Source organism: Frankia sp. AgB32, assembly GCF_023243045.1.
Lineage (GTDB): Bacteria > Actinomycetota > Actinomycetes > Frankiales > Frankiaceae > Frankia.
The window spans coordinates 56,810-114,480 of record NZ_JALKFX010000005.1 but is presented as its reverse complement, the minus strand read 5'-3'; the positions used below and the strand labels follow the sequence as shown (position 1 = coordinate 114,480).

General features: G+C 72.7%; 51 protein-coding genes (2 of these 51 running past the window's edge). 33 read left to right on the top strand and 18 right to left on the bottom strand.

Going from position 1 to position 57,671, the window contains the following annotated elements; translation table 11 throughout:
• From MXD60_RS29240 to MXD60_RS03135, 3 genes are all read left to right on the top strand, one after another.
• A protein-coding gene (locus MXD60_RS29240) for an FtsK/SpoIIIE domain-containing protein (protein ID WP_308222350.1) crosses the window boundary here: on the top strand, positions 1-3,403 show its 3' portion. The gene continues 1,319 nt to the left of window position 1, outside the view; only the last 3,403 of its 4,722 coding nucleotides appear in the window; the start codon falls outside the window, past its left edge; the stop codon is at positions 3,401-3,403.
• Positions 3,404-3,718: 315 nt separating this feature from the next.
• The gene (locus MXD60_RS03140) at positions 3,719-5,128 is read left to right on the top strand and encodes an NAD(P)/FAD-dependent oxidoreductase (protein ID WP_248817413.1); all 1,410 of its coding nucleotides are present in this window, start codon (positions 3,719-3,721) and stop codon (positions 5,126-5,128) included.
• Between the two features lie 643 nt (positions 5,129-5,771).
• Positions 5,772-7,043, top strand: coding sequence for a YihY/virulence factor BrkB family protein (locus MXD60_RS03135; protein WP_248817400.1), 1,272 nt, complete (start codon positions 5,772-5,774; stop codon positions 7,041-7,043).
• 41 nt (positions 7,044-7,084) lie between these two features.
• Here the strand turns inward: MXD60_RS03135 and MXD60_RS03130 are convergent, their stop codons facing one another.
• Both MXD60_RS03130 and MXD60_RS03125 read right to left on the bottom strand, forming a co-directional pair.
• Positions 7,085-8,083 (bottom strand): hypothetical protein, encoded by a 999-nt coding sequence (locus MXD60_RS03130; RefSeq protein WP_248817399.1) that lies wholly within the window; start codon positions 8,081-8,083, stop codon positions 7,085-7,087.
• Between the two features lie 229 nt (positions 8,084-8,312).
• Positions 8,313-8,672 (bottom strand): hydrogenase assembly protein HupF, encoded by a 360-nt coding sequence (locus MXD60_RS03125; protein ID WP_248817398.1) that lies wholly within the window; start codon positions 8,670-8,672, stop codon positions 8,313-8,315.
• A 133-nt stretch (positions 8,673-8,805) separates the two neighbouring features.
• Between MXD60_RS03125 and MXD60_RS03120 the strand changes: the two genes are divergently transcribed.
• From MXD60_RS03120 to MXD60_RS03095, 6 genes are all read left to right on the top strand, one after another.
• Entirely contained in the window at positions 8,806-9,765 is a 960-nt protein-coding gene (locus MXD60_RS03120; protein WP_518467243.1) for an NAD-dependent protein deacetylase, read from the top strand.
• 17 nt (positions 9,766-9,782) lie between these two features.
• Positions 9,783-10,475, top strand: a complete 693-nt coding sequence (locus MXD60_RS03115; protein WP_248817396.1) for a GNAT family N-acetyltransferase — start codon at positions 9,783-9,785, stop codon at positions 10,473-10,475.
• Positions 10,476-10,622: 147 nt separating this feature from the next.
• The gene (locus MXD60_RS03110) at positions 10,623-12,158 is read left to right on the top strand and encodes an AlkA N-terminal domain-containing protein (RefSeq protein ID WP_248817395.1); all 1,536 of its coding nucleotides are present in this window, start codon (positions 10,623-10,625) and stop codon (positions 12,156-12,158) included.
• Complete coding sequence (locus MXD60_RS03105) at positions 12,158-12,700, top strand: methylated-DNA--[protein]-cysteine S-methyltransferase (protein ID WP_248817412.1); 543 nt, start codon at positions 12,158-12,160, stop codon at positions 12,698-12,700. Before MXD60_RS03110 ends, MXD60_RS03105 begins: the two co-directional genes overlap by 1 nt.
• Positions 12,701-12,789: 89 nt before the next feature.
• Positions 12,790-13,449, top strand: a complete 660-nt coding sequence (locus MXD60_RS03100) for a 2OG-Fe(II) oxygenase (protein WP_248817394.1) — start codon at positions 12,790-12,792, stop codon at positions 13,447-13,449.
• 160 nt (positions 13,450-13,609) lie between these two features.
• Entirely contained in the window at positions 13,610-13,873 is a 264-nt protein-coding gene (locus tag MXD60_RS03095) for a UBP-type zinc finger domain-containing protein (protein ID WP_248817393.1), read from the top strand.
• A 118-nt stretch (positions 13,874-13,991) separates the two neighbouring features.
• On the opposite strand, the gene MXD60_RS03090 is transcribed toward MXD60_RS03095, so the two are convergent.
• Both MXD60_RS03090 and MXD60_RS03085 read right to left on the bottom strand, forming a co-directional pair.
• Positions 13,992-15,206 (bottom strand): RtcB family protein, encoded by a 1,215-nt coding sequence (locus MXD60_RS03090; protein WP_248817392.1) that lies wholly within the window; start codon positions 15,204-15,206, stop codon positions 13,992-13,994.
• Between the two features lie 315 nt (positions 15,207-15,521).
• Positions 15,522-15,863: a protealysin inhibitor emfourin gene (locus MXD60_RS03085; protein WP_248817391.1), complete on the bottom strand. Its 342-nt coding sequence runs from the start codon at positions 15,861-15,863 to the stop codon at positions 15,522-15,524.
• A gap of 574 nt (positions 15,864-16,437) precedes the next feature.
• Between MXD60_RS03085 and MXD60_RS03080 the strand changes: the two genes are divergently transcribed.
• The 4 genes from MXD60_RS03080 (at position 16,438) to MXD60_RS03060 (ending at position 22,690) form a co-directional block, all read left to right on the top strand.
• Entirely contained in the window at positions 16,438-17,763 is a 1,326-nt protein-coding gene (locus MXD60_RS03080) for a thiamine pyrophosphate-dependent enzyme (protein ID WP_248817390.1), read from the top strand.
• Between the two features lie 105 nt (positions 17,764-17,868).
• The gene (gene fxsT, locus MXD60_RS03070; protein ID WP_283097675.1) at positions 17,869-20,010 is read left to right on the top strand and encodes an FxSxx-COOH system tetratricopeptide repeat protein; all 2,142 of its coding nucleotides are present in this window, start codon (positions 17,869-17,871) and stop codon (positions 20,008-20,010) included.
• A 186-nt stretch (positions 20,011-20,196) separates the two neighbouring features.
• Positions 20,197-21,729 carry an aldehyde dehydrogenase family protein gene (locus MXD60_RS03065; RefSeq protein WP_248817389.1) on the top strand — a complete coding sequence of 511 codons (1,533 nt, stop codon included), beginning with the start codon at positions 20,197-20,199 and terminating at the stop codon, positions 21,727-21,729.
• Between the two features lie 490 nt (positions 21,730-22,219).
• Positions 22,220-22,690, top strand: coding sequence for an LppP/LprE family lipoprotein (locus MXD60_RS03060; protein WP_248817388.1), 471 nt, complete (start codon positions 22,220-22,222; stop codon positions 22,688-22,690).
• A 68-nt stretch (positions 22,691-22,758) separates the two neighbouring features.
• Here MXD60_RS03060 and mce read toward each other — a convergent pair whose 3' ends face one another.
• Positions 22,759-23,184: a methylmalonyl-CoA epimerase gene (gene mce / locus MXD60_RS03055; protein ID WP_248817387.1), complete on the bottom strand. Its 426-nt coding sequence runs from the start codon at positions 23,182-23,184 to the stop codon at positions 22,759-22,761.
• Positions 23,185-23,493: 309 nt separating this feature from the next.
• On the opposite strand from mce, the gene MXD60_RS03050 reads away from it, so the two are divergent.
• From MXD60_RS03050 to MXD60_RS03035, 4 genes are all read left to right on the top strand, one after another.
• Positions 23,494-23,928, top strand: coding sequence for a MerR family transcriptional regulator (locus MXD60_RS03050; protein ID WP_283097674.1), 435 nt, complete (start codon positions 23,494-23,496; stop codon positions 23,926-23,928).
• 70 nt (positions 23,929-23,998) lie between these two features.
• On the top strand, positions 23,999-24,961 hold the full coding sequence (locus MXD60_RS03045; RefSeq protein ID WP_308222349.1) for a MerR family transcriptional regulator: 963 nt from the start codon (positions 23,999-24,001) through the stop codon (positions 24,959-24,961).
• A 144-nt stretch (positions 24,962-25,105) separates the two neighbouring features.
• Positions 25,106-25,801 (top strand): ClpP family protease, encoded by a 696-nt coding sequence (locus tag MXD60_RS03040; protein ID WP_283097672.1) that lies wholly within the window; start codon positions 25,106-25,108, stop codon positions 25,799-25,801.
• The gene (locus MXD60_RS03035) at positions 25,798-26,445 is read left to right on the top strand and encodes an ATP-dependent Clp protease proteolytic subunit (RefSeq protein ID WP_248817384.1); all 648 of its coding nucleotides are present in this window, start codon (positions 25,798-25,800) and stop codon (positions 26,443-26,445) included. Before MXD60_RS03040 ends, MXD60_RS03035 begins: the two co-directional genes overlap by 4 nt.
• Positions 26,446-26,497: 52 nt before the next feature.
• Here the strand turns inward: MXD60_RS03035 and MXD60_RS29235 are convergent, their stop codons facing one another.
• Complete coding sequence (locus tag MXD60_RS29235; RefSeq protein WP_248817416.1) at positions 26,498-26,707, bottom strand: hypothetical protein; 210 nt, start codon at positions 26,705-26,707, stop codon at positions 26,498-26,500.
• A gap of 45 nt (positions 26,708-26,752) precedes the next feature.
• Here MXD60_RS29235 and MXD60_RS29230 point away from each other — a divergent pair, with 45 nt between their 5' ends.
• Positions 26,753-26,830, top strand: a complete 78-nt coding sequence (locus tag MXD60_RS29230) for a hypothetical protein (RefSeq protein ID WP_248817409.1) — start codon at positions 26,753-26,755, stop codon at positions 26,828-26,830.
• A gap of 33 nt (positions 26,831-26,863) precedes the next feature.
• Here the strand turns inward: MXD60_RS29230 and MXD60_RS03020 are convergent, their stop codons facing one another.
• Positions 26,864-27,937, bottom strand: coding sequence for an ADP-ribosylglycohydrolase family protein (locus MXD60_RS03020; RefSeq protein ID WP_248817383.1), 1,074 nt, complete (start codon positions 27,935-27,937; stop codon positions 26,864-26,866).
• A 341-nt stretch (positions 27,938-28,278) separates the two neighbouring features.
• Here MXD60_RS03020 and MXD60_RS03015 point away from each other — a divergent pair, with 341 nt between their 5' ends.
• Complete coding sequence (locus tag MXD60_RS03015; protein ID WP_248817382.1) at positions 28,279-29,844, top strand: long-chain-fatty-acid--CoA ligase; 1,566 nt, start codon at positions 28,279-28,281, stop codon at positions 29,842-29,844.
• A 42-nt stretch (positions 29,845-29,886) separates the two neighbouring features.
• Here MXD60_RS03015 and MXD60_RS03010 read toward each other — a convergent pair whose 3' ends face one another.
• The 3 genes from MXD60_RS03010 to MXD60_RS03000 all read right to left on the bottom strand — a co-directional run bounded on the left by MXD60_RS03010 (position 29,887) and on the right by MXD60_RS03000 (position 33,580).
• Positions 29,887-30,795 carry an NERD domain-containing protein gene (locus tag MXD60_RS03010; protein WP_308222348.1) on the bottom strand — a complete coding sequence of 303 codons (909 nt, stop codon included), beginning with the start codon at positions 30,793-30,795 and terminating at the stop codon, positions 29,887-29,889.
• A gap of 302 nt (positions 30,796-31,097) precedes the next feature.
• Positions 31,098-32,000, bottom strand: coding sequence for an alpha/beta fold hydrolase (locus MXD60_RS03005; RefSeq protein WP_248817380.1), 903 nt, complete (start codon positions 31,998-32,000; stop codon positions 31,098-31,100).
• Between the two features lie 326 nt (positions 32,001-32,326).
• A complete protein-coding gene (locus MXD60_RS03000; RefSeq protein WP_248817379.1) occupies positions 32,327-33,580 on the bottom strand; it encodes an MFS transporter in 1,254 nt (417 codons plus the stop codon).
• A gap of 188 nt (positions 33,581-33,768) precedes the next feature.
• On the opposite strand from MXD60_RS03000, the gene MXD60_RS28505 reads away from it, so the two are divergent.
• Complete coding sequence (locus MXD60_RS28505) at positions 33,769-34,350, top strand: TetR/AcrR family transcriptional regulator (RefSeq protein ID WP_283097671.1); 582 nt, start codon at positions 33,769-33,771, stop codon at positions 34,348-34,350.
• A 6-nt stretch (positions 34,351-34,356) separates the two neighbouring features.
• Here the strand turns inward: MXD60_RS28505 and MXD60_RS29680 are convergent, their stop codons facing one another.
• Both MXD60_RS29680 and MXD60_RS02985 read right to left on the bottom strand, forming a co-directional pair.
• Positions 34,357-35,127 carry a helix-turn-helix domain-containing protein gene (locus MXD60_RS29680; protein ID WP_283097699.1) on the bottom strand — a complete coding sequence of 257 codons (771 nt, stop codon included), beginning with the start codon at positions 35,125-35,127 and terminating at the stop codon, positions 34,357-34,359.
• Positions 35,128-36,077: 950 nt separating this feature from the next.
• Positions 36,078-37,238: an acetamidase/formamidase family protein gene (locus MXD60_RS02985; protein WP_248817378.1), complete on the bottom strand. Its 1,161-nt coding sequence runs from the start codon at positions 37,236-37,238 to the stop codon at positions 36,078-36,080.
• Positions 37,239-37,348: 110 nt separating this feature from the next.
• On the opposite strand from MXD60_RS02985, the gene MXD60_RS02980 reads away from it, so the two are divergent.
• The 12 genes from MXD60_RS02980 (at position 37,349) to MXD60_RS02925 (ending at position 50,242) form a co-directional block, all read left to right on the top strand.
• Positions 37,349-38,152, top strand: coding sequence for a cysteine hydrolase family protein (locus MXD60_RS02980; RefSeq protein WP_248817377.1), 804 nt, complete (start codon positions 37,349-37,351; stop codon positions 38,150-38,152).
• Between the two features lie 5 nt (positions 38,153-38,157).
• Positions 38,158-38,622, top strand: a complete 465-nt coding sequence (locus MXD60_RS02975; protein ID WP_248817376.1) for a cupin domain-containing protein — start codon at positions 38,158-38,160, stop codon at positions 38,620-38,622.
• On the top strand, positions 38,619-40,007 hold the full coding sequence (locus MXD60_RS02970; protein WP_248817375.1) for an AtzH-like domain-containing protein: 1,389 nt from the start codon (positions 38,619-38,621) through the stop codon (positions 40,005-40,007). The genes MXD60_RS02975 and MXD60_RS02970 overlap by 4 nt, the downstream gene beginning before the upstream one ends.
• 113 nt (positions 40,008-40,120) lie before the next feature.
• The gene (locus tag MXD60_RS02965; RefSeq protein WP_248817374.1) at positions 40,121-41,305 is read left to right on the top strand and encodes an amidase family protein; all 1,185 of its coding nucleotides are present in this window, start codon (positions 40,121-40,123) and stop codon (positions 41,303-41,305) included.
• 37 nt (positions 41,306-41,342) lie between these two features.
• Positions 41,343-41,906 (top strand): helix-turn-helix domain-containing protein, encoded by a 564-nt coding sequence (locus tag MXD60_RS02960; protein ID WP_248817373.1) that lies wholly within the window; start codon positions 41,343-41,345, stop codon positions 41,904-41,906.
• 327 nt (positions 41,907-42,233) lie between these two features.
• Positions 42,234-43,427: a septum formation family protein gene (locus MXD60_RS02955; protein ID WP_248817372.1), complete on the top strand. Its 1,194-nt coding sequence runs from the start codon at positions 42,234-42,236 to the stop codon at positions 43,425-43,427.
• A 270-nt stretch (positions 43,428-43,697) separates the two neighbouring features.
• The gene (locus tag MXD60_RS02950) at positions 43,698-44,909 is read left to right on the top strand and encodes an LLM class flavin-dependent oxidoreductase (protein WP_248817371.1); all 1,212 of its coding nucleotides are present in this window, start codon (positions 43,698-43,700) and stop codon (positions 44,907-44,909) included.
• On the top strand, positions 44,906-45,679 hold the full coding sequence (locus tag MXD60_RS02945) for a creatininase family protein (protein ID WP_248817370.1): 774 nt from the start codon (positions 44,906-44,908) through the stop codon (positions 45,677-45,679). The genes MXD60_RS02950 and MXD60_RS02945 overlap by 4 nt, the downstream gene beginning before the upstream one ends.
• 158 nt (positions 45,680-45,837) lie before the next feature.
• Entirely contained in the window at positions 45,838-47,442 is a 1,605-nt protein-coding gene (locus MXD60_RS02940) for a phytoene desaturase family protein (RefSeq protein ID WP_248817369.1), read from the top strand.
• 95 nt (positions 47,443-47,537) lie between these two features.
• Positions 47,538-48,497, top strand: a complete 960-nt coding sequence (locus MXD60_RS02935) for a LysR family transcriptional regulator (protein WP_248817368.1) — start codon at positions 47,538-47,540, stop codon at positions 48,495-48,497.
• A 124-nt stretch (positions 48,498-48,621) separates the two neighbouring features.
• Complete coding sequence (gene dmpI / locus MXD60_RS02930; protein ID WP_248817367.1) at positions 48,622-48,804, top strand: 4-oxalocrotonate tautomerase DmpI; 183 nt, start codon at positions 48,622-48,624, stop codon at positions 48,802-48,804.
• 181 nt (positions 48,805-48,985) lie between these two features.
• Complete coding sequence (locus tag MXD60_RS02925) at positions 48,986-50,242, top strand: MFS transporter (RefSeq protein ID WP_248817366.1); 1,257 nt, start codon at positions 48,986-48,988, stop codon at positions 50,240-50,242.
• Here the strand turns inward: MXD60_RS02925 and MXD60_RS02920 are convergent.
• The gene (locus MXD60_RS02920) at positions 50,219-51,406 is read right to left on the bottom strand and encodes an FG-GAP repeat domain-containing protein (protein WP_248817365.1); all 1,188 of its coding nucleotides are present in this window, start codon (positions 51,404-51,406) and stop codon (positions 50,219-50,221) included. The genes MXD60_RS02925 and MXD60_RS02920 overlap by 24 nt on opposite strands.
• 235 nt (positions 51,407-51,641) lie before the next feature.
• On the opposite strand from MXD60_RS02920, the gene coaD reads away from it, so the two are divergent.
• Positions 51,642-52,130, top strand: coding sequence for a pantetheine-phosphate adenylyltransferase (gene coaD, locus MXD60_RS02915; protein ID WP_248817364.1), 489 nt, complete (start codon positions 51,642-51,644; stop codon positions 52,128-52,130).
• A 12-nt stretch (positions 52,131-52,142) separates the two neighbouring features.
• Here the strand turns inward: coaD and MXD60_RS02910 are convergent, their stop codons facing one another.
• The 5 genes from MXD60_RS02910 to MXD60_RS02890 form a co-directional block, all read right to left on the bottom strand.
• On the bottom strand, positions 52,143-53,453 hold the full coding sequence (locus tag MXD60_RS02910; protein ID WP_248817363.1) for an FAD-binding oxidoreductase: 1,311 nt from the start codon (positions 53,451-53,453) through the stop codon (positions 52,143-52,145).
• An 81-nt stretch (positions 53,454-53,534) separates the two neighbouring features.
• The gene (locus MXD60_RS02905; protein WP_248817362.1) at positions 53,535-54,740 is read right to left on the bottom strand and encodes an ABC transporter substrate-binding protein; all 1,206 of its coding nucleotides are present in this window, start codon (positions 54,738-54,740) and stop codon (positions 53,535-53,537) included.
• 89 nt (positions 54,741-54,829) lie between these two features.
• Complete coding sequence (locus tag MXD60_RS02900) at positions 54,830-55,822, bottom strand: ABC transporter permease (RefSeq protein ID WP_248817361.1); 993 nt, start codon at positions 55,820-55,822, stop codon at positions 54,830-54,832.
• Entirely contained in the window at positions 55,819-56,616 is a 798-nt protein-coding gene (locus MXD60_RS02895; RefSeq protein WP_248817360.1) for an ABC transporter ATP-binding protein, read from the bottom strand. Before MXD60_RS02895 ends, MXD60_RS02900 begins: the two co-directional genes overlap by 4 nt.
• A protein-coding gene (locus tag MXD60_RS02890) for an amidohydrolase family protein (protein WP_248817359.1) crosses the window boundary here: on the bottom strand, positions 56,613-57,671 show its 3' portion. The gene runs 252 nt beyond the window's last position; only the last 1,059 of its 1,311 coding nucleotides appear in the window; the start codon falls outside the window, past its right edge; its stop codon occupies positions 56,613-56,615. Before MXD60_RS02890 ends, MXD60_RS02895 begins: the two co-directional genes overlap by 4 nt.

Below are 57,671 nucleotides of genomic sequence, written 5' to 3'. Positions count from 1 at the left end.
GGCCCGTTCGGGGGGTCTCGCACCGGTGCCGCTGACCTTCAGCCTGGACCGCGGCGAGCTCGTGACGCTGCGCGGCCCCCGGCCGGAGGTGCTGGGCCTGGTCCACGCGGCCATCTGCCAGGCCTGCTGCGCGCAGGGGCCCGCCCATCTGCGGATCGGCCTGCTGGTCGAGGACACTGCCGACTGGGAGTGGCTCAAATGGCTCCCGCACCTGCGGGACGAGGCCAGCGGGGAACTGCGGGTGCGGCGCGTCGACGCCGCCGCCGACCCGCAGCGCGCCGTCGACGAGGCCGCCGCCTGGCTGACAGCCGCGGATGGGCTCGCCGCCGGTGCCGGCGCTGCCCGCCCAGGCGGATCGAGCGGTCCCGGCAGCCGTGGTGGCTACGGTGGCCGGGGCGGCGGCGGTCCCGCACTCAGCCTGCAGCCCGCTGCCTCCCCCGAACGGGTGCAGGCGGTCCGGACCCTGCTGATCGTCGACGGACCACGGTTGCGGCCCGGGTCCAGCCTCGCCTTCCGCCGCGCGCTCGCGGCCGACACGTCGGCGATCGTCGTCGACGGCCCACCCCCCAATCTGACCACCACCCTGGTCGAGTTCGGCCCCGACGGCACGGTCACCCAGGCAGACGCGAGGACCGGCCGGGTCGTCCACGGTGCGAGCCCAGCGCCGCTCGACGCCGACGACGCGCAGCGCTGCGCGCGGATGCTCGCGCGGCTCGACGATCCGCTCGTGGCTGACCGGGCCGCGCCGCTGCCCGCTGGGGTCCGGCTGTCCGACCTCGTCCCGTTCGACCTGGCGCAGCCGTCCGACCAGCTTGCCGACGCCATCCGCACGCACTGGGCAACGGCCCGCCGTGACCCCGGCAGCCTCGCGATCCCGGTGGGTGTCGGCGAGGACGGGCCGTTCGAGCTCGACATCGTCCGTCATGGCCCGCATGGGCTGCTGGGCGGGGCGACCGGGTCCGGCAAGAGCGAGCTACTGAAGATGATCGTGGCCGGGCTTGCCGCGCGGTACTCACCCGACGAGGTGATCATTGGACTGTTCGACTTCAAAGGCGGCACGTCCCTGCAGGAGCTCACCCGGCTGCCGCACTGCGTCGGCCTGGTCAGCGACACCGACCTGCACGAGGCCGAGCGGGCGCTGCGCTACCTGCGCACCGAGCTGCTGCGCCGCGAACGGCTGCTGTTCGCCCGCGGCGCGGCGAAGATCGAACAGATCGCGGGTGAGCTGCCCCGGCTGATCGTCATCATCGACGAGTTCCAGATCCTCGCCGACGAGCTCCCCGACGAGCTGGCGACCATCATCGACCTGACCAAGCGCGGCCGCTCCCTGGGCGTGCACCTGCTGTTCGCGACGCAGAGCCCCGCCTCGGTGCGCAACTACGACGAGATCAAGCGCAACACCCAGCTGCGGATGACCCTCAAGCTCCTCGACGTCGAGGACTCGGTGCGCCTCATCGACCTGCCGGACGCCGCCCGGTTCACCGTGCCCGGCCGCGGGCTGGCCCGGGTCGACAACCAGGTGCTCTCCTTCCAGGCCGGCTTCCCGTCCGGCTCCGTCGAGGTCCGCGCGGACGACGCGGTCCGTCTCGAACCGTTCACGCTGCTCCGCGTCGCCGTCGACGACCCGCGGACCGCCACCGCCGGTGCAGGCGCCACGGCCGTCGTCACCCCCGTCGCCACGTTCATGCCCGACCACGCGAACCTGGCCGGCCTCGCCGCCCCGGACGAGCCCTGGTGGCAGGTGGACGTCGCGGTCAACGGCACCGGTGCCGAGGACGACGCGACCGTCGAGGCCGCAGAGCGCACCGAGCTGGGCGCGTTGATCGACGGAGTACGGCGCGCCTACCGGTCGGCGCTGGGCCAGGGCCAGTCGCGGCCCGTCGCGGACGTCTGGCCGCCGGCACTGCCCGCGTCGCTGGCCCCGGGCGAGGTCGTCGCCCAGGCCCGGGCCGGCGAGGTGATACCCGGGCGTCCCGCCGGGCTCGCGGCGTACTTCGCCCGCGCGGACCGTCCGGACGAGTCCGAGCACGCCCGCCAGCCCGCGGTCGCCTGGCATCTCGACGCCGGCAACCTGCTCGTCTTCGGCGCTGCGGGCGCCGGCGCCACCACCGCGCTGACCATGCTCGCCACCAGTCTCGCCGCCTCGCTGTCCCCCGCCGAACTGCACCTGTACGCGCTGGACTTCGCCGGCGGTCACCTGCAGGAACTCGCCGCGCTGCCGCACTGCGCCGGCAACATCGTCCTCGGCGACGAGAGCGAACGGCAGGTGAACCTGCTGGCCTACCTGCGGGCCCGGATCGCCCGGCTCGGGGCGCTGGACACCGCGGGCCGGGCGGCCGAGGCCCAGTCGATCCTGCTGATCGACAACCTGGCCGGCTTCATGAACGCGTACGAGGCCGTCAGCTCCAAACAGGGAATCGCGGTGCTCGAGGACTTCGCCGCGGTGATCGGCGCGGGACCCGGGTCGAAGGTGTCCGTCGCCGCGTCCGTCGTCGGCACCCGAGTGCGCAACGAGGTCGCCGCCCGCGCGCCGCAGCGGCTCATCCTGCGCCTACCGGACCGCAACGCCTACGCCGACCTCAACATCGAACGGCGCTCGATCCCCCGCGGTCTGCCAGGCCGGGGCCTGTGGACCACCGGCAACGACCTGTTGATGGAGGTCCAGGTCGCCACCCCCGACGCCGCGTCCCCGGCCGGGGCCCACCGTGAGGACGACGCCGACGCCGCGACCCGGCCCCGCCGCATCCGGGCCCTGCCGGCAACGATCGAGCCGGACGAACTCACCGCGGACGGGGGCGCCCGCCTGGTCGACGACGTCCTGATGATCCCGGTGGGCCTCACCACCCAGGACGGCGAAGTCGTGCAGGTGTGCCTTGACCTGGCCGAAGACAGTCCGGCACTGGTGTACGGGCCACCCCGCTGCGGCAAGAGCACGTTGCTGCGCCGCCTCGCGGAGCTCGCCCGGGCGAACCTGGGGGACGCCGTGGCGATCTACGCGGCGGCGGCCGCCGACTCGCCGCTCGCGGACTGCCCGGCCGCGGACCGGGTGCGTGAGCTCGACACGGCGGCGACCCTCGCCCAGCGGGCCGCCGGCGAGCGGCGACCCACCCTGCTGCTCATCGACGACGTGACCCGGCTCGGCGACAACCTGAACGCATTCCTACAGGAACGTCACCCCCGGGTCCGCCTGGTCGCGACGGCCCGCGTCGGCGAGCTGCGCACGGCGGACTACACCTGGACCGCGAGCCGGCTCAAGTCGGCGCCGACCCGCCTCGTACTCGAACCGGAACCCGGCGAATCCGACCCCGTCAGCGGCCGGTACCTCACCTACCCGCCGAGCGGACCAGGCCGCGGCCGAGGCTTCCTGCTCTCCGCCGGCGGCACCCGCTTCGTCCAGACCTGAACAAACAAGATAATCAACGATGTTGACGAAGTGCCGCCGACGCTTGATCATCAAATATCCACCTCGGTGATCAGGTCGCTCCCGGCACCCCGACGGTTGCCGCGTACGCCTCCGGGCAGGCACAGGGCACGGATCCTGCCGCCGTACCTCCGCGTCGCGGCCGCACCGTCGACGGCGCGGCCCCGGTCGCGGGGCCGTCCACCGCACCGGAGGTGCCCTGTGCCACCACCGCTGTCGGCGTCGCCGGCGCCGTCACTGTCGGCGACCCTGCGCCGCCTCGTCCAGTCGTTCGCCGGCCAGCCGGCCGCGCGCCGGATGGCGCGGCCGGCGCCCGGCCAGGGCTGCCCCGGCGGTGCCCCGCGGGCGCCCCGCGTCGTCGTCGTGGGCAGTGGCTTCGCGGGTCTGCGGCTGCTGCGCGCGCTTGAGCGGCTGCTGCCCCCGGAGGCGGCGGAACTGACGGTCATCTCCCCGGTGGACCACCTGCCCTACGCGTCGCTGATGCCGCAGGTGTGTGCGAGTTCCGTGGAACCGCGGCATCTGGCCGTCGCGACCCGCCGGGCGCTGCGCCGCACGGTGCTGCGACTGGGGCACGCGGTGGACGTCGACCCGCAGGCACGCACAGTGACGGTGCAGGGTAATGACGGCACGGTCGACCAGCTGGGGTGGGACCGGCTGGTGCTGGCGCCGGGCTCGGTCACCAGCACCTTCGACGTTCCCGGCGTGCGGGACCACGCGATCGGCCTGAAGAACCTGAATCAGGCCGTCTACCTGCGCGATCACGTACTGCGGCAGCTTGAGCTCGCCGACGCGGCGCACGACGTGGGCGAGCGGCGGGCGCTGTGCACGTTCGTCGTCGTCGGCGGTGGCTACACCGGCACCGAACTCGCCGCGCAGATGACCCGGTTCACCCGGCGGGCGGTGGCGAACTATCCGCGGGTACGGGCCGAGGACATCCGATGGGCCCTTGTCGACCATTCCTCCCGCCTGCTGCACGAACTGGCGGCGCCGCTCGGACGACGGGCCGGCGAGGTGCTGGCGGCCCGTGGCGTCGAGGTGCGGCTGCGGACGGCGGTGACCGAGGTCGGCGAGCGGTTCGTCCGGATGCGCGGGGCCGACGACGGCGGCGGTGCGGAGCGCACCATCGACACCCGCACCGTCGTGTGGTGCGCCGGGGTGGCACCCAGCCCGCTGATGGCGACGATCGGGCTGCCCACCTCGCACGGGCGCCTCGTCGTCGACGAGTACTTCCGGGTGGCCGGCGTGGCTGGCCTGTTCGCGCTGGGTGACGCAGCGGCCGTGCCGGACCTGACCCGCGGGGGCGAGCCGGCGGGGCAGACCGCCCAGCACGCCGTGCGGCAGGCCACCGTTGCGGCCCGCAACCTGGCCGCGTCCCTCGGGCATGGCAACGCCAGGCCCTACCGGCACCACGACCTCGGCTTTGTCGTCGACCTCGGCGGGCGGGACGCGGTCGCCAACCCGCTCGGGTTGACCCTGCACGGCCTGCCCGCGGTGGTGGCCACCCGCGCGTATCACGTGTACGCGTTGAACAACGGGTCCAACCGGGCCAGAGTGCTCTCCGACTGGGCCCTGGACCTGGTCGCGCCGCACCAGATCGTCCAGCTCGGCTTCGCCCGCGGCCCACGTCCGACCATCGCCTCCGCGGAGGAGACCGGGATCTATCCGACGGCCCGCCCGCAGCCGGCGGCGGCGCGGCTCCTGACCTGATCCGATCTGCCCAGGACTGCCGGCACGGCGGCCGGCTGCCGGACCACGACCAATGTCCGCCCGTGCCGGCTGCGACCCCGCGCGGCCGCGACCGTGCCGACGGACTGCTGGTAGTGAGATTCCGGCGTCCCCTGATCGGACCTGTTCGCCTGGCGCTGGCGTCCAGGCCCGCGCGATCGCCCAACCGGCTGGCGTGATGCCGGGGCCGGAACGGGGCGCGTCCCAGCGGTGTGAGCGGTGGGGGATGGTCAGATCGGGTCAGTTGATAGGCCGGGACAGCTCTTTCCACGTCATAATGTGATCAATCTGATGCTGAGGGTCGCGGCTCCAGCCAAGGGGCAGGGAGCCGATCCGTCAACGCGATGATGAGCAGGCGTCGATGTCCATCCCGGCGTCGCCGGCCTGCCCACGCGGGGCGACTGGCACGCTCGGGCCACCGAAGACAAACCCTCACCCCCCGGTCGGGCGGTCGGCGAGATGGCCGTGCCCTACCGCGGCGGGGGCCATGACGGCCTGGTCAGTGGGTGTATGACCAGACCAAGCGGGGGAGATCGTCATGACGACGGACGGGTGGGGGAGACGCGGGATGGCACTTGGTGGCCGCTTGGACCGCGCTCAGCGACGACACCGTGGCCTTGGCTTCGTGGTCGCCGTCCTGTACAAGTTCGCTGACGACCAGGGCGGCTACCTCGCTGCGCTCATCACCTTCTACTCGTTCCTGTCGCTGTTCCCGTTGTTGCTGCTGCTGACGACCGGACTTGGATTCGTTCTGCATGGCCACCAACACCTGCAGGAGCAGGTCGTCAGCTCCGCCCTGGGCCAGTTCCCGATCATCGGTGATCAGCTGCGGGACGACGTGCAGGCGCTCAAGGGCAGCGGCGTCGCGGTCGCCATCGGCGTCCTCGGCGCGGTCTACGGCAGTCTCGGCGTCGCCCGGGCGATCGGCAACGCACTGGACACCGTGTGGGCGGTGCCACGGCGATCACGTCCCAACCCGTTCTTCGCCCGGGTGCGCAGCCTCAGCCTCATCGGTCTGCTCGGCCTCGGTGTCGCCATGACCACGATATTGTCGACCGTGACAACCGGCGCCTCGGCCTTCGGCCGGCTCGCCGCCGGGTTCCAGGTCCTCGCGGTCGCGATCTCCGTGGCGGGCAACGCCGGGTTGATCCTGGTCGCCTTCAAGGTCCTCACCGTCCGGTCCATCCGGGTCATGGAGATCCTGCCCGGTGCCGTGTTCACCGCCGTGGGCTGGCAGCTCGTGCAGACGCTCGGCGGCTATTACATCGCGCACCAGCTCAAGGGCTCCACCCAGGTGTATGGGCTGTTCGGGCTGGTACTCGGTCTGATCACCTGGCTCTACTTCCTCGCGGTCCTCGTCGTCACCGGGATGGAGGTCAACGCCGTGCGGGTGGGCCGGCTCTATCCGCGGGCGTTGTTGACACCGTTCCTCGACGCTGTCGAGCTCACCGACTCCGACCGACGGGCCTACACGTCCTACGCCCAGGCGGAGCAGTTCAAGAGCTTCCAGCGAGTGGATGTCACCTTCACCGACACACCCGACAGGCACCGCCCGCGGGCAGCCCAGGGGGATGGGCAGCCAGTCGGTGCATCGGCCACCCCCCAGCCATCGGAGCAGTCCCCGCCCGCTGTGACTCCGTCCGACATGGCCTTGTCCGACATAGCCCCGTCCGACATGGCCCCGACCCGCGGGGTTCCGCCGGTGTCAGACCGACCGGCGAAGGTCCCACCGATGGCACCGGCGCCTGCCGGCGAGAAGAAGCCCGGCGCGGACGAGCCCGTGGGCACCTCCACCGCCGATCCACGGTGCGACCACGTGTTGTCCGGTGACGCCGGAACCCCGTGCGACCCGTCCCGCAACGTCACGTCCCCCGAACAGAGCGGGGCGGACGGCTGACCGCCGTCCACCACCGCCTCCTCGTACGTCCCGGGTGCGGCTCACGCGCCGGCGGACGGGCGGACGACCGCCGGACCGGGGTCGTCGGCCAGTCTGACCGGGCAGAACAGCACCGCGGACCGCCCACCGGCCGTGTCGATCACGACCGGCCACAGGCCGTCGTTGCGGCATTCGCGCGCCGTCTGCATGGCCCACTCGGGCGGGTCGGTCACCGAGACGAAGGCGCCCTGGTCCGTGGAGACGATGACATGCGCACCCACCAGGGCATGGCGCATGGCCCGTTCGCGCGGTCCGTCGCCGTCCCGGCCGAGCCGAAACCCCTGGAGAGTCTCGTCCATGCGGGGTTGCCAGCCGGAGGTGTTCACGAGTTCCGCGCGCAGCCGGATGAGTCGGCGACCGGCGGCTGTCAGCCCGGCGCTGAGCCGCAGCTCGCCCTGGGCGGACCAGGTGTCCCAGGCGACTCCCGCCGGTGTCGTGTCCGCCCGGTCGATCATCCGCACCCGCCGGCCGGCCGGTGCGCTGAGCCGCATCGTGCCGACGGGGCGCCGGCCCGCATCGACGCGACCTGACTCCCACGGGTCCGGTCGGGCGGCGCTGAGGTGGGGCAGCCAACCCCGCGACCATCCGCCCCTGATCGTCGGAGGCTGCGCGTGCCGGGCCACGAGCAGGTCGCTGAGCAGCATGTCCCCGGCGACCTCCCGGGGAACGAACTCCGTGCGTTCGGCGTCGAGGACAGCGGTCGTGGTGCCCCGACCAGGCCCGCCGTCCGACGCGGCCGGGCGAGAGCCACGGGACTGACCGGTCGCGATCTGCAGCCAGCGCACCCGCACCCGCAGCGTCGCGTCGGGATCGGCGTCCACCAGACATTCCGCGCGCGCGTATGCCCGATCCCCGGGATGGCCTACTGCGTAGGCCGGCGGGGTGAGCACCCCGGCCACGGAGCCTGCCCCGCCTGGTGTCCCGGGCCGCGCGGCGCCTCGGTAGATCGCCTCGTCGGCGATCTCCACCGCCCGATCGGGCTGCGTGTCCACCGTCCTCATCGGCTTCATCCTCCGTATCGGCCTGCCGGGTCGGCGTCTCTCTCCGATCGGCGCCCGGTGGTCCGTACGTGCTTCTGGTTGGTCGTTCTAGGTGGGTTGGTGTCGGGTTTGCCCGTGTGGAGGGGCCGGGCGTGCTGTCGGGCCCCACGCAGGTGGGCACCACGGCTCTGGAAAAGAACCCCGAAGCAGCTCGGAGCGGGACTGCCGGGGTCCACTCGGGCGGTGTTCCTCACTCGACGTGGCCCGTTCGGACAGCACCAGCCCCGATCCGGCCGATCGCCTCCCCGGCATGGATCAGGATCTCCTCACCGGGCCGTGCGGCGACGAAGGCGAGACCGACCTCCTCGGTGCCGGCGGAGGTTCGTACCAGCGCCAGCCCGCCCGGCAGGCAGCGGACGACCTCCGCCTCGACCACGTCCTGCCGCCGGGTCACCCGCCCTGCCGCGTCGCACAGAGGCGCCTGCGGTCCGGGGCTGCCGGCCGCCACCGCGGCCTCCCAGGTGCCAAGCCGCTGGGTGTTCGCCGCGTCCCCGTCGTCGACCGGACAGGCCCGTCGCGGCCCGTCATGCTGTTCGAGGTGCGTGTTCATCGGCGCGCATCCCCTCTGGAGAGAGGCTGTTGGGGCCAACGTTACGACCGGGGCCGAGAGGTCACCAGTCGGGACGGGTGGTGCGCCATCGCCGCATCGGGCCCGCCTGGAGTGCCCTCCGTTCGGGCGGCACATGTTCGGGCAGCATAGGGATGTGACGGTGGCGCGGATCGACGGTGACACGTCCTTTGGAGAGTTGTGCGCCCTGGTCGCCGCGGGCGGTGTCGCGGTGGTGAGTGGCGCGGGGATCTCCACCGACTCGGGGATCCCGGACTATCGGGGGCCGAACGGGGCACTGCGGCGGCACACCCCGATGACCTATCAGGAATTCACCGGTAAGCCGGGTGCCCGGCATCGCTACTGGGCCCGCAGCCACGCCGGCTGGCGACAGATCGCCCGCGCCGAGCCGAACGCGAGCCATCGAGCAGTGGCCCAACTGGAGCAGGCGGCGTTGCTCACCGGCGTCGTCACCCAGAACGTGGACGGCCTGCACCAGCGCGCCGGCGCACGACACGTGATCGATCTGCACGGGAATCTCGCCCGGGTGCTGTGCCCCGACTGCGGCCAGGTGAGCCCGCGGCACGATCTCGATGCCCGGCTGCGCGTGGCGAATCCCCACTTCCACGTCGCCGGCGCACCCGCCAATCCGGATGGTGACGTGACCCTGTCGGAGGAGACGGTCGCTGGTTTCGTCATGGTGGGCTGCGGCGACTGTGGCGGTAACCGGCTGGAGCCCGACGTGGTGTTCTTCGGCGCCACCGTGCCCCGTCCGCGCGTCGCGCAGGCGTTTGACCTGGTGGAGAACGCCCGGCTGCTGCTGATACTGGGGTCATCGCTGACAGTGATGTCCGGGTATCGCTTTGTTCTGCGGGCGGCTGAGCTAGGCATTCCGGTCGGCATCGTCAACCAGGGCCAGACCCGTGGCGACAGTCGGGCGAGCCTGCGCATCGACGCACCGCTCGGCTCGGTGCTGCCCCGCCTCGCCGAGGCGATGACCGGCGCCGCGACGGCGACAACCGGAGGCGCGGCGGCGCTCACCGGGCCGGCGCCGGTCGCGGCGCAACCGGCCCCCCCGGGGGAACGTCCCGGCTGAGGAGCCAGGATGGGGGAATGCGACTGGTTCCGCCGCCTCCGCCGGGCAATCTGACGTTTCGCGTCGCGACGGACGCCGACGCGGAGGCGATCGTGACGCTCGTGCAGTCGGCCTACCGGGGGGAGCCCAGCCGGGCGGGATGGACCACCGAGGCGGATCTTGTCGCCGGCCAGCGCACGGACGTGTGCGAGGTGAGCGCGGCGCTGGCCAGCTCCGACAGAGACATCCTGCTCGCCGAGGATCCGTCCGCCGCTCTGGTGGGCTGCTGCCAGGTGCGGCGTCGGATCGAGGCGCGTCGGATCGAGTCGCGTCGGATCGAGTCGCCGCCGAAGGAACAGCCATCCACCCGCCACGATCTGGCCCGAACGGAGGGCCCGGCAGGCAGCGCGGACCTGGTCGATCCGGATGCGGCGGCACCGACCGCGGTCGGTGCCTACTTCGGCCTGTTCGCCGTCAGCCCCACCCAGCAGGGGGCGGGCGTCGGCGGTGCACTGCTGGCGCTGGCCGAACAGCATGCGCGGGGAGCCTGGTCGGCCGGCTGGATGGAGATGGTGGTGATCGCCCAGCGGGCCGAGCTGATCGACTGGTACCTCCGCCGGGGCTACCGGCGAACCGGGGAGACCCGTCCGTTCCCCTACGACGACACCCGGCTCGGGGAACCGATGCGAACCGACCTCTACTTCGTCGTGCTGCGCCGTCCCCTCACCTGACCCCGCGACGCGCGCAGCCAGAGCGGCTGATCCTCCGAACGGGCGGTGGCGCGGGGCGCGCCCGGGGCCACACGCGCCCGCGCCGCTGGCGGCATCGATGTCCGATTCCCGCCAGCATCTGTCGTGGGCAGCGTCGAAGCTGGGGCCATGACGACGGAGCAGGGGCGGTTCGACGCCGTGGCGAGCCGGGACGCACGGTTCGACGGCGCGTTCTTCTTCGCCGTGACCACCACCAGGATCTACTGCCGGCCGAGCTGCCCGGCGGTGCGGCCGAAACGGGAGAACATCCGCTTCTTCGCCACCGCCGCCGCCGCGAACGGAGAGGGCTTCCGTGCCTGCCGGCGATGCCGGCCCGACGCGGTACCCGGCTGCGCGGACTGGAACGTCCGCGCCGACGTGGTCGGCCGGGCGATGCGCCTCATCAGCGACGGCGTGGTCGACCGGGAGGGCGTCGGCGGGCTCGCCGCCCGGCTGGGCTACAGCCCGCGCCAGCTCACCCGCCAGCTCACGGCCGAGGTGGGCGCCGGTCCGCGGGCGCTGGCCCGCGTTCGGCGGGCCCACGCCGCGCGGACACTGCTGGCGACATCGGATCTGCCGGCCACGGATGTGGCCTTCGCCGCGGGGTTCGCGAGTGTGCGCCAGTTCAACGACACCATCCGAGCGGTCTACGCGGCCACTCCCGGGGAGCTGCGCGGCTCTCGACGGGCCAGGCCGGCGCTGGCGCGATCGGGCCGGACCGAGGGGTGCGAACAGGCGGGGCTGATGCTGCGGCTGGGCTATCGGCCGCCGTTCGAGATCGCCGCCCTGCTCGACTTCCTCGGCCGACGCGCGCTGGCCGGAGTCGAGGAGATGATCGGGCCATCCGGGGACCGCGTGTATCGCCGGACACTGCGCCTGCCCCGCGGCCACGGCATCGCGGAGGTTGCCGAGAGCTCGGTCGCCGACGGCGAGGGCTCCCTGGCCTGCCGGCTGGTGCTGAGCGACATGCGTGATCTTGGCGTGGCGGTCGCGAGAGTGCGCTGCCTGCTCGATCTCGACGCCGACCCGCTGGCCGTCTCCGACCGGCTGGCCAGCGAGCCGACGCTGGGCGACCTGGTGACGGGGCGGCCGGGACTGCGCACGCCGGGGGCCGTCGATCCGCACGAGATCGCCGTGCGGGCGGTGCTCGGCCAGCAGGTCTCCCTGCGGGCCGCCCGACGGCTCGGCACGGCGCTGGTGGCGGCCCACGGCGAGCCGTTGCCGACGCCCAGCGGTGGCCTGACCAGGCTGTTTCCTCGCGTCGACGCGCTGGCCGACGCGGATCTGGGTGAGTTGGGGATGCCCTCGGCGAGGCGGGAGACGGTGCGGGCACTCGCCCGGGCGCTTGCCGAGGGCAGCGTCGTGCTCGACGTCGGCGTCGACCGCGACGCGGCCGAAGCGGCACTGCTGCGCGTGCGGGGCGTCGGTCCGTGGACCTCCGCCTACATCCGGATGCGCGCACTCGGCGATCCGGACGTCCTGCCCACGGGCGACGCCGCGTTGCGTTCCGCGGCCCGCCGGCACGGCCTCGACCTGCGGCAGTCCGCCCGCTGGTCACCGTGGCGCAGCTACGCGACCCACCAGCTGTGGGCCGCGGCCGCCGCGCCCCCCGACTCGCCGGCCATGACCAGTCCCACCGGACCAGAAGAGAGGATTGATCGGTGATGCTCCACACGACGGTGTCCAGCCCGATCGGGGAGCTGCTGGTGGTGGGCACCGAGCCCGAGGAGGCCGACGCCGGCCCGGCGCTGACGGCGCTGAGCATGACCCGCCAGCGCGGTGCGGTGACTCCCGGACCCGGCTGGCGGCCGGCGCGCGAACCGTTCGTCGACGTCGTCCGCCAGCTCGGCGCGTACTTCGACGGCGAACTGCGCGACTTCGACCTCACCCTGCGCACCCGCGGTTCGGTCTTCCAGGAGCGGGTATGGCGCGCGATGGAGACGATCCCGTACGGCACGACGATCAGCTACGGCCAGCTCGCCGCCCGGATCGGCGCCGGCCGGGCGGATGCCCGCGCGGTCGGCACGGCGGTCGGCGCGAACCCGCTGCTTCTGCTCAGGCCATGTCACCGGGTGATCGGCGCCGACGGGGCCCTGCGCGGCTACGCGGCCGGGCTCGACCGCAAGGAGTTCCTGCTGCGCCTCGAAGGAACGCTCCCGCCCGCCGTGGAGTTCGCGGCGGCCCGGGCTCGGGCGGTCAGGCTGTGAGCCCTGGTTCGTCCGGGGCAGACGAAGCCCGGCGGGAATGGTCGGATGCCCTGGCGACATGGTCACCCGCGGCCGCGGAGGCGGTCCGGGTGGAGCTGGACGAGGCCGGTTATGCCCTGACCGGGCCAGTGCTCGCCGACGCGGACTGCCAGCAGCTGGTGCGCCTGCTCGCGCAGCCGGCCCGCTTCCGTGCCACGGTCGACATGGCCCGCCACCGGCTCGGCTCCGGGGAGTACCGCTACTTCGACCATCCGCTGCCGGCGCCCGTGCGGGAGTTGCGGGCGGCCTTCTACGAGCTGCTGCGACCCGTGGCGCTGCGCTGGGCGGCCCGCCTGGGCCGCGCAGCCCCCTGGCCTGACACCCTCGACGACTGGTTGGCCACCTGCCACCGTGCCGGCCAGCGAAAACCCACCCCGCTGATGCTCAGCTACCAGGCGGGTGACTGGAACGCGCTGCACCAGGACCTCTACGGCGATCTGGTCTTCCCCCTGCAGGTGGTGATCGGTCTTGATGCCCCCGGGTCGGACTACGCCGGCGGTGAGTTCCTGCTCGTCGAGCAGCGGGCCCGCGCCCAGTCCCGCGGCACCGCGCTGGCTCTGCCGCGCGGGCACGCCCTGCTGTTCACCACGCGCGACAGACCGGTACCGTCCGTCCGCGGCTGGTCCGCGACGGCGGTTCGCCACGGCGTGAGCACCGTCCGTTCGGGTCAGCGGCGCACCCTGGGCCTGATCTTTCACGACGCCGCCTGACCGCGCGGCCCGGTCCGGACCGTGGCAGCGACCGGGCCGGCCAGCCAGGTTTGGCGTGGCCCGGAGGTAGGTGTGGGGGCCGTTCGGGTGGTGCATAGTGCGTGCGGAGGGCGGCACAGGCGACCGGGCCGTGCCCGCCGGGCCGCGACCGGAGGCACCGATGACCACCATGCAGGATCCCCACCTCAGCGAGATCCGCGACGTGGAGCCGCTCACGCCCGAGGGCTGCGGCGAATGCCTGCGACTCGGCGGCCGGTGGGTGCATCTGCGGCTGTGCCTGACCTGCGGATCCGTCGGGTGCTGCGACTCGTCACCGGCACGGCACGCCAGCGCCCATGCGGCGAGCCACAGCCATCCGATCGTCCGGTCGTTCGAACCCGGCGAGGACTGGCGCTGGTGCTACGTCGACGAGACCTTCGTCTGACCTGCTTGGTCTGACCTGCTTGGTCTGACCTGCTTGGTCTGACCTGCTCGGTCTGATCTCGCCGGTCTGCTCTCGGCGACGCGGGTGGGGCCGCCGGGTCTCGGCGGCCCCACCACGGTCAGCCCTTGACGCAGAGGACGGCGCGCAGTTCGGCGACGACGTCGACCAGATCCTCCTGGGCGGCGATGACGGCGTCGATGTCCTTGTAGGCGGCTGGGATCTCGTCCAGGACACCACGGTCCTTGCGGCATTCGACGCCGCGGGTCTGGGCGGCGAGGTCGTCCACGGTGAACGTGCGACGGGCCTTGTTGCGGCTCATCGTGCGGCCGGCGCCGTGGCTGGCGGAATGGAACGAATCGGGGTTGCCCCGGCCGCGCACCAGGTAGGAGCGCGTCCCCATCGAGCCCGGAATAATCCCGTATTCGCCATCACGGGCGGAGATGGCACCCTTGCGGGTGACCAGGACGTCCGCGCCGAAATGGTGCTCGGCGGCGACATAGTTGTGATGGCAGTTCACGAGCGCGAACTCGTGGCTGCCCGCGTGCGGCCCCTCCGTCGGTGGGGTCGGCACGCGCAGCGTGGGCAGCAGCGGCCGCAACGCGTCGACCGCGGCGGCGAGCATCGCGTCCCGGTTGCGCCGCGCGTAGGCCTGGGCCCAGTCGAGGTCGTGCCGATAGGCCCGCATCTGCTCGGTGCCGGCGAGGAACACCGCCAGGTCACGATCGGGCAGGCCCGCGTTGTGTTCGAGCGTGCGGGCGATCGCGATGTGCGCCTCGGCGAGCTCCTTGCCCATGTTGCGGGACCCGGAGTGCAGCATGATCCACACCGCGCCGTCGGTGTCCAGGCAGACCTCGAGAAAGTGGTTGCCCGAGCCCAACGTGCCGAGCTGGGCCATCGCCCGGTCCAGCCGACCGGCGACCCGCGGATGGAGCTGGTCGAACGTCGCCCACAGGTCGTCCTGACGCCGCGCGTGGGCGGTCGGCTGCGCATGGCGGGACATCCCGACCGGGATCGCGGCCTCCAGCGCCGACCGCAGGCCGCCAAGGTCATCCGGCAGGTCCTCGGCGGTCAGGTTGGTGCGCGCCGCCGCCATCCCGCAGCCGATGTCGACGCCGACCGCGGCCGGCGACACCGCGTCGCGCAACGCGATCACGGACCCGACCGTGGCCCCGTAACCGAGGTGCACGTCGGGCATGACCGCGACGTGATGGTGGATGTACGGCAGCGAGGCGACATTACGCAGCTGGTCCAGCGCGGCGCTTTCGACATCCTCCGGCCGGGTCCACAGCCAGATCGGATGCGCGGCAGCGCCGAGCGTCGCGACGGGGCTCATAGACGGTTCACTCCCTTGTGGCATGAATGGTGCCGGACGCCGCTCCGGGCCGCAAAGAACAGTCCAGACCAGACGTCGGGCCGGATATGGACAGGAGAACGGGCGGGCATTGCTGCCGTGTTCCGGCCATCCTCCGGTCGGGTTCCGCGGGCCTTCCACCCTCGGTGGAAAGACGGATTCGTCGGCCGCCTTCCCCGAATTGCGGCCGGTCTGGCCGCCATGTGCAGGATGGCCGATCCATGTCCCGTGCGCGAATGAATTTAAGCCGCGCCGGCCGGACATCCGGGGCCATCCGGCGCCACCGGGCGCCGACCCTCATCGCACCGGCCGGCCCGGCGGCAGACGGGGAGCCCCGCGCAGGAGGTCCACCAGCGGCCGCAGCTCAGCCGGCACCGCCTCGGTGAACGTCCGCGTGAGCCGTTCACCGGCCCGGTGGATCTCCAGCGTGTACACGAACCGGTCCACGCCGGACGAGGAGCCGGCTGGCGGATCGGCCGCGCCGGCGGAGCCTTCCCGGACCTCCTCGACGAGGTGACGCAGCTGCGCCGCCGCCTCGGCGGACAGGTCGGCCGTGTCCAGGCCACGCGATACCGGACGGCCCAGCAACCCCCCCGATCGGGTCAGCACCACGCGCACACGGTCAGGTCCACCGGCCATATGGCCATTCTCCCGCACCGCCCGTCCGGACCAGGGCGGATCGTGATCGTGTGTCGGCGCCCCGCAGGTGGCCCGGTCGCCACGCGGGAGGTGCGGTGGACCCCACGCGGCCCGTCCCGGGCCGTTGTCGCCGCGGACACCGGGGTACCGGTGTCAACCCACACACGACCTCACCCGAGTCGAGCCTCGGCGTCGTGCCGGTGTGGCCCTTGCCCTTCTCGTGTCCTGTTCGTGTGGGACGACCGGTCCTTCCCGTCACTGCCCGGTATCGCGTCCGGTGCTGTGTCCTGATGCGGCAGGAAATATTTCCCTAACCTGCCGGGTGCCCTTCCTGCGTGCCCGTTCTCCGTCGGTTCACAATCGGGGCTGATTTTTTCGTTGGTATCCGACGGTCGGACGTCCAGGGGTCTCGCCGTCCCTGGGCGGGTAGGAGTCCAAAGTGATTGTCGTTCGGCGATCCGGCGTTCTCCCAGTACCGGGAGCGCGTAGTGTCCTGCCGGTATACCGCTCCTTTTTCGATGGTTTCCGATCGTAGGACGTCCTGCGATCCTGCGGGTTGGGAGGGACAGTCGGCATGGATGTCGCGCAGCGACCGGAGCCGATTTCCGAACGGCCAACGGCACGGCCGGGTTCGGCCGCCGTGGCCGCGGTGGCGCCGCCGTCACCCGCCGCCGCGGCGGGCCCGGCGGTCAGGACCACCGTCACAATCGCCGGCACTGTCCCGGCCCCCGCCGGGCAGCCCGGCCGGTCAGCGCCCGTGGGCGCGCCGCCGGCCCCGCCCGGCCCGTCCTCGCAGTCGGGCAGCGCCGGCCCGGCGGGCGAGCTCGCCGACGTCGGCATCCAACTGCTGGCGCCGGACGGCACCCGGGTGAGCGACCCGCGGTTCACCGCCCTCGCCGACCACGACCTGTGCCGCGAGCTCTACGCGTCCATGGCGCTCTCGCGCCGCCTCGACGAGGAGGCCACCGCCCTGCAGCGGCAGGGCGAACTGGTGCTGTGGATCCCGTGCCGCGGGCAGGAGGCGGCGCAGGTCGGCTCGGCCCAGGCCGTCGGCCCGCGGGACTTCATCTTCCCCAGCTACCGGGAGCACGCCGTCGCCTGGCACCGCGGGATACCCGCCGCCGAGGTGCTCCGGCTGCTGCGCGGCATCAGCCACGACGGCTGGGACACCGACGCCCACAACATGGCGAACTACACGATCGTCCTCGCCTCGCAGACCCTGCACGCCGTCGGCTACGGCATGGGCGTGCTCCTCGACGGCGCCGTCGGCACCGGCGACCCCGAACGGGACACCGCCGTGCTCGTCTACCTCGGTGACGGCGCGATGAGTCAGGGCGACGCGAACGAGGCGTTCGTCTGGGCGGCGAGCTTCGGCGCCCCCGTCGTGTTCCTCTGCCAGAACAACGGCTGGGCCATCTCCACGCCGACGAGCCGCCAGTCGCCGGTGCGGCTGTCCCGGCGCGCCGACGGGTTCGGCTTCCCGGGCCTGCGCGTCGACGGCAACGACGTGCTCGCCATGCACGCCGTCACCAGCTGGGCGCTGGCCCACGCCCGCTCCGGCGGCGGCCCGGTCCTCATAGAGGCCAGCACCTACCGGATGGCCCCGCACACCACCTCCGACGACGCGACCCGCTACCAGCCCGCCGACGAGGTCGCCGCCTGGGCGGCCCGTGACCCGATCGAACGGCTGCGCCGCATGCTCGCCCGCGACGTGTCCGCCGGCTGGTTCGACGAGGTCCGCGCCGGCGCCGACGACGCCGCCGCCGACCTGCGCCGCGCCTGCCTGGCCCTGGACCCGCCGCCCCCCGCCACCCTGTTCGGCCACGTCAGCGCCGAGGAGACCCCCGACCAGCGCGCCCAACGCGAATGGTTCACCACCTACCGCGACTCGTTCCTGTAAGCCGACCCTCCGGCGCTGCCCGGCCGCACCCGTCAGCACGTCACGCCCGCTGATTTCCCCGCCAACCAGAAGCCGAACGGCGATGTTTTGTGCCGATAAGTGGTGATGCAGACTGTCCGCGTGGCTGGCGGAGACGTCGTGGGCGGCGACGAGCGAGACTTCTTCGTGTCGTACACGGCGGTCGATCGGCCGTGGGCGGAGTGGATCGCGTGGGTCCTGGAGGAGGCTGGCTTCTCCGTCCTCGTCCAGGCGTGGGACTTCCCGCCCGGGGTGAACTGGGTCGCGGGAATGGACGAGGGGGTGTCCCGGTCCCGGCGGACGGTGGCGGTGCTCTCGGCGAACTACACGCGGTCGGTGTACGGCAGGGCCGAGTGGCGGGCCGCCTGGGCGGAGGATCCGGCGGGCGCGGATCGGCGGCTGCTGGCGTTTCGGGTGGCTGACTGCGAGAGGTCGGGGCTGTTGGGCCAGGTGGTGTCGGCGGATCTGTTCGGTTGCTCGGAGCGGACCGCGCGCACGACGGTCGTGGGCGCCGCGCGCTCGGCGATCACCGGCACACGGGTCAAACCGGCGGTGGCGCCGCTGTTCCCACCTGACCTGAGGACGGTGCCCGAACGGGCGTTGTTCCCCGGTGGGCTGCCGGATGTGTGGAACGTACCGGCCCGGTTGGCGGCGTTCCTCGGCCGATCCGACCAGTTGGCGCTGGTCGCAGACAGTCTGCGGGCCGATGGTGTCGTCACCGTGGTCGCCCTGGCGGGCATGGGTGGGGTGGGCAAGACGTCGCTGGCGCTCGAGTACGCACACCAACACGCGGGCGACTTCGACGTCGTCTGGTGGGTGGACGCCGAACAGGCGGACACGGTGCCCGCGCAGATCGGCGAGCTGGGAGAGGCTCTGGGCCTACCGGCGGGGGCGGAGGCCGCCGGAACGCTGGCGGAGTTGCGTCGCCGGGGGCTTCGGTGGCTGCTGGTGTTCGACAACGCGGAGGACATCGCGGCGGTGGCGCCGTTCCGGCCGGTCGACAGGCGTGGACGGGTAGTGGTTACCTCACGCATGTCAGGCTGGGGCGGGCTCGGCGCGGTGGTGGAGGTGCCGACGCTGGCCCGGTCCGAATCGGTGACCCTGCTGTCCGGCCGGGTCGCCGACATGGACCCGGACACTGCGGACAGGATCGCCGAGCTGCTCGGTGACCTGGTCCTTGCCGTGGAGCAGGCGGCCGCGTTCTGCGAGCAGACCGCCATCCCGCCAGCGGAGTTTGCCGCGATGCTGGCGGAGCGCCTGGAGGACACCGTCGAGCTCGGGCAGGTGACAGAACGGGCGGGGGTAACCGTCGCCACGCTATGGGAACTGTCGGTCAGCCGATTGGCGGTCGCGGACCCGGCGGCGGTGGAACTGCTCGAACTGTTGTCGTTCTGCGGCCCGCAACCAATCCCGCTTGACCTGTTCGCTGGTCGCGCGAAGCTTGTCGGCGAGGGAGCGCTGTTCCAGGTACTCGATGATCAGGTGTCCTGGGCTCGCACGGTCGGCGCGCTCGTCCATTTCGGGCTGGCTGGCCGGGACACCCACACTGTGTCGGTCCACCGTCTCGTGCAGGCGACCACTCGACGCCGTACTTCGCCCCAGCGCAAGTCAGTAGTGGTCGCCACGCTGCTGCGCCTCTATCGCGCCGATCTTCCCGTGGAGATCCAGCGCTCGCCACGAGGGTGGCCGCGGTGGCGCGACCTGCTTCCCCATGTGCTCACGCTCGTCGAGCGGGTGTCCAAGCCGGCCAGGACGCCCGACGGTTCAGATGAAAAGACATGCGCGAAGGCCGCCGACCTGACCTGGTTGTGCGATCGAATCGCCACCTACCTGCAGGAACACGGACGCTCGGGTGAGGCGCTGCCGATGTTCGAACGTGCGTTGGCGATTGCCGAGACGATCTATGGCCCGGGCCATCCCGTCACCGCCGACTGTCTGAGTAATCTGGCCTCGGTGCTGGCGGATCTTGGTCGGGTTGATGACGTGTTGCCGATGTTCGAGCGGGCGTTGGTGATTGCCGAGGCCACCTACGGCCCGCACCATCCCGAGGTCGCTGCGCGTCTGAGCAGTGTGGCCCTGGCATTGCGGGATCTTGGCCGGGTGGCGGAGGTGTTGTCGATGTTCGAGCGTGCCTTGACGATCACGGAGGCCAGCTACGGCCCGGACCATTCGAAGACTCTGACGATACGGCGCAATATCAACGCCGTTCGACGCGAGATTGATCGGTGAGGTCGGGCGGTCGCCAGTACCGCCCGGTGGGCGGGTGGGCGGACGCCGGTCCGGTGGCAGGCGGAACGGCGGCGTCGGTGCATGCGGACCAGTGAGAATGCGGCATTACTCTCGACACGCCAGGGACTTCACAGTTGTGATCATCAAGGGGTCTGCTTTGCGGCTACGTGCGCTGGGACGTTTCGCGTGACTGTCGTCGGCCGCGACCGCGGTGGTGAGCTTGTCTCGGTGAATCCGGTGACGGGGGCGGTCGTGGGGCGCTTCCCGGTGCACGGTGCGGTCGAGGTGGCGGCGGCGGTGGGCAAGGCGCGAGCGGCGGCGGGCTGGTGGGCGAGGCTGGGCGCGGACGAGCGCCGTGCGCGCCTGCTGCGCTGGGGGGCGCACCTGGCCGGGCGCGACGGCGATCTCGTCGCGTTGCTGCACGAGGAGAACGGGAAGGTCGCGGCGGACGCGCGGATCGAGCTGCTGACCGCGCTGGAGCACGTCCGGTGGGCCGCCCGCAACGCCCAGCGGGTGCTGCGGACGAGGCGGGTGCTGCCGGGGCCATTCCTCGCCGACCACACCGCGCGGGTGGAGTACCGACCGCTTGGCGTCGTCGGGGTGATCGGGCCGTGGAACTATCCGATCCTCACGCCGATCGGGTCGATCGCCTACGCGCTCGCCGCCGGGAACACGGTCGTGTTCAAGCCCAGCGAGCACACCCCGGCGCTGGGTACCCGGCTGGCGCAGACGTTCGCCGAGGCGAACCCGGACGCGCCGGCCAGCGTGCTCACCGTGGTGACCGGTTTCGGTGCCACCGGCGCCGCGCTGTGCGCCGCCGGCGTCGACAAGATCGCGTTCACCGGGTCGTCGGCCACCGGACGGGCGGTGATGGCGGCCTGCGCGGCGACGCTGACGCCGGTCGTCGTCGAGTGCGGCGGGAAGGACCCGATGGTCGTCGCCGACGACGCCGACCTTCGCGCGGCGGCGCGGGCGGCGGCCTGGGGGGCGATGTCCAACGGCGGGCAGACCTGCGCCGGCGTCGAACGCGTCTACGTGACCCGCGCCGTCGCCGAACCGTTCCTCGCCGAACTGCGCAAGGCCCTCGACGGCATCCACCCGGGCGCCGGCCCGGACGCCTCCTACGGCCCGATGACGATGCCCGGCCAGATCAACGTGGTGCGCCGCCATGTCGACGACGCGCTCGCCCACGGCGCACGCGCCCTGGTCGGCGGCGAGACGTCGGTCGGCGACATCTTCGTCGAGCCGGTCGTGCTCGTCGACGTGCCCGAGGACAGCGCCGCCGTGCAGGAGGAGACGTTCGGCCCGGTCGTCACCGTGCGCACCGTCGCCGACGTCGACGAGGCCGTCGAGCTGGCCAACGGCACCGCGTACGCGCTGGGCGCGACGGTGTTCTCCCGCCGTCGCGGCGACGAGATCGCCTCCCGCCTCGACGCCGGGATGGTGTCCGTCAACGCCGTGCTGTCGTTCGCCGCGATCCCGGGGCTGCCGTTCGGTGGCAGCGGGGAGAGCGGGTTCGGCCGGGTGCACGGCGCCGAGGGGCTGCGCGAGTTCGCCCGCCCCCGCTCCGTCGCCACCCGCCGCCTGGCCCTGCCCGGCACCACCCTGACGACCTTCCGCCGCCCGCCCGGACTACTCGCCGCCGTCGCCCGCGCCGCCCGCCTGCGCCACGGCGCCACCCGCCGGACCCCCAGCGACGGCGCACCCCCGCCGGCCTGAACAAGACGGCCACGGTCCCTCTCGGGCAGCACGGTCACCGATTGCAACGGCCGACGTTGCCCGTTTCGTCCGATGTCTGCGTGGCAGAGGGACCGCGGTTGCTCCTCCGTATGGTTTCGCGTCCGGTGTGTCCATACCGAGCGACCACGGCGGCGCCCCGGGCATGATCGCGCGAGGCGACGTCGACTACGTAGGGTAATCTCGCTGGTCTGGCTCCGGTGGTGTACCCCGCCCCGCCGGCCGGTGTCGTCCGCGGCCCTGCCCGCCCGGGAGCGTTGGCCCGCTCCGTCGGACACCCCGGCGGTGACAGTCGGGAGGCAACGGCGGAAGTGGTGACTCGACCGCCGGGCAATCCACGAACATCCGGACGACATAGCGCGCATAGCCCCGGTCCTACGGGCATCCGCCGAACCGTGCATCTAGCGTGGTCGGGTCAACACGGAACCTGGGGGGTGTCATGGCTCTACGTCGCGGACTTGTCGTTTCAGTGATGATTGGTGTGCTCACGTTGGTCGCCGGGCTCGCCGGAACCGCCGGTGCTGCCGGTGCCGCATCGGACACGTCGGGATCACCCGCGCTCGGCACCGCGAAGGCGTCCTCGGTCGTGCGGGCGGCCGGCTACACCCCGATCTCGTTCGCCGGCTTCGACCCGGGCGCTGACCTCAGCGTGATCGTCGGGCTGCTTTCGACGTCCGGTGACGGGCACCCGCAGCGGGCGTTCCTGTTCCACCGCGGGGAGTTCGTCGGCAACGACGCGCCGCAGCCCAGCGCGACGATCCGCTGGATCTGGTCCACGGACCGGGTGGTCGCGCTGCAGTACGACCTGTACCGCCCGGACGACCCGATGTGCTGCCCGACCGCCGGTGGGTCCACCGCGCGCTTCCAGTGGAACGGGACCAGCGTGACCCCGCTGGACCCGGTCCCCACCGCTGCCTACTCGGCCCCGGCCAGCCGCCGCTGAACCGGGACGGGGGGTTGCGCGGCGGCCGTCCGGCCCCGCGCAACCCCGATCAGCACCCGGCGTCGGACTCAGTGGCCCTCGACGGCCTCGACCAGTTCGGTCAGGACCCCGCCGAGGGCCTTGGGGTGCAGGAACGCGATCCGGCTGCCGGCCGTGCCGTGCACCGGCGTCTTGTTGACCAGGTCGAAGCCGCTCTCGGTGAGCGCGGCCAGCGCGCTGTCGATGTCGGCGACGCCGTAGGCGATGTGGTGGATGCCCGGGCCGCGCTTGACGAGGAACTTCCCGACCGGGCTGTCCTCGCGCAGCGGTTCGAGCAGCTGGACGTAGGAGCTGCCGGCCTCGCCGCTGGTCACCAGCAGCATGGCCTCCCGCACGCCCTGGCGCTCGTTGTCCTCCTGGTGCACGACCTTGAGACCGAACGCCTTCTCGTAGTGGGGGATGGCATCGGCCAGCGACGCCACCGCGATTCCGACGTGGTCGATCCTGCTCAGCACAACTCTCTCCCTCGCACAGCGGCTCTCCTCGCCTCGCGGCCCGCGCCGCGGGGCGGTGTGCCGACGCCGGCCCGTACCGGCGGCGCCGGGCTTCGTGCACCCGTCGATGAGACTGCCTGGTCACGCTGCCGGCGTCGACCGATGCGGGCCGGTGGCGAGGGTGATCGTAGTCGCGTCGCGCGTTGATCCGGTACGGAGCGCCCGATGGAATAGCGGGCACCGCCGGTATCGGCGCGCTGTCCGGAACGTCGTAGAGTGGTCTGTTATCAGCCTTGCTCCGGACGGCGAGAGACTAACGATAGGGTCACCTTGTCCACGACGCGTCGTGAACCATCCGCACTCCGTACGGCCCGCGCGACCACGTACCAGATTGGCGAGGTGGCCGAGCGGGTCGGGCTCTCCCTGCGCACGGTTCGGTACTACGAAGAGGCCGGACTGCTGACGACGGCGGGTCGCACCCCCGGTGGCTTCCGGCTCTACGGCGATGAGGCCGTCGACCGCCTGCAGGTCATCAAGAAGATGAAGTCTCTGGGTTTCACTCTGGAGGAGATGCGCTCGTTGTTGTCGGTGCGCGACGAGCTGGCCGATCCCGGGGTGTCCGACGCCCGCCGCACGGAGCTGCGTGAGCTGCTGCGTACCTGGGTCGTGCTCGCCGAGGAGAAGCTGGCCACGTTGCGGGCACAGGCCGGCGTTGCCGAGGACTTCGTGGTCGGACTGCACGGCGACGCGAACCGATCGGTCTGACGGACCGGCGGTCGGTGACTTTCCGCCAGCGGGTTGCCGCCCACCGGTAAGCGCGCGGGGGAGTGGGCGCGTGCGGCGGAATGCCCTGACGGACGATCGCAATCGGGTACCGTATGTGACGGAGCGGGCTTCGGCATTCCCGGTGCTGGCCATCCCGGACCATCGTCCGGCGGCCGACGGATGCTGTGCCCGCTCAGTGCTGCCGCGGCGGGGGGCCAACGCTGGTCGCTGCCGTTCCCCGGCGGCTTATGTGAAGATTCGCCGGATTTTAACGGTGTGCGAGTTGCCGTGGGCAGCGGACGCACAGACGCTAGAAGCCAGAGCACCAGCCGCCACGATTACCGTGATAAGGGTTGAATTGTCCACTGCTAGAAGTGCCAGACCTTCGGCCGACGCCCGCGGTGAACGCTATGAGATCGGTGACGTTGCGACCCTGGTGACCCTGTCCCTGCGCACCGTGCGGTTCTACGAGCAGGAGGGCCTGTTGGTCCCGGTCGATCGCACGGCGGACGGCTTCCCGCTCTACGACGATGACGCTCTCGACCGGTTCTTCCTGATCAAGAAGATGAAGCCGCTCGGCTTCACCGTCGAGGAGATGCGTTCGCTCCTCACTCTGCGCGAGCGTATTGGCAGGCCGGAACTGACCGCGGCGAACCGTGCCGAGCTGCACGACCGGCTGCGCACCTGGGTCAGCCTCGCCGAGGAGAAGCTCGCCGCGTTGCAGGAGCAGGTGCGCCTCGCCGAGGACTTCATGATCGGCCTGAAGGACGACGCCGCCCGGTCACTGCGCGTCGACGGCGACCTGGGCGACGACGGCCTGACGGCCGCCGCAGCCGCCCGGGGTCTCGACCTCGACGACTCGTTCCTCGACTTCCTCACCGACCCGCTCGGCGACGGCCCCGACCGCACCGGCCCGAACCGCACCGGCCCGAACCGCACCGGCCCGAACCGCACCGGCCCGAACCGCACCGGCCCCGCCTCTGGCAGCGGCCCCGAGAGCGCGGGCGAAGGGGACCGGCCCGGCGGTCGGTGACGCGACGGCGGGTGGCTGTCTGCCCTCGGCAGATCTGCTCCGGGCAGATCGTCGGCTGAAACGGCCCGCGCTGGGCGACGCTGGCAGAGCCGGCCCCTCGCCACCCACGGCGAGCCCCGACAGGCCGGCGGAAGGACGCCCGCGATGCCCGCCCCATCGACACCGAGCCTCGTGCCCACCCTGCGGGCCGCCGCCGCGACCGCGGCGGGGACCATGGACGACCAGGTCTACGGCCGGCTGCTGGAGAACCGGATCGTCTTCCTCGGCACCGTCGTCGAGGACGACGTCGCCAACGCGATCAGCGCGAAGCTGCTGCTGCTCGCCGCCGAGGACCCCGACGCCGACATCTACCTCTACATCAACTCGCCCGGCGGCTCGGTGAGCGCCGGCATGGCGATCTACGACACGATGCAGTACGTCAGCAACGACGTCGCGACCGTCGCGCTCGGCCTGGCCGCGTCGATGGGCCAGTTCCTGCTCTGCTCCGGCGCCGCCGGCAAGCGCTACTCGCTGCCGCACGCGCGGGTCATGATGCACCAGCCGCACGGCGGGATCGGCGGGACCGCCGCCGACATCTCCATCCAGGCCGAGCAGATGCTCTACACCAAGCGGATCCTGCAGGAGCGCATCGCCGCCCACAGCGGGCACACGGTCGAGCAGATCGAAGCGGACTCCGACCGCGACCGCTGGTTCACCGCCACGGAGGCCCGCGACTACGGCCTGGTGGACCATGTCGTGCGGCGCGTCGACGAGGTGCCCGGCGGGAAGGCCGGCGGCATCGGCCCGCGGCGCCGCTCGACCACCCGTGCCGGCTTCGGTGACGCCGGGAGCGCCCGGTGAACGCCGGCTGGCAGGCACCGTCCGCCCGGCAGGTGCTGCCGAACATCGTCGAGCGCACCTCCCGCGGCGAGTACGCGATGGATCCGTACTCGAAGCTGCTCAAGGAGCGGATCGTCTTCCTGGGTGTGCAGATCGACGACGTGTCGGCGAACGACGTGATGGCGCAGTTGTTGTTCCTGGAGTCGGAGGATCCCGACCGGGACATCTCGATCTACATCAACTCGCCGGGTGGGTCGTTCACGTCGTTGACGGCGATCTACGACACGATGCAGTTCGTGCGGCCGGACATCTCGACGATCTGCATGGGGCAGGCGGCGTCGGCGGCGGCGGTGCTGCTCGCGGCGGGTACGCCGGGCAAGCGGTTCGCGCTGGAGCACAGCCGGATCCTGATCCACCAGCCGTCCGCGCAGGGCGAGGGCCAGTCCAGCGACCTGGAGATCCAGGCCCGGGAGATCATGCGGATCCGGGACCTGCAGGAGGCGATCCTCGCCCGCCACACCGGCCGCGACGAGGCGGCGATCCGCCGCGACACCGAACGCGACAAGATCTTCAGTGCCGCGGCGGCCAAGGACTACGGCCTCGTCGACGAGGTGATCGCCAGCCGGAAGACCTCGGCGCTGGCGCGAGCCCGCGGAACTGCCTGATCTGGGCGCCGGGCAACGTGTTGCTCCGCGCTGACCGGCGGCGTTGGCCTCGTCACGATTGCCCGGGCAGATCGGCCCCGGTGGTCGCGACGGCAGAGGAGTCGCACATGCCGTCGGTCGCGGAGCGCACCGCGCTGGTCTGTGTCAGCCTGACCGGCGAGGACGGGATCGAACTGCGGCCCTGGGCGGTGCCGGCGGTCGGGCCCCGTGCGGTGCGCGTCGCGGTGCGGGCGGCGTCGGTGAACTTCCGCTGCACTCCCACCCCGGGCCCGCCTCAGTCTCCCCGGAGGAGGTCGCCGACGCGGCCGTGTTCCTCGCCGGCGACCACGCGGCCAACATCCACGGCGCCCTGCTGTCCGTCGACGGCGGCCGCGCCGCGATCTGACCCCGCGGTGCGCCTACGTGGGCTGAGGGTGGTTCAGCTCCCGGGGTAGCGGGCGAACCAGTCGGCGGTGGCCGTCCCGACGTCGTCGGAGACGGTGTCGGCGTGATCGACCTCTGTCACGAGGTCGGCCGCGAGCTGATCCACCAGCTCGTATCCCTCGAGCTGCGCGAGCCAGTCGGCTGGCAGTGCCTGCACGCCGAGCGCGGCGCCGACCAGGTTGCCGCACAGCGAGCCGGTCGAGTCGCTGTCGCCGGAATGGTTCACCGCCGCCAGCAGGGCGCTCCGCGGATCCGGCGCGGCCACCGCGCAGTACACCGCGATGGCCAGCGCCTCCTCCGCGACCCACCCGGCGCCGAGCCCCTCGACGCGCTGCGCGGTCGGCGGGCCGTCCTCGGCCAGCGCGAGGGCGGCGCCCAGCGCGTCCGTCACCTCACCGCCGTCGGATTCGGCGGCCAGCCGGCCGAGTGCCGACACGGTCGCCTCGGCGACCGCCGCGCCCCACAGGACACTCGCGATGATCCAGCCGAACGCACCGGCGGCCAGGGAGCCGCTCGGATGGCCGTGGGTATGCACGGCGCACTCGACGGCCAGGTCCCAGGAAGCCTGCGGATGCCAGCGAAGCAGGCCGAACGGCGCCGAGCGCATCACGGCGCCGCATCCCTTGCTGTCGGGGTTCGCGGGCCGCGCCGGTGTGCCCATCTCGCCGCGCTCCAGCCCGGACAGGCAGGCGTTGCCCGGCGCCCGCCGGGCGTACAGCACCGGCTGCGCGGCGAGCCAGCCATCGGGCTGGTCCGGCGGGGCCGGCTGCTGCTGGGTGACGAGCCAGCGGCGGTGCGCCCCCCAGACCACCGACGGCGGATGCGCGATTCCCTTCGACCGGCCGCGCACCGACGCCCGGATCAGGCCCTCGACGGTGAACAGCGTCATCTGGGTGTCGTCGGTCAGCGGCGCGTGGACTCCATAGGCAGACGTCAACCCGGCGACGCCGGCCGGACCATGCGTCCGCCGGATCTCTTCGAGGGACAGGAACTCGATGGCGGCCCCCAGCGCGTCTCCGAGCGCCCCACCGAGCAGGCAGCCACGGACCCGGTCGGCGCGGGTGGGCACTGATCGCGCGGCGGACGATGCCGGCGCGTCGGCGGCGCTGCGTCGTCCGGGTGAAGCAGCGGGCTCGGCGGGCGACACACCACCAATGTCGCACATTCCGACCTGGGTCGGTTCCACCGCGCACAATGCCCGGTCGGTGGTCGTCCGTGGGCGACAGTCGTCCCGGCGCGACCCGGAGCCGAGGGTCGGTCCGATCTCTGCGCGGGTAGGCTGGAATCGGTATCTCGTGAGATCATCTTCCGCACGAGCACCGTGGCGGCACCGCGATGGAAAGGGGGCGGCCGGTCATCTCCTCGTGCCGGCGCGGCGGCTGACCGTCGATGCCCCGGAGGAGGTTTTCCATGCTCAACCTGGCTGTGGTTCTGGAAACCGCCGCGCGGGAGACGCCGGAACAGTCCGCGCTGGTCGCGGGCGAGCGCCGGCTCTCCTACCGGGAGGTGAACGCGGCGGCGAGCCAGCTCGCGTCGGCGCTCGCCGCTCGCGGTGTCGGACCAGGCGACAGGATCGCGCTCGGCTGCCCCAACATCCCGGCTTTCGCCGTCGTGTACTTCGGGATCCTCAAGGCGGGCGCGACAGTCGTCCCGCTGAACATCCTGCTGACCGCGAAGGAAATCATCCACCAGCTCGAGGATTCCGCGGCGACGGCGTACTTCTGCTTCGAGGGAACGGACGTCCTTCCCTGCGGTGAGGCGGGCTGGGCCGGGTTCGCCGCCGTGCCCGGCTGCGCGACGTTCGTCCTGGTCACAGCCGACCCGGCGGGTGTCTCGCCGTGGCCGGACGCGCCGACGCTGGCGGAGTTCACCCGCGGCGCACCGGCGGATTTCGACACGGTGCCGACCGAGCCGAACGACGTCGCCGTGGTGCTCTACACCAGCGGCACGACGGGCCGGCCCAAGGGGGCGCAGCTCTCCCACAGCAACCTGGTGCAGAACGCGCTGGTGTGCAACCAGGTCTTCCGGACCCTCGGGCCCGACATCCACCTGGTGTGCCTGCCGCTGTTCCACGCCTATGCCCAGACCATCCACCTGCTGGCGGGATTCGCCAGCGGATCCACGCTCGTCCTGCTCGCGCGATTCGAGCCCGAGAACGCGCTCGCCTGTCTGGAACGTGAGGACGTCACCTTCTTCGCCGGCGTGCCGACCATGTACTGGTCCTTGTTCACCTGTTCGTCCGCGGAACATTTCGACCTGGCGCGGATCGCCGGCAATCTACGTATCTGCGTGTCCGGGGGATCGGCGTTGCCGGTCGAACTGCTTCGCGACTTCGAGGAACGTTTCGGGGTGCCGATCGTCGAGGGATACGGACTGTCGGAGACGAGCCCGATGGCGACGTTCAACCGGCTGGACCGGCCGCGCAGGCCGGGATCGGTCGGGCTGCCGGCGTGGGGAGTGGAGGTGCGGATCGTCGGGGACGACGGCAGGGAGGCCGCCGCCGGGGAACCGGGGGAGGTCTGCGTGCGCGGCCACAACGTGATGGTCGGCTATCTCGGCCAGCCGGCGGCGACCGCGGCGGCGATCGACGCCCAGGGCTGGTTCCGCACCGGTGACATCGGCCGGCTCGACGAGGACGGCTTCCTCTACCTCATCGACCGCCTCAAGGACCTGGTGATCCGCGGCGGATACAACGTGTACCCGCGGGAGGTCGAGGAGATTCTGCTGACCCATCCGGATGTCAGCCTCGTCGCGGTCGTCGGTGTCGCAGACGAACGCCATGGTCAGGAGGTCAAGGCGTTCGTCATCCCACGGGAGGGCGCCGCGCCGACCGAGGAGGAGATCGTGGCGTGGTGCCGGGAGAACATGGCCGGCTACAAGTACCCGCGCATCGTGGAGTTCCGCGCGTCGTTCCCGATGACGCCGGCGGGGAAGATCCTCAAGCGTGAACTCGTCCGCGCCGAACCCGACTCCTGACCTTCTCGCCGGCCTCTGGTTCGACGCCGGCGGCCGGTGCCCTCAGACGTCGAGCCAGGTGTCGGGGTCGCGGGCACAGGAGTAGATGGTCTCGACCTCCGCCGGCGTCCAGATGCCGGTAGCGGGGGCGAAGACGTCGCCGAGCAGGTCGTGATGGGTGGCGTAGACGTCGCGCAGGGTCGGGACCACGGTGAGGGTGTCGGCCTCGACGAAGGCGAGCACCCCGGCGGCCGCCACGGGGAACCCGCAGGCCCGGCTCAGCGCCGTCGAGGCGCGTTCCGCCTCCGCGCGGGACCTGCGGGTGTACGGGTACGACCGGCCGCTGACCGATACCGCATGGTCGCCGACCCAGATCCGGCTGCCGCGGTGGTACTTCGTGTTCACCGTGAACACGCCACCCGGGCCGACCAGCAGATGGTCGATGTCGACCTTCCTCGCGAGCGGGATCGAGTGCAGCACCCGCCAGCCGCCGTCGGTCAGGGTGTCAAGCGCGGCGGCGGTCATGCGCTCACCGGCGAGGCCCGTGCGCCAGCTGGCCGTCTCCGGCGCGTCGCGGCGCCGCAGCCGGTCGAGCAGTGCACGCCACCGTCCCGGCCGTAACTCGGCGAGCTTCGCCTGGATTGCCGCGCCGGGCGGATTGGCCGCGAGATCCCCCGCCGCCGACGGACCGCCCACCCGCGCCTTCCGCGCCGTGGCGACCTCGGCCGGGGCTGTCGCGCTGATGGGGTCTGTGAGGCTGGCCGGGACCGTGCTGTTCGCCGGGACCGTGCTGTTCGCCGTGGTCGAGGGCGAGGTCGCCGTCAGGTGCGGGGCAAGAGCGGCGCGGATGGCCTGCTCGTCGACGTCGCCGACCAGCGAGAGGTGGCCGCTGCGGCGGTCGAGGCAGGCGGCGGTGCGACCGTCGGGCAGGTTCACATAGAGCCGGTCATGCCCGTAGCGTTTCCAGGGCACCACACGTAATCCGTCCATGTTCCGCCGATCGACGATCCGATGCCCACGACAGCGCACGGACAGGCGCGGCGGATGTCTCGCCGCAAGACCCGGGAATCCGCACCGGCGGATTCCGGCGGGAATCGCTGGCCGGCGCCACTCACATTATCCAGACGGGCCGCGATCATCCACCGGTTCCGCGGGTTTGCCGGCCGACGATCGGGCCGACAATGCGATTCGACCGGCTGACCAGCAGAAATGTTGACCGACGCCGGGTGAAATACCGGCCGGACCGTTCGCGTGACCGCCGGCCGAATGCCGCGTCAGCGGGTGGGTACGCCGGCCGCGGCACGGTGGACGAGGCCGGCGATCCGGTCCGCGAACGCCGGCCACAGCGAGCGGGGCAGGCTGTGGCCCATCCCCTCGAAGACCGCGAGCTCGGCGCCGGGGATGGCGGCCGCGGTGGCTCGCCCACCGCTGACGTCGCACATCGGATCGGCGGCGCCATGGATCACCAGCGTCGGCACCCGCAGCTCGCGCAGCCGGGCCGTACGGTCCCCGGAGGCGAGCACGGCGATCGACTGGCGAACAGCGCCGGCCAGGTCGTAGCCACGGTCGAAGGTGCGGGCGGCACGCTCGGCGACGTCCCCCTCGTCGAGCGGGAAACCGGGCGAGCCGACCGCCCGCATGGCGCGGACCTGCCAGTCGACGTAGCCGGCGCGGTCCATGGGCGGGGTGCCCAGGCCGCCGACGACCCGCGGATCAGGCTGACCCACCGTGGGATCACCGGTCGTGGCCATCATCGAGGTCAGCGAGCGGACCCGGGCGGGATGCTCGATCGCCGCCGTCTGCGCGACCAGCGCGCCGAGGGACGCGCCGACGAGGTGCGCCTCGGCGAACCCGAGCGCGTCGAGCAGCCCGACGGTGTCGGCGGCGAGGTCCGACAGCGTGTACGGCACGAAATCGATCTCCTGGGCGCCGGGGGCGGCCAGATCCGGCATGGGCAGCTCGCCCAGATGGGTCGAGTGCCCGGCGTCGCGGTTGTCGAACCGGATGAGCTGCAGGCCGCGGCCGGCGAGCTCGGCGCAGAACGCGTCGTGCCAGCCGACGAGCTGCGCGCCGCCGCCCATTATCAGCACAACCGCCGGATCGAGCGGATGACCGATCCGCTCATAGGCCACATCAATGCCCGCCGGGCCGACATTCCGCGCCATCTGCTCCGCCATGTCCGTACGCCCTCCTCGGGTGGCTGCCGCCGGCACGTTACCAGTCGCGGAGCGTATTTCCGTGGCACCGGGCGCTTACCGTCGAGCGGTCGAGAAAACGGCGCCCGAGGAATTGTTTTTCCGGTGAATCGGACGGTGTGCGGTCGGCCCTGCCGAACAGCGCCGCCTCGCCGCGCAATGCCGGATTCACCGCGTTGCGGACGGGTGGCTGGTACGTCCGCCGGTGACCGCGCGGGCCGTGCGGAGACCGGCTGACGGTCGCGCCGGCTGACACTGACGCCTGGCGCCAACGTCCGCCGGCCTGGGCGCCGGCCCCGTCGCGAGGGTCAGCCGCGGCGGGAGGCTGTGCGAGCGAGGCTCACCGCTGCTGCGCCGGCCAGCAGGAGCAGCGCGAGGAGGTAGCCGACCGCGACATGACGCAGATCGTGGCCACGGCTGACCAGGAACCCCGCGATCACGGCGGGAATGCCCAGGCCGGCGTAGGAGACCACGAACACGGCCGAGAGCAGACCCGGGCGCTGCTCGGGTGACGCGAGGGGCGTCACGGTGCGAACGCCGCCCTGCAGGCTGGAGCCGAAGCCGACGCCGGCGACGGCTGTCGCGACCAGATAGCCCGTGACGGATCCGGCGGTGATCGCGCCGGCCGCGCCGACGGCGCCGGCGGCCAGCATGGCGATGCCGAACACCATGATCCTGTCGGTGGCGAGGTTGCGGAACACGACCGACGCCAGCGACGCCATGCCGGCGACGAGGAACAGGGCCACGCCACCGAGCGCCACCGACTGGCTGTGCGCCAGCTCGCGGGTCAGGGCCGGTCCGAGGGAGGCGTAGAAGCCGGGCAGTGCCCAGGACGCGAAGATCACGGGAGCGGCGGCCAGGAACGGGGCGCGGGCCGCCGCGGGCACGGCGATCTGCGGCCGCAACGAGGCGAGCAGTCCAGGGGAGCGGGGCGCCGTCTCGGGCTGCCGGGCGATTCCAAATCCCTGCGCCACGATGACCACGAGCAGCACGAGGTAGACCAGGTGGGTCGGCCACGGCAGATAGCCGACGAGCAGGCCCGCGACCAGGGCGCCGGTTCCGGTGCCGACTCCTGGCGCGGCCACGTTGAGGATCGTCCCGCCGACCCGGTGGACATCGATCATGGAGGCGCCCAGCGTCCCGAGCGCGGCGCCGGTGGCGATCCCCTGGATGATCCGGGCGGCGAACAGCGGGGTGAACGAGCCGGCGGTGGCGAGCAGGGTGACGGAGACGGCCTGCGCGGCGATGGCGGCGAGCAGGACGGGCCGGCGACCGACGTGGTTGGAGAGCTCGCCGAGCACGAGCAGGCCGATGAGCACGGCGCCGGCGTAGCTGGCGAAGGCGGTCGTCGTGGTGAGCGCGGTGCCGTGCCAGACGGCGTTGTAGTGCTGGTAGAGCGGCGTCGGCGCGGCGGAGGCGGCGAGGAAGGACACGACGACCGAGCCGTACAGGGCGAGGCGGCGGATCTCGCCAGCCGCGGCCGCCCGTGCGCTCGGCGCCTGTCCGGGCGTCAGTACCGGGGCTTGTCGGCTGGACGCGACGCTGGTCAACAGGGTTGTCACGGGGGCACTCCTCGATCGACGGCCACCGGATGTGGTGAACAGACAAGTCTGTCTATCATCGAGGAGACAAACTTGTCTAACGGGTGTCGTGAATCAGTCGTCCGCCGCAGGTGGGACCGGTCATAGTGGTAGCGGCGTCGTAGAGTGAACAGAGTTGTCTACCAGGCAGTGAGAGCGAGGAACCGGTCATGCCCGTGGCCGCGAAGGACACCCGAGGCGGCGCCCGCGAGCGTCTGCTTGACACGGCGAGCCGGCTGTTCTATGCCGAGGGCGTCCACACTGTCGGCATCGACCGCATCCTCGACGAGGCCGGCGTCGCGAAGGCGTCCCTCTACAAGACCTTCGGCAGCAAGGACGCGCTGATCCAGGCCTACCTGCAGCGCCGCCGCGACGGGGTGACCGAGCGGATCACCGCGCGGGTCGCGCGGGCCGACGACCCGCGGGAGAAGATCCTCGCCGTGTTCGACGCGCAGGGCGCGATGTTCGCCGAGCCCGGCTACCGGGGGTGCGCGTTCGTCGCCGCCACCGCCGAGGCGACACCCGGCGGCACGATCACCGAGGCGGCGAGGGCGTTCCGCGCCTGGACCCGGGCGATGTTCGTCGACCTCGCCACCGCCGTCGGCGCCCCCGACCCGCAGACCCTGGGCCGCCGCCTGCACCTGCTCTACGACGGCGCGAACCTCTCCGCCCGGCTGGACCGCGATCCCACCATCGCCGCGGACTCCCGCGCCGCCGCCGACACCCTGATCACCGCCGCCCTGGCCGGCTGAGTTCGCTCAGGCGGCGACGCTGGCGTCGAGCCTTCCTCGGGCCAGGCAGCGCGGCGCGGACGCACCACGCCGGCCCGCTGGGAGCGACGCACGCCGCACGGATCGTCGAGGCGCCAGGCGCGACGCGGCCCGAGTGCCGGCCGGGACGACGATGCGCCCGGTTCCGAGCGCCCCCACGAAGTGGGCCGACGATCCGAGGTTCGGCGAGACACCCGCCGCGTCGATCGGCGCGGTCGCGTCCGCGGGACCGGACAGCCGCACCCACATCCCGCCCCGCCCGCCGGCGTCGACCGCGCCGACGGCGCTGGTCAGGGAGACGAACGGCGCCGCGGACCCGGCCACCGGCGCGGTCGAAGCGGCTCCGTCCTCACTGGTTACGGGGCCGACCCAGGCGGTGAAACCGATGCGGGCCGTCGGCGTGACCCGCGCGGTCACCGCCGAAACCACCACGTGGGCATCGCCCGGTTCGCCGGCGATCGCGTGCGCCGCGGCCGCCACACGCAGCGGCGCGGCGGGCTGCGGTTCGACCCGGGCGAGTTCGAGGCGAACCTCGTCGAGCAGGTCCGCGAGGCGCACGTGCAGCGCCCGGCAGATCGCCGCGAGCACCTCCGACGACGCCTCTTTCAGACCCCGCTCGACCTCGGACAGATACGGCATCGACACCCGCGCGGCATCCGCGACATCACGCAGGGTGCGCCCCTGGGCCAGCCGGCGCCGCCGCAGCGCCTCCCCGACCAGCCGGCGCAGCAACGGAACCTCGGCCTGCCGCCCCGCCATCACCACCGGATCGCCCTCCGCCGCTCGTGCCGGGAGCCGCCACGACCAGCGACGGACCCGGCGCGATCACCGCACCCGCTCCACCCGCCGAGTTCCGCAGCGCAACTCTGGCCTCTCAGGCTATCCGCTGGCGCCCCGCGGCGAGCGTCAACCTCCCAGCCGCCCCGCCGGACCCGAGCGGGAGCGCCTCTGCTGAGGACGCGGTGCCGCTTGCATCATTCTTCGGAACGTTCGCCCTCCGACGTCCTCGCCGCGGGGTTCACTCACCGCGAGTTGATCTCAGATACTTCGTCACATGCGGACGTTGCGGCTGGAGATGATCTCAAATTGATTTCATGAGAGGTGGACCGGTGACCTGATGTCGATAGTGGTCGAACCAGGTCACCGGACCAACGCTCATAGGACACCACGGCCATGGGTGGGCCTCTCTGCTGCGACCGGGAGCCCCTGGCGCGCCCGCCTCGGGCAGAAGCGCGCCAGGGGCCGATAAGTGGGAGCCCCGGTAGTTGGTTGCGAGGGGGCCCGGAGCGCCCATCACAAGTACACCGGAAAGCTACGGGTCGTTCCACCATCAACTCTTGGCAAATACCAAGGTCAGCGAGCGGTCTGCACGCACTCTCCACGGCCTCTGCTGTGCGTGTTGGGAAAGTGTCAGGGTCAGTCGACGAAGACCACCGGAAAGACCTGGATGGGTGTAAGAGATCCTTACGCTGCACCCAGTCGATGTGCACCCTCCAGACCCCGCGAAGGGTTCACCATGTCCCCGCACGGCAGGTCCAGCGAGGTTGAGGAAGCGCGAAGCGTCGGGCTAAGGGCCAAGCATCCCGACTGGAGACCGGAACGTCTGGACCTGCCTCCCGGCTGGACAGCCGGCAATGGTGGCGGTGCTTGCTCGCCGACGGGATCTGAGATGGTGTTCGGCTACCTGGTCGCGCTCACCACGAGCGGCGTCACGTCGGCCGATCCCCCGCGGTTTCTTTCGGTTCTGGCCGTCCGCCGGGGGGTATCAGTCCGCGTAGGTCGGCGCGGCGGATGCAGCAGTGGACGCCGACGACCTGGTCGACGACCTGGCTGACGGCGAAGTCGCCGGCGGCGCTGAGGTAGGCCAGGGCCACCTCGGGGGGCAGGGCGTAGCGCTCGCCGAGGAAGGCGATCGCGTTGCGGGTGGCGGCGCGCATCGCGGCGCCGAGGTCCGGGTCGAGGCCGGCGACGATGTGCAGGTCGGCGGTGCCGGCCCAGGGGGCGCTCAGCGTGCGGGCCAGGCGGCGGACCGAGTCATCGGAATGCACCGTCAGTCGGACCAGGGCGCGCAGCGGCGCCTCGAAGGCGGTCAGGGCGACCTCGCCGTCGCCCTGGGCGAAGTGCGGGTCGCCGGTGTAGAAGAGCGCGTCCGGGACCTGCACGGGCAGGTACAGGCGGGCGCTGACGCCGAGATGGCGGATGTCGAGGTTGCCGCCGTGCGGGCCGGGCGGCACCGAGTGCACCGGCGCGTCCGTCGCCGACGCGACGCCCATGATGCCGAGGAACGGGCGCAGCGGGAAGGTGATCTCCCGACCGTCGCCGACGGGCAGGACGCCGGTCTCGCCGCGGGTGTGCGCGACCAGGCACACCGGCGGCACGGCAGCGCCGGCGGGCAGGCCGGGCGGGGCGATCGGCATCTCCCCGGGCAGGGCACCGCGGCCGTGCCGGTTGCTGATCACGCCGTAGGGGGCGCGCCGCGTCAGCTCCAGGACCTCGACCTCCAGCACGTCGCCGGGGCGGGCGCCGCTGACCGCGACCGGTCCGGTGACGACATGCGGGCCGGCGACGTCCGGCGTGTGGCGCCGGCCGGAGGCGGCCAGGGCGAGCACGTCGTCGAGCAGATCGCCCGCGCCTATGCCGGCGGCGCCGAAGAACGCCGCCGGGCCGCTGCCCTGGTCGGCGAGCAGACCCTCGTGACTGATCGTGTCGATCAGCACGGCCTGGCCGGACGGCACGGTCAGGATCGGCCGGCTCGACGCGTTCGGCAGCAGACCCCAGGCGACCTCGTCCGACCGGGCCGGCAGGTACGGCGAGGCGGTGGGGATCGCGACTCCGCTGTGCAGCACATTCACGGCCGGTGACGCTGCCATAGGCCCATGTCGGCGGCGTTACCGGCGCGACCGCGGCGGACCCGGCGCGTGCGACGCCGGCGCAACGGGGCGGAAATACCGCCGAAAAGGTCGCCACGCAGGATGTTCGTGTGGTCGACATCCGGCTGGGGGCGCCTCGTAACTCGTGGGGGGTATCGCCCGATCACGTGGACCTGCGGCGCGGACCCGTCGCGTCGTTGTCACTGTCCGTCGATGCCCATCCGCAGCGGATCACGCTGGACCTTGCCCGCACCGCGATCGTCGTCGTCGACATGCAGAACGACTTCTGCCATCCCGACGGCTGGCTCGCCGCCATCGGCGTCGACATAGCGCCGGCCCGCAGGCCGATCGAGGCGCTGCGCGGCGTCCTGCCGGCGCTGCGCGCGGCGGGCGTGCCGGTCGTCTGGCTGAACTGGGGTAACCGGCCGGACCTCGCGAACGTGCCGCCCGGCGTGCGCCACGTCTACGACCCCGACGGCTCCGGCGGCGGCCTCGGCGTGCCGGCCCGGCCCGGTGGCAGCCCGACGTTGCAGGCCGGGAGCTGGTCGGCGGCGATCGTCGACGAGCTCGCCCCGCCCGCCGGCGACGTGCACGTCGACAAGTACCGGATGAGCGGCTTCTTCGACACCCCGCTCGACGCCGTCCTGCGCAACCTCGCCGTGACGACACTGCTGTTCGCCGGGGTGAACTCCGACCAGTGCGTGCTCGCGACGCTGACCGACGCCGCCTGCCTCGGCTACGACGTGATCCTGCTGGAGGACTGCTCGGCGACGACGTCGCCGGCGTTCTGCCACGACGCGACCGTCTACAACGTCGCCCAGTGCTTCGGCTTCGTCGCCCGGTCCGGCGCGTTCATCGACGCGCTGCCCGCGACCGACGCCGGGCTGGCCGGCGCGCCCGGCGGGCGGCGGTGACACCGATGCCGACAACGCCGACCGTGATCGGTCCGGACGCGCTGGAGATGCGCCACATCACCGCCGGCGACAGCGTGCGCCTCGGGGTGCTCGTCGGCCCGGAGACGTCGCCGGTAACCGTGCTGCTGGAAGCCTGGGACGCCGGGGGCGCGCAGCCGCCGAACAGCCATCCCGCCTCGACCGAGCTGTTCGTGTTCCTGCGCGGACAGGGCCTCGCGGTCTGCGACGACACCGAGGTTCCCGTCGCCGCCGGCGCCACGCTGGTCCTGCCGCCGACCTCGCTGCACCACATCCGCAACACCGGCACGGGCCGGATGTACGCGCTGACCCTCATGTGCCCCGACGCCGGGTTCGCCGACCTGGTGCGCCGCGGCGCACTCGCCGGCACCGACGACGAGGACCGCGCCGTGCTCGCCGCCGTGCCACCGTCAGCACTCCCGACCGGGCACCTGCCTGGCCGGCTGACGTGACGGCGCCGCTGCCGGCTGCCGACTGGTTCGCGCTGCGGCCACTCGCGCCCGGAACCTGGCTGGTCGCCGAACCGGGTCACGTGAACTGTTTTCTCGTCGAGGGCGACGAACGGGCGGTGCTCGTCGACACCGGCCTCGGTCTCGCCGACGTCCACACGGCGGCCCGTACGCTGACCCGCCGCCCGATCCTCGCCGTGAACTCCCACGGTCACGACGACCACCGCGGCGGCAACTGGCTGTTCGACCACGTCGCCGCCCATCCGCTGGCCACCGCCGCGGTGACGGCGCCGGTGCCGGCCGCGCGGCTCGGTGCCTACCTCGGCGTCGCCCGCGAGCAGTACACCGCCTACGAGCGGCTGCGCGACGACGACGGACGGTTCTTCCACCTGCTCACCGCGGAGACGACGCCGCGCCCCGTCCCGCCGGCCGCCGACGCGTGGACCGTCCCCGCCGGCCCGGTGCCCGCGCCCCTCGCCGACGGGGCGCGGATCGACCTCGGCGGACGCGCGCTGACCGTGCTGCACACCCCCGGGCACTCCCCGGACTCGCTGTGCCTGTTCGACGAGCACGCCGGTCTGCTGTTCGCCGGCGACACGCTCATCACCGGCGACTTCTGGGTGCACATGCCCGACGCCGCCGTCGAGGTCTTCGCCGCCACCCTGCGCGACCTGCACACCCGTCTCGACGGCTCGGTCCGGGAGATCTTCCCGGCGCACACGCTGCGCTACCGGGTCGGCCCGGACTTCCTGCGCCGCGCCGCCGACGCCTTCGACCAGGTCGCCGCCGGCACCGCCCCCGGCCGCCCCGGCACCGACCTGCTGCGCCGCCCGGTCCGCCGCCACGACTTCGCCGACTTCAGCATCCTGCGCCCCCCGGTTCCCGACCCCGTCGGTGTCGGTGCCGGCCCGGGATCCGCCGGTCCGGACGACTCCGGTCTGGACGATGCCGGGCCGGAGGATGGGAGTCCGGACGACGTCCCGGCGGCGCTCGCCGGGCTCGATCCCGCGCTCGGGGCCGCGTTCGTCCGCTACGAACAGGCCCTCATGGCCGGGGACGTCGAGGGCCAGCGGGAGTCCTTCACCACCGCCGCCGACGTCGTGCGGGTCGATCTCGACGGGCCGCTCGTCGGACCGGTGGCGCTCGCCGCGTTCCGCGTGGCCCGCCCCACGCCGGGCCCCCGGCGGCTACGTGACCTGCATATCGTGCGTAGTCCGGGCGAGACGGTCGTTACCGTGTCGACGAACGAACGACTCGGCGTCGACGGAGAGGTGCTTGGCCTGAGCATGCAGACCCAGGTGTGGGCGTACGGCGATGCTGGCTGGCAGGTCATCGCCGCCTGCGTCGCCCCGATGGCCGGTCCGCCGCGCCCGGCGGCGGGCGGGTGAGCGGCGTCGAGGGCTTGTCGCCAACACAGGAGTGGCCAGCGCACGGTTCGCCGCCGCATGGTTCGCCGGCGGGGTGGTCCTCAGCGCAGTGGTCGTCGGCGCAGTGGTCGTCGGTGTGGCGTGAACACGGCGATCCGCTGCTGCCCCCGACGGGCAGCGGAGCGCTGGACGGCCTGCGGATGGCGGTGAAGGACCTGTTCGCGCTCGGCGGCCACCGCGTCGGCGCCGGCAACCCGACGGTGCTCGCCGGCGCCCCGACCGAGACGGCCGACGCCGACGCCGTGCGCCTGCTGCGCGCCGCCGGCGCCGCCGTCGCCGGGATCGCGCGGACGGACGAGCTCGCGTTCGCGCTGTCCGGCGCGAACACGCACTACGGCACGCCGCCGAACCCGGCGGCCCCGGAGCGGGTCAGTGGCGGGTCGACCAGCGGACCGGCGTCCGCGGTCGCCGCCGGCCTGGCCGACTTCGGCCTCGGCACCGACACGGCCGGTTCGGTGCGGGTGCCCGCCTCGGTGTGCGGCCTGTATGGGCTGCGACCGACGCACGGCGCCGTCTCCCTCGGCGGGGTGCTCGGCCTGGCCCCGTCGTTCGACACGGTCGGCTGGCTGGCCGCCGACGCCGGAGTGCTGCTCGCGGTCGGCGACGTCCTGCTGCCGCCGGGTCTGCCGGCCAGACCGGCCCGGCTGTTCGTCGTCGCCTCGCCGGGCACCGCCGAGCGCGGCGCGACCCCGGCGCCGGAAGGCCCGGTGGAGATCGCGGCCCGGCTCGCCGACGCCCTCGACGTGCGGCTCGTCGTCGGTCCGATGAGCGAGGACCCCGACGCGGCGGCGCTGTTCGTGGCGTTCCGGGCCGTGCAGGCCGCGGAGGCGTGGCGGCTGCACGGCCGCTGGATCACCACCCACCCCGCTGCCCTCGACGCCGAGGTCGAGGCGCGTTTCCGGTTCGGCGCCACCATCGACGGCGACGCCGAGCGGGCCGCCCGCCGGCTGATCGCCGAGGGCCGGGCCCGGCTGCTCGACCGGATCGGCGCGGACACCTGGATCGTACGGCCGGCCACCGCCGGCCCCGCCCATCTGCGCTCCGCCGGCCACGCGCAGCGCGACACCTGGCGGCAGGCGACCCTCGGCTGCACCGTCGCGGCCAGCGCCTACGGCCTGCCGAGCTGCGTGGTCCCGACGGTGTCCGACCCCGTCGGCCCCCACGTCGCGCCGGTCGGAGTGGCGATCGTCGGCCCGCCTGGCGCGGACCGGGCGCTGCTCGGCGCCGCCGTGGCCCTCGGCCGCCCGGCACTCGCGTGACCGTGTCTGCCCTGGCCGTGTCTGCCCAGGCGGCGGCGTGACCGCGGTCGCCGAGGAGGTGGCCGTCCGCCTTGGCGGCGCCGTGCGGGCGCAGCGGCGCGCGCTCGGGCTGACCCTCGTCGACGTCGCCGGCCGGGCGGGCCTGAGCCATCCGTTCCTCAGCCAACTCGAACGCGGTCTGGCCCGGCCCAGCATGCGTTCGCTGACGGCGATCGCCTCGGCGCTCGGCACGTCCGCGCAGGCGCTGATGGCCGCCGCCGAGGCCGCGCCCGTTCCGCTCGACGAACCGGTCAGCATCGTGCGCCACGACTCCGCCGCCGTCGCGTCACCCGGCGGGTCGGTGCGCACCCTGGTGCGCGGGGAGCGGTCCATGCTGCCGGTGGAGTACGTCGGCGCCCCGACCAGCTTTCACGACTATTTCGTGCATGAAGGCGAGGAGTTCGTCTTCGTCGTCGCCGGCATCATCGAGGTCGATATCGACGGCGACCTGCATGTTCTCGCGCCCGGCGAGAGCATCTACTACGCCGGGGGAGTGCGCCACCGCTGGCGCAGCCCCGACGGCCCGCGGGCCCGCCTCGTCGTCGTCCAGCAGAACATCTGACCGGCCGCGGGCTGCTGCCGAGCCGAACGACGCGGACATTCACAGCGGCTCATCGCTGAACAACCTGCCCAGCATCTCACTGTGATCATCTCCTGGCATCTCGGTCACCGATCGCAAGGACTTACCTGGTCGCTTCGTCCGATGCCTGCGTGTCAGAGGAACCACCGTGTTTCCTCTGACAATGTCGCTGCTAATATGACGATCCGCCTGCTCATGGCCATCCATCGCGGATGCGGATCGATTGTCTTTTCCCGCGCCACGGGTCAGGGCGGAGACCGCGACTCGTCGCGACCAAACTGGCCCCGTGCGTTTCAAGGAGTGGGCGGCATGCCGCAGAACAGCGAGGACGCCGCGGTGGCCGGGGAGCCTGACCCGTTCGCCGACCTGGTCCTCGACGAGAACTTCGTGCGGAGTGCGACGAGATACGAGCCCCCGGCCAGAACCAGGTCCGCGCTCGCCCGCTTCGGCTCGCCGGACGACCCCACGTCGCGAAAGACGGCTCGGCGGCAGCGTGCGGGACGGTCAGGGCACGGCCGTACGCCGTCGCCATCCCCGAGGAGATGGCCAGGACACCGCGTCGTCCCCGTCCTCGGTGTCGTTGTCCTGGTCTCCTGTGTCGTCGCCTTCCTGCTCGATCGTCTGGACGGCACTCCCGGGGCGGCCCTTCCGGCGGTGGGCCGGGCCGGCGCCGACGCACCCCACGCCCAGCCCGGTTCGGTGGCGTTGGAGCAGGAACCGGAGCTTCTCCGCTGGCGGTGGACGTCGGGACACTGCTACACCTGGGATCAGCGGAACACCCAGACCAGTGTCGCCGATGTGTCGTGTGCCGGGCCGCACCTGTTCGAAGCGGTGGGCGACCTGGACCTCGGCCGGGCCTATCCGGTGGGCCGCTCCTTCCCCGGCCCGGAGCAGTGGGGCGCGATCGCGAGCCGGCACTGCGATCCCCTCATCACGCCATACCTCGGCTATTCCCTCGATCCCGCTGGCCGGTTCGCCGCCGGCACCATCCACCCGTTGCGCTCCGGCTGGGAGGCCGGCACCCGACGCGTCGTCTGCGGCCTCATCGCCCGTTCCCGAAACTCCGACACATCAATGCCGGTGTTCGGAGGGCAGGTACGTGGCGCCGACCAGGCATTCACCTATCCCGCCGGCACCTGTTTTCGGCTTGACGGCGAGGGTCGGGACGTCGAGGTGGACTGCGCGCAGCCGCACCACGCCCAGAGTGTCGGACCAGCGACCCTGGCCGACATTCCTGGCGGAGAGCCTCCGTCGCAGGCGCGGTTCACCGAGTTGGCGTCGGCCGCCTGCGGGCCCTTGCTGGACCCGTATCTGCGGCAGCCTCGTTTCGGCGGCGCAGTGGTGAATCGCGGCTGGCAGGTACTTGCCGACGAAAGCTGGCGGGCCGGTACCCGTGCCACGACGTGCACCGTCCGTTTCAGTGACGCGGCGGGCAACCCGAAGGAGGCCGTCGGCGTTCTCACGCCCGCCGCGTCCACCGCGCCGGGCACCGTCGCGACCTGAGGCGGCACCAGCCGGTCCGGGCGTCACCAGGCGATCATCTTCTGGATGGCCTGGCGGATGACGCCCAGATCGCGGGCGATGTCGGCCTGGGAGACGCCCTGGTCGACGAGGCCCTGCATCAGCTCGCGCCGCTCGACGGCGAACCGCTGAGCCAGGCGCCCGTGGGGGACGGCTGAGGACGGGGAGGTTTTGCTTGGGCGAAATGCCGACCTGACGGGTCTGACATGCGTCAACGCGACGATGTTGATCCCATCAGCACTCGGAGGCGGCGTGCGGATCGGCGTGTTCCTGTTCGGCGGGGTCGAGATGGCCGACGCCGGGCCCGGCGGAACCGAGCCCACCGAGCGCCGCTACGACCAGGCGGCGATCGAGCACGCCCACCGTGAGCTGCTGGCCTGCGGCGAACTCGCCGAACGGCTCGGCTACGACAGCTACTGGCTGACCGAACACCACTTTCAGCACGAGGGCTACGAGGTCGTCCCGAACGGGCTGCTGTTCGGCGCCTTCCTCGCCGCCCGCACCAGCCGGATCCGGATCGGGACGATGTTCAACGTGGTCGGCCAGTGGCATCCGCTGCGCCTCGCGGAGGACTTCGCGCTGCTGCACAACCTCTCCGGCGGCCGGGGCATCCTCGGTGTCGGCCGCGGCACGGTGCCCCGCGAGATCCTGCCGCTGACCGCGGGCGCGGTGTCGGTCGGCTCGTACGACAACCCGGCCGCAGCCGCCGCCGACGCGCTCAACCGCGAGATCACCGAGGAGAGCCTCGACGTCCTGCACACCGCGCTGACGAACGAGCGGTTCCGGTACACGGGCACGCACTTCCGGCTGCCGCCGCCGGGCATCCCCGACCGCGGCGGCGAGGTCGAGGAACTCACCCTCGTGCCCCGTCCGCGCTATCCGTACGACACCTGGCAGGCCGTCACCAGCCCGCCGACGCTGCGCGCGGTCCCGACCCGCGGCCTCGGCGGAGTGTTCTGGCTGAAGGAACGCCGCCGCCTCGCCGCTGACTGGCACGCCTTCGCGGACACCTACGAGCAGGTCCACGGCCGGGCGCTGGCCCGCGGGGAACGGCGGATGCTCGTCCTCAACGTCGCCGTCGCCGACACCCGCGCCGAGGCGATGGCGACCGTGCGCGCCGGCCATGACGAGTTCTGGCGGTTCCTCGCCCCCTACGGCTGGGGCCGTGGCTACCTCGGCCCCGACGGCCGCCCCGCCGACGGCGACTTCGTCCCCACCCTGGAGGACTCGATGGCGCAGGGCCCGTGGGCGGTCGGCACCCCCGCCGACGTCGCCGCCCACATCGCCGAACTCGACGAACTGCTCGGCCTCGGCGATCTGGTGATCTTCCCGGCGATGCCCGGCGACCCCTACGCCCGCGCCCAGGAGCAGCTGCGCCGCTTCGCCCGCGACGTCATCCCGCTGCTGCCTGCCGGCGTCGGCGCCGACGTCATGACCGCCCCCGCGGGGAGCGGCCCGCGATGAGCCGTGTCTTCGCCGACCTGCGCGCGCCGCAGGCCGCGGACCTGTCCCCGGACGCGGTCGCCGTGCTCCCGATCGGCTCGATCGAGCAGCACGGCCCGCATCTGCCGCTGTCGACCGACCTCGTCGTCGCCGAATCCCTCGCCCACGACGCCGTCGAGACCTACGGCGACGCCCACGACCTGTGGCTGCTGCCGCCGCTGGCCTACTCGAAGTCCAACGAGCACGCCTGGTCGGCGGGGACGCTCTGGCTGTCCGCGACGACGCTGCTCGCCGTCCTCGACGACGTGGCCCGCTGCCTGGCGACCACGCCGGTGCGCCGGCTGGTGTTCCTCAACGGCCACGGCGGCAACAGCGCGCTGCTGCAGGTCGCGGCCCGCGACGTCCGCCTCGCCCACGGGCTGCGCACGTTCGTCATGCATCCATCGCTGCCGGCCGACCACGGCGGCACCTCACCCGCCGCCGAACTCGGCATGGGCATCCACGCCGGGATCGACGAGACGTCACTGCTGCTGCACCTGCGGCCCGGGCTGGTCCGCCTCGACCTCGGCGTGCGCAGCGTCCCCGAGCAGCTCACCGGCTACGAGCGGGTGCGTTTCGGCGGCGCGGTGTCCTTCGGCTGGCTCTCCGACGACTTCGGCACCGACGGCACGATCGGTGATCCCACCAGCGCGACCGCCGAGCGCGGCCGGAACCTGTACGAGGCGATGGTGACGGCGGCGGGCCAGTCCCTCGCCGAGATCGCCCGCTTCGATCCCCGCCCCTCCCGATGACGCCGGGTCGGGTCGCCGCCGGCTGGAACCGCTCCGCGCGCGGTCGCGGTCCCCTGCTCGGCATCGGGCGGGTCCCCGCCGTGGATCGGCCCGTCACGATGGGGGCCGGAGATAGGGGGGCCGGCGGGGCGGAGGCCGGCGGGGCGGAGGCCGCCACCGTGGGGGCCGGTGCCGGGTGGGACGGCTGGGGTGACCTGCCGGCGCGGGCCGACGTGATCGTCGTCGGTGCTGGTCACAACGGGCTGGCCTGCGCGGCCTACCTGGCCCGTGCGGGCCGGTCGGTCGTCGTGGTGGAGGCCCGGGACACCGTCGGCGGCTGCGCGTCGACGGTCGACGCGATCGGCGCCCGGGTGAACATCTGCAACTGCGACCACACGATGATCCTCGCCAGTGGGATCGTCGACGAGCTGGAACTCGGCGCCTACGGTCTGCGCTACCTCGACGTCGACCCGATGGGCATCGCGATCGGCTGGGGCGACGAGCCGGCGTTCGTCCAGTGGCGCAGCACCGAACGGACCATCGACGGCCTGGCCCGAACCGACCCCGCGGTCGCCGCCGCCTATCGGCGCTACCTCGACGTCGCGCTGCCCGCCGCCCGACTGGTCCAGGCGATCCAGAGTGCCCGGCCGAGCGCCGTGGCGATCGCCTCCCGCGCCGCCCGCCACCGGTTGCAGGGCGCCGCCACCGTGCTCGGCTGGGCCCGGCGCAGCCTGCTCGACGTGCTCGGCTCCTTCGGCCTGCCACCCTGGCTGGTCGCCGCCGCCTGCACGAACGGACCGGCCGTGTGGGGACTCGGCCCGGACGCGCCGGGCAGCGGCCTCGGCGCGCTGGGCTTCGCCATGCGCCACCTCATCGGCGTCGGCCGCCCGGTCGGGGGTAGCGGCGCGCTGCCGGCGGCGCTCGCCGCCTGCGTACGTGATCACGGCGGTGTGCTGGTCACCGGCGCGCCCGTCGCGGGCGTGAAGGTCCGCGACGGCCACGCGGTCGGGGTGCGCCTCGCCGACGGCCGCCACCTCGCCGCCCCCACCGTCGTCACCGCCACCGATCCGCGCGCGGTGCTGGTCGACTGGCTCGACGGCGTTCCCGCCGCCGCCCGCCTGCACGCCCGCTGGGCCGCCGCGCCGCCCGTCGACGGCTACGAGTCCAAGCTCGACGCGGTCGTCACCGGCATCCCGCGGCTGCGCGCGATCGACGCGATTCCCGCCGACGTGCTGCCGGCGCCGGCTCGGCACACTCCGACGATCGCCATCAGCCCCACCCCCGCCGAACAGGTCACCGCCGTCGCGGCGCGGCACGGCGGGCAGGTCAGCGACCCACCGATGTTCCTGCTGAACACCCCGTCCGCGCTCGACCCGTCGCTGCGCCCCGGCGGCGACGCGCACCTGCTCAGCCTGGAGGTGCTGTGGACCCCGTACGCCCTACCCGGCGGCTGGGCCGATCCGACCAGGGCCTGGTCCTGGCTGCGTCGCCTCGGCTCCCTCGGTGACCCGGGCGCGCTGCTCGCCTCCGTGCGCGACTGGCGGGTGATGACCCCACCGGACTACGAACGCGACTTCACCATGCCCCGCGGCTACGCCCCGTCGTTCCCCGGCGGCGTCGTCGCCGCGCTGCTCGGCCGCCAGCGCGAACTCAGCCGTTACCGCACCCCCGTCACCGGCCTCTACCTCACCGGCGCCGGCACCTTCCCCGGCGCCGGCGTCTGGGGCGCCAGCGGCCGCAACACCGCCGACGTCATCCTCGCCGCCCGCCGGCCGACCCGCTGAGATCCGGCTCTCTCGACCGTTCGGACTCCCACCGCGCCCGATACGGTGATCACCGCTCCTGGTTGCCCGGATACCCCGGTGCGGTCCGGATGGCCATGCGCCGCCCGGTGCTCCCGCTGGTGGCGGCGCAGGGGCGGAGTCTGGGAGGGACCCGGGTCGTGGAGCTGCGCCAGTTGCGGTACTTCGTCGCGATCGCCGAGGCCGGGCACTTCGGGCGGGCCGCCGAACGGCTGAACATCGGCCAGCCCGCCGTCAGCCAGCAGATCCGCCGGCTGGAACGGGAGCTGGGCATCGACCTGTTCGACCGGTCCCCGCGTCACGTGCGGCTCACCTCCGCCGGCGAGGAGTTCCTGCGCGAGGCGCGCGCCGTGCTCACCGCCGAGAGCCGGGTACTCGCCGTCGCGTCCCGGCTCGCCGGCGAGTACACCGGGACGCTGCGCCTTGGCACGAGCCGGGGCCTGGGCGAACGCCTGGACGCGGTGCTCGAACAGCTCGCGCGGCGCGCCCCGCACGTCGAGGTCGAGCTGATCGGAGAACCCACCCGCCAGCGCCTCGACCGCGTCGCGGCCGGCACGCTGGACGCCACCTTCGTCCGCGGCACCGCCGCCGGCCCGGCGCTGCGGGCCGTCCCGGTGTGGCGGGACCAGCTGGTCGTCGCGCTGCCGGCCCGCCACGAGCTGGGCTCCGGGACGGACGTCGCCCTGCGCGATCTCGCCGGTCTGCCACTACGGCTGGTCGCCCGCCGGCACAATCCCGTCCTCGTCGATCTGGTCATCCATGCCTGCGCCGACGCCGGCTTCCAACCGACGCCGGACGAGGCGACGGGCTCCCTGGAGGACACCCTCGCGGCGATCGGTTCGGGCCGGCCGATGTGGACCGTGCTTTACGCGGCGCACGCGGACCGGCTGCACGCACCGCGGGTGGCGTTCCGTCCGCTGCGCGGCCGTCCGCTGTCGGTCACCACGGCGGTGTGTGTGCGGGCCGCGGTGCCGACGCCGTACCTGCCGCTGCTCCTCGACGCCTGCGCGGCGGCGGCTGGCCATCACGATTCGTGATGGTGGCGATGGCGGAACGCGCGTTGGTGCGGTGACCGCGCCGGGATGGACTGGACCCTGTCGGCGGGGCCGGTGGCCCGGGCCGACGACAGTCCCCGTCCCACCCCCAGACCGGAGGTCCGCCATGCCGATCGTGACCGTTCAGCAGAGCCCGCGCACCGTCGAGCTCAAGCGCGCGCTGGTCCAGCGCATCACGGACGCGTTCGTCGACGCCTACCAGATCCCGGCGGAGACGGTCCAGGTGTGGATCCAGGAGGTCCCCACCGACAGCTGGGCCAATGCCGGCAAGCTGGTCGCCGACGCCTGAGCCGGCCGCGCCGGACCAGGCCGGCCGGGGTCGGCGCGACCGGTCCCGGCCGGTTGGTGATTCGCCACAACGGCAGCCGGTGCGCCCCACCCTGAGCTATCGTCCCAATCAGAGAGACAGTCGTCTCAAATTATGAGACGGCTGTGCTGGATGGGTTGCGCGGGGAGAGGCGGTGGCGCCGGTGCGGCGATCGGGAGAGCCAGCGGACGGTGCCGGGAACCTGCGGTGGCTGATGCTCGCGCTCGGCACCGGGGCGCAGACCGCCGCCTGTGTGTTCGTCTACGGGATCCCGTACCTTGTCCCGCAGCTGCGGGCGGCGGACAGGCTGACCCTTGCCGAGGCCGGGATCGTCGTCGCCTGCCCCACGGTCGGGCTGGTCCTCGCCCTGATCGGGTGGGGCGCGCTCGCGGACCGCTACGGCGAGCGGGTCGTGCTCGGCAGCGGGCTGCTCGGCTCGGCGGTGCTGCTGGCCGCCGCGCGGGCCACCCACGGCGCGCCCGCGCTGGGCGCGGTGTTCGTGCTGGCCGGCGCGGCCGGCGCGTCGGTCTTCGCGGCGAGCGGGCGGGTCGTGATGGGCTGGTTCTCCCAGCGGGAACGGGGCCTGGCCATGGGCATCCGGCAGATCTCCACCCCGCTGGGCATGGGCATCGCGGCGCTGCTGGTCCCGCCGTTGGCCGAGCGGCTGGGCGCCCGCCTCACCGTGCAGGTCATCGCCGTGCTGATGGGCGCGGTCGCCGTCTGCGTGATCCTGTTCGTCGTCGACCCACCGCGCCCGCCGGCCGCCGCCGGCGCCGGCCGGGCCGCCTCGCCCTACCGGTCCGCCGGCCTGTGGCGGGTGCACGGCGCGAGCGCGCTGCTCGTCTGGCCGCAGTGCACCATCAGCGCCTTCGGCCTGGTGTTCCTCGTGGACGTCCGGCACTGGGACGTCACCACCGCCGGGCAGGTCATGGCGGCCGGGCAGGCGCTCGGCGCGGCGGGGCGCATCACCGCCGGCGTCTGGTCGGACCATCTCGGCAGCCGGCTGCGGCCGATGCGGATGCTGGCCGCCGCCAACGGGGTGCTGCTCGCCGTCCTCGGCGGCGCCGCGCTGTGGCCGTCGTGGCCGTGCGATGTCCTGCTCGTCGTCGCCTGCGGCCTGACCGCGAGCACCAACGGTCTGTCGTTCACCGCCACGGCGGAGCTGGCCGGCCCGAGCTGGGCGGGCCGCGCGCTCGGCGCCCAGAACACCGGGCAGAACGTGACGGCGTCGCTGACTCCGCCGGTCGTCGGCTGGCTCATCGGCGCCGCCGACTACCCGGCGGGCTTCTTCCTGGCCGCCGCCCTGGCCGCGGTGGCCATCCTCATCGTCCCGGTGGCCGCGACGCCCCGCGCCACCGCCGAGACCGTCGAGACCGGTGCCCCGTCCTCGACGAGGTCAGCCGCAGCCGCCCGCAGCTGATCCGCCTCCCGCGCCCGTGCCGGCGAGCACCGACACGGTGGTGCCGCGCCCGTTGGCGACGGCCATGTCCACCAGACCCCGGCCGGTCAGATCGCCCTCGGCGAGCGAGGCCGGCCCCGGGCCGGCGAGGTAGACCAGCTGCGGGCCGAACGTGCCGTCGCCGCGGCCGGGCAGGACGGACACGGAGGCGTTCCCGGCATTCGGCACCGCCAGGTCGTTGACGTCGTCGCCGGTCACGTCCCCGATGGTGATCGACGAGGGCCCCGGCCCGGCGAGGTAGGTCCGCGGGGCCCCCAGCCCGCCGTTGCCCGTCGCCGGGAGCACGGACACGGTCGCGTTCCCGGAGTTCGTGACCGCGAGGTCGTCGACGCCGTCACCGGTGAGGTCACCGATGTCCAGCGAGGACGGGCCGGGCCCGGTCAGGTAGGGCCGGCCGACCCCGAACGTGCCGTCGCCGTTGCCCGGCAACACCACCACCGTGGCGTTCCCGGCGTCGGTGACGGCCAGGTCCGGCACGTCGTCACCGGTCAGATCACCCACGGCCACCGACGACGGGCTCGGCCCGACCGGCGTGAACCGCGGCGGCGCGAAACCGCCGTGGCCGTTGCCCACGAGGACCGCCGCCGTGCCGTCGAACTGGTCGGTGACGACGATGTCCGTGACCCCGTCGCCGGTGACATCCGCGATCGCCACCGCCGACGGGCCCGAGCCGACCGGCAGGACCAGCGGCGGGCGGAACGTGCCGTCCCCGTTGCCGAACAGCACCGTCGCCGACGCGTTGAACTGGTTCGACACCGCCAGGTCGGGCACGTCGTCGCCGTTGAGGTCGCCGATGTCCAGCCCGGTCGGCCCGGGCCCGACCGGGTAGATCCGCGGCGCCGAGAACGTCCCGTCGCCGGTGGCCAGCAGCACCGAGGCCGTGCCGTCGCCGGCGTTGACCGTGACGATGTCGCTGCGCCCGTCGCCGCGCAGGTCACCGACGGACACCGACGTCGGGCCGTGCCCGGAGAGGTAGTCGGCGGCCGGCGCGAACAGCCCCGCCTGCGCGCCCGCCCCCGCCGGCTCGGGGACGGCGACGAGCATCGAACCCGCCATCGAGACCGCCGCGACCATCAGGTGTGTCCGGCGCCCGCCGGCGAGATGTCCAGGCTCCCGGCCGCCCATCTGGTGGCACTCCCGTCCGGCTCGTGATGGCCCGTTCGTGCCGCCGCCTCGGCGAGCACCCGCGAACCCGCGGCCCCTTCGGGCCCGGAGTCGGTCCTGATGGTGACCCGACCGCGCCCCTGACCGGCGCAGCAACACTCCGAAGCGTGAGTGAAAAGTGGCGCCGCGTGCCCGACGCCGTGTCACGATGTGATCTTTCTGGCGGTCGTGGTTGATCCGTGGAGGTGGTGGAAGGGTGCGTCGAGCAGTCTGTCCGGGATCGTTCGACCCGGTCACCGTCGGGCACGTCGACATCATCGAACGAGCCGCGGCCCTCACCGCCGAGCTCGTCGTGACGGTGCTGCCGAACGTCTCGAAACGCTGCCTGTTCGAGGTCGACGAGCGGGTGGCCATGCTGATGTCGACCACCGCGCACCTGGCGAACGTCCGCGTCGCCACCTTCGACGGCCTGCTCGCCGACTTCTGCCTGCGCAACGGCATCACCGCGATCGTGCGCAGCCTGCGTTCCGTGAGCGACTTCGAGTACGAACTCCAGATCGCCCAGATGACCCGCCGTCTCTCCGAGGTGGAGACGCTGTTCATCGCGGCCCGGCCGGAGTACTCGTTCCTCAGCTCCAGCCTGGTCAAGGACGTCGCCAGCCGCGACGGCGACGTCAGCCGCCTCGTCGCGCCGCAGGTGTGGGACCGGCTGCGGGAGAAGTACCGCTCGCCCGCCTCCCGCTGATCCTCGCGGGGCTCAGGCGGGTGGCAGCTTGCCCGGATTGAGCAGGCCGTCGGGGTCGAAGCGGGCGGCGGCGGCGCGTACGGCGTCGAGGCGGCCGTGGTGCAGTTCCCAGGTGTGCGGGTCGTCGACGTGGACCTCGACGTCGGCGAGGCGGGCCATCCGGTCGTAGAGGTCGTCGGCGCCGTCGTAGCGCAGGAACAGCATGGCGACCCAGTCGCGGCCGTTCGCGGTGAGGAAGCCCTCCAGGTGGATGAGCGACTCCGGCGCCAGCGCCGCGACCTCGGCGCGCCGGCGGGTGAGGCCCGGCCCCATGCACTGCAGGTGGGTCAGTTCCGGGCGGACCTTGCGGACGCGGTAGGTGGTGTGGTTGTACGACAGCGACGCGATGTGCGCGGGACCCTTGGGGCGTACCGCGTCGACGCGGCCGCCGTGGCGGGCCACGACCGCGCTCGCCGCGTCGACACTGTCCTCGGTGACGATGCCGCGCACGCTCACCCGGTCCGCGGGCAGCGCCGGGTCCGCCGGGCGGTAGGTGGCGATGATCCCCGCCTCGTCCAGTGACAGCAGCCGCGGCGTCGGATCCAGGTCGAACAGTTCCTCACCTGCGGCGACGGCGCCGTGCAGGGTGGGGAACGACGCGTACAGCCCGGTCCAGCGCCGCGCCGGGCGCAGCGCCACCGTCGCCTCGGCGATCACGCCGGAGACCCCGAACGCGTGCGCCATCGCCGTGTTCTCCGGGAACGGCACCGCCACCGGCGTCGCGTCGTCCGTGCACGGCACGACGAGCAGGGAGCGCAGGTAGCCGTCCCAGATCGCGCCGTTCGCGATCGACCCGGTGCCGCCGGAGCCACCGGCGATGAATCCGGCGACGGTGCTGCCGACCGTGGACGGCAGGATCGCCAGCTCCTGCCCGGTGGCCGCGGCGGCCTTCTCCATCAGGACGAACGACGCGCCGGCCTCCGCGGTGAGCCAGCCGTCGGAGACGGACAGGATGCGGGTGGCCGCGGAGGTGTCGAGGACCAGGCCGCCGAACAGCGGGATGCCCTGGCCGTAGTTGCCGGTGCCCTGGCCGCGCACGGTCACCGGGATGCGGTGGCGGTGGGCCGCGCCGACGGCCGCCGCGATCCCGGCCGCGTCGGGTGGGCGGACCACCACGTCGGCGACGCCGCCGGGTAGCAGCGGCGCGAGGACCGGACTCATGTGCGCCCAGTCCGTCGACGCCGACAGCAGGGTCGAGGAATCGCGGTGCACCGCGTCCGCGCCGACAAGCGCGGAGAGTTCCGCGGCGAGGGCGTCGAGCGCGGCCGGGTCGAGCGGGGTCACGGTGGGCAGCGTCGCGCGGCCTGGCCGCCCCGCGAGGCCGCGAGGGTGGAGTCCGACATCTCCGTCAGCTATCCGTCCTGATCACGAACCCAGCCCGATCTTCGCGTCCAGCAAGCTGCCGTCGACGAGGTCCGACGGCTTCAGTCCGGCCTGGATCGGCTTGTTCTGCTGCTGGTAGATCGGACCCAGAATATCGATGAGCTTCTGCAGGCGCGTGTCATCGAAGTCACCGAGGGTGCTGTTCGCACCGTTACCGACAATGCCCAGCGACTTCATCGTGGACACGGCGTAGTTCGCGACGCCCTCGCTGTAGACCCAGCCGTTGTCGTACTTGTCGACGAGGTTCAGGATCAGCTTGTTCGTCGCCGCCGGGTTACCCACGAAGTCGACGACACCCTGCTGCATGATGGGAATCAGCTTCGTCAGGCAGGGCTTGAGGGCGGCGAGCCTGTCCTTGCGAACGCCGATCGCCTGCTGGTAGAAGTTGAAGCCGGCGTCCGCGATGAGCTGGTACTTCATCGGCTTGTCCCACGACCGGACCTCATGCGCGTAGGTGTAGGGCTCCGAGGTGGCGAAACCCTGCACGGCGACGTCGCCGCCGGAGGCGACGAAGTTCGTCGGCGTCCCGTCGTAGCTGCCGTCGATCTGGCTGGCCCTGAGAATGCCCGATCCGGTGAAGTAGTCCATGTACGCGGCGCCCTGGAAGTACAGGACCTTGGTGTTCGTCTTCCCGATGTCCGCGATCGCCTTCCAGTCCGGGTGCTTCTCCGGCGACCACTGGATGATCTGCGGGCTCTTCTCCAGGCCGGCGAGCAGCGCCACCGTCGGCTGGGTCTTCGACAGTGCGATCTGCTCGTCCGTGCTGACATAGCCCAGCGTGATGTTGGAATCCTTGTAGAGCTGCGACGTCACGGTCTGGAAGCCGACCGCCGGGCCGCCGGCGCGGATCTCCAGCTTCACCCCGGTGTCGACGCCGCCGTGCGCGACCAGCTCGCTGGTGACCGACTTCGCCCCCGAATTGATCTTGGGGTTGGGACCGAGAAGCTGGTACTGGCCGCCGTGCTCGGACTCCGGGTTCCAGTCCGTCTGCAGCACGACCGTCGACGGGCAGCCAGCGGCCTTCAGGTCGTACTGGGCGGGCACAGCGCCGCCGGCCGCGGAGGGCGCGGCGGCGCTGGACGTCCCGTCGCTGCCACTGCTGCCGCAGGCCGCGGCGGTGAGGGCGAGCGCGGTGGCGGTCGCCGTCAGCGCGACAAGCCGCGCGGGACGTCGCCGAAATGTGCTCAAGTGAGGTCTCCCCCTGGATCTACTGGCCCACGTGGGCCAGAACGTGAACAGCCCGAGCGGGCCCGGATGGGGTGGTGTCGCGGGACGGGTCAGCCGCGCTTCGGCTGGTACCAGCGGCCGACGACGCGGCGTGCGAGCCAACCGAAGAAGACGAAGACCGCGATGCCGAGCAGGCTCGCGGTGAGCGTGGTCGCCCACAGGCGCTCGCCCTCCAACCGGGAGGTGAACACCGACATGTTCGTGCCGAGCCCCGGATCGCCCTGTTTGAAGGCGAACTCCCCGACGATCGCGCCGATCACCGCCAGCCCCGCCGCGTTGCGGAACCCGGTGAACATCGACGGCAGCGCCGCCGGGATCTGCAGCTTCCACAGCCGGGTGAGGCGCCCGGTGTGGTGCAGGGTGAACAGCTCGTGCATGCCCCGGTCGACGGACTGCAGCCCGAACAGCGTGTTCGACACGATCGGGAAGAACGCGATGATGACGCAGACGATGATCCGGCTCGTCAGCGCGAACCCGAAGAAGAAGCTCAGCACCGGCGTCAGCGCCAGGATCGGCACCGTCTGGACGACGACCGCCCACGGGTAGAGCGAGTTCTCGATCCACCTGGCCTGGCTCATGGCCACCGCGACGAGGACACCGATGACGATCGCGATGGCCAGCCCGGCGAAGGTCACCTCGCTGGTCAGCTTCAGCGCGCTCATCATCGACGAGAAGTTCTTCCCGTCGAGGAAACCGATCCGGACGACCTCGTGCGGCGGCGGCAGCATGAACCGCTGCTGCTGGTTGAGCATCCCCTCGGACACGGCGTACCACAGGCCGATGAACAGCCCGAACACCGCCGCGGGCAGCACAACCAGGCTGATCGGCCCGTTGCCGCTTCCGCTTCGGGACCGGCGGGCCCGGCCGGATCGGGTCGCCGAGCCCGACGCGTCCGGCGCACCCGCGCCCCGGGAGGCGGCGGCCACCGCGGCTGCCGACGCGGGCCCGGCAGCCCCGTCCTGCGAGCTGTCGGGTCGGGTGGCGTCGGGTCGGGAGGAGTCGGTTCCGGTGGTGTCGGTCGCGGCGGGCACCGGGGCGCTCATGCCTCGCTCCTGAGGTGTCCGGAGATCTCCCCGCACAGGGCGGCGAACTCGGGCCGGTAGCGCAGCTCCGGGGAGCGCGGATAGTCGAACGGCACGGCCAGGTCCGCCTTCACCCGCCCGGGCCGGCCACTCATCACCACCACCCGGGTGGACAGGAACACCGCCTCGGCCACCGAGTGGGTGATGAACAGCGCGGCGAAGCGGCGCAGCACGAACATCCGCAGCAGCTCGTCGTTGAGTCGTTCCCGGGTGATCTCGTCCAGGGCGCCGAACGGCTCGTCGAACAGGAAGATCGACGGGTCGAGCACCAGCGAGCGGGCGAGTGACGCGCGCATCCGCATGCCGCCGGAGAGCTCGTGCGGCAGGTGCTTCTCGAACCCGGTCAGCCCGACCAGGCCGATGGCCTCGCCGATCCGGCGGCTGCGCTCGGCCTTGTCCATGTGCTCCAGTTCCGCGAGCAGCCCCACGTTAGCGGCGACGTTGCGCCACGGCAGCAGCGTCGCGTCCTGGAAGACGTAGCCGACGTTGCGCGAGGCGACGTCCACCGTCCCGCCGGTGGCGTCGTCGAGGCCGCTGGCGATCCGCAGCAGCGTGCTCTTCCCACAGCCCGACGGCCCGACGACCGACACGAACTCGCCGGGGCGCACCGTCAGGTCGGTGTCGACGAGCGCGACCGTGCCGTCGCGGAACTGCTTGCGCACTCCGGCGAAGCGCAGCGCCGGCGCCGCGTTCGCACCGGCCGCCGCCGCGTCGCCGGTGCCGGCGGCGACGCCGGTCGTGTCTGTGATCGTCACGAGACTGCCTCCCTTTCGGGGTTCGCGTGCGCAGCAGGAACACCGTCGGCGCGGCGGGCGCCGCCGGTGGGTCGGGCGGGTGCCGCGGCGGGCGCGGCGAGCTCGCTGTGGACCCGGGTGCGGGCGACGATCCGCCCGGAGCGCCACACCGTGCGGGCGGCACCAGCGGCGGCGAGCGCCTCCAGGGCACTGCCGGCGGGCAGTGCCACCAGATCCGCCGGACTGCCCGGGGTCAGTGACACCGGTGGCAGCCCGAGCAGCGCGCGCGGCGCCGCGCTCACCGACGCCAGGGCCTCGTCCGGGCCGAGATGGCCGGCGGTGACCATCAGCGACGCCGTCTCCAGCGCGTCGCCGCGGCCGACCGGGTTGAACGGGTCCCGCAGGTTGTCCCCACCGGCGGCGACGACCGCCCCGGCGCGGCGCAGCGGCCCGATCGCGGTCAGCCCGCGCGGGGTGCCGACGGCGTGCGCGCGGCCCTGCAGGAACAGGTTCGTCTGCGGCAGCGTGACGATCCCGACCCCGGCGGCGGCGACCTGCTCGCTGACCCGGTCCTGCACGTTCGGCGGCTGCATCGACAGGCTCACGCAGTGGCTCGCCGCCGCCCCGTGCCGGAATCCGGTGCGCGTGACCAGGTCGGCGAGGGTGGCGAGGGTGAGCAGCCTCGGGTCGAGGGTCTCGTCGGTGTGCAGGTCCAGGGGAAGCCCGGCCTCCCCGGCGGCGTCGAGGCAGACGGCGACGGCCTGGTGCGGCTCTGGGTCGAGGTGCGGGCAGCCGCCGGCGACGTCGGCGCCCTCCGCCAGCGCCCGGCGCAGATCCCGGCCGGGCTGTCCGGACAGCGGGTTCGACACCAGCGCGACGAGCTGCAGCTCGACCAGCCCACGCCAGCGTTCCCGCACGTCGACCAGCGCTTCCAACGCCCGCATGCCCGACTGGACGCCGACGTTGACGTGCGTGCGGATGTGGGTGGTGCCCAGCGCCAGGTGGATGCGCAGCGCCGCCTCGGCGCGGGCGGCGAAGTCCGCCACCGTCGAGGCCGGCAGCAGCGTCTGGATGGC

Coding starts and splice junctions, on each gene's coding strand:
- MXD60_RS03140 (WP_248817413.1), top strand. CDS start 3,719: ATGGCGCGGCCGGCGCCCGGCCAGGGCTGCCCCGGCGGTGCCCCGCGG.
- MXD60_RS03130 (WP_248817399.1), bottom strand. CDS start 8,083: ATGAGGACGGTGGACACGCAGCCCGATCGGGCGGTGGAGATCGCCGAC.
- MXD60_RS03125 (WP_248817398.1), bottom strand. CDS start 8,672: ATGAACACGCACCTCGAACAGCATGACGGGCCGCGACGGGCCTGTCCG.
- MXD60_RS03120 (WP_518467243.1), top strand. CDS start 8,806: ATGTTCGGGCAGCATAGGGATGTGACGGTGGCGCGGATCGACGGTGAC.
- MXD60_RS03115 (WP_248817396.1), top strand. CDS start 9,783: ATGCGACTGGTTCCGCCGCCTCCGCCGGGCAATCTGACGTTTCGCGTC.
- MXD60_RS03110 (WP_248817395.1), top strand. CDS start 10,623: ATGACGACGGAGCAGGGGCGGTTCGACGCCGTGGCGAGCCGGGACGCA.
- MXD60_RS03105 (WP_248817412.1), top strand. CDS start 12,158: ATGCTCCACACGACGGTGTCCAGCCCGATCGGGGAGCTGCTGGTGGTG.
- MXD60_RS03095 (WP_248817393.1), top strand. CDS start 13,610: ATGACCACCATGCAGGATCCCCACCTCAGCGAGATCCGCGACGTGGAG.
- MXD60_RS03090 (WP_248817392.1), bottom strand. CDS start 15,206: ATGAGCCCCGTCGCGACGCTCGGCGCTGCCGCGCATCCGATCTGGCTG.
- MXD60_RS03085 (WP_248817391.1), bottom strand. CDS start 15,863: ATGGCCGGTGGACCTGACCGTGTGCGCGTGGTGCTGACCCGATCGGGG.
- MXD60_RS03080 (WP_248817390.1), top strand. CDS start 16,438: ATGGATGTCGCGCAGCGACCGGAGCCGATTTCCGAACGGCCAACGGCA.
- fxsT (WP_283097675.1), top strand. CDS start 17,869: ATGCAGACTGTCCGCGTGGCTGGCGGAGACGTCGTGGGCGGCGACGAG.
- MXD60_RS03060 (WP_248817388.1), top strand. CDS start 22,220: ATGATTGGTGTGCTCACGTTGGTCGCCGGGCTCGCCGGAACCGCCGGT.
- MXD60_RS03040 (WP_283097672.1), top strand. CDS start 25,106: ATGCCCGCCCCATCGACACCGAGCCTCGTGCCCACCCTGCGGGCCGCC.
- MXD60_RS03015 (WP_248817382.1), top strand. CDS start 28,279: ATGCTCAACCTGGCTGTGGTTCTGGAAACCGCCGCGCGGGAGACGCCG.
- MXD60_RS03005 (WP_248817380.1), bottom strand. CDS start 32,000: ATGGCGGAGCAGATGGCGCGGAATGTCGGCCCGGCGGGCATTGATGTG.
- MXD60_RS28505 (WP_283097671.1), top strand. CDS start 33,769: ATGCCCGTGGCCGCGAAGGACACCCGAGGCGGCGCCCGCGAGCGTCTG.
- MXD60_RS29680 (WP_283097699.1), bottom strand. CDS start 35,127: ATGGCGGGGCGGCAGGCCGAGGTTCCGTTGCTGCGCCGGCTGGTCGGG.
- MXD60_RS02985 (WP_248817378.1), bottom strand. CDS start 37,238: ATGGCAGCGTCACCGGCCGTGAATGTGCTGCACAGCGGAGTCGCGATC.
- MXD60_RS02975 (WP_248817376.1), top strand. CDS start 38,158: ATGCCGACAACGCCGACCGTGATCGGTCCGGACGCGCTGGAGATGCGC.
- MXD60_RS02955 (WP_248817372.1), top strand. CDS start 42,234: ATGCCGCAGAACAGCGAGGACGCCGCGGTGGCCGGGGAGCCTGACCCG.
- MXD60_RS02945 (WP_248817370.1), top strand. CDS start 44,906: ATGAGCCGTGTCTTCGCCGACCTGCGCGCGCCGCAGGCCGCGGACCTG.
- MXD60_RS02935 (WP_248817368.1), top strand. CDS start 47,538: ATGCGCCGCCCGGTGCTCCCGCTGGTGGCGGCGCAGGGGCGGAGTCTG.
- dmpI (WP_248817367.1), top strand. CDS start 48,622: ATGCCGATCGTGACCGTTCAGCAGAGCCCGCGCACCGTCGAGCTCAAG.
- MXD60_RS02920 (WP_248817365.1), bottom strand. CDS start 51,406: ATGGGCGGCCGGGAGCCTGGACATCTCGCCGGCGGGCGCCGGACACAC.
- MXD60_RS02900 (WP_248817361.1), bottom strand. CDS start 55,822: ATGAGCGCCCCGGTGCCCGCCGCGACCGACACCACCGGAACCGACTCC.